The sequence below is a fragment of the Paenibacillus alba genome (assembly GCF_013204855.1).
In the GTDB taxonomy this organism is placed as follows: Bacteria; Bacillota; Bacilli; order Paenibacillales; family NBRC-103111; genus Paenibacillus_E; species Paenibacillus_E alba.
In genome coordinates this window covers 1-42,161 of the sequence record NZ_JABMKZ010000055.1, presented here as the reverse complement: position 1 = coordinate 42,161, position 42,161 = coordinate 1, and the positions used below count along the sequence as shown (strand labels likewise).

The 42,161-nt window shown below is 44.6% G+C and carries 43 protein-coding genes, 1 pseudogene and 1 riboswitch; of the genes and pseudogenes, 5 read left to right on the top strand and 39 right to left on the bottom strand.

The annotated features are described in order from the left end of the window. Positions 1–121: 121 nt before the first annotated feature. Positions 122–394 (bottom strand): annotated as a pseudogene (locus HQN90_RS35505) (SDR family NAD(P)-dependent oxidoreductase); the annotation flags it as partial. 43 nt (positions 395–437) lie between these two features. Beyond that, positions 438–1,190, bottom strand: coding sequence for an SDR family NAD(P)-dependent oxidoreductase (locus tag HQN90_RS35500; RefSeq protein WP_173227565.1), 753 nt, complete (start codon positions 1,188–1,190; stop codon positions 438–440). 157 nt (positions 1,191–1,347) lie between these two features. Between HQN90_RS35500 and HQN90_RS35495 the strand changes: the two genes are divergently transcribed. Further along, the gene (locus HQN90_RS35495) at positions 1,348–1,989 is read left to right on the top strand and encodes a TetR/AcrR family transcriptional regulator (RefSeq protein ID WP_173227564.1); all 642 of its coding nucleotides are present in this window, start codon (positions 1,348–1,350) and stop codon (positions 1,987–1,989) included. A 77-nt stretch (positions 1,990–2,066) separates the two neighbouring features. Here the strand turns inward: HQN90_RS35495 and HQN90_RS35490 are convergent, their stop codons facing one another. The 8 genes from HQN90_RS35490 to HQN90_RS35455 all read right to left on the bottom strand — a co-directional run bounded on the left by HQN90_RS35490 (position 2,067) and on the right by HQN90_RS35455 (position 9,020). Beyond that, entirely contained in the window at positions 2,067–2,504 is a 438-nt protein-coding gene (locus tag HQN90_RS35490) for a small multi-drug export protein (RefSeq protein WP_173227563.1), read from the bottom strand. Between the two features lie 162 nt (positions 2,505–2,666). Further along, on the bottom strand, positions 2,667–3,821 hold the full coding sequence (locus tag HQN90_RS35485) for an MFS transporter (protein ID WP_173227562.1): 1,155 nt from the start codon (positions 3,819–3,821) through the stop codon (positions 2,667–2,669). 79 nt (positions 3,822–3,900) lie between these two features. Continuing rightward, complete coding sequence (locus HQN90_RS35480) at positions 3,901–4,212, bottom strand: ArsR/SmtB family transcription factor (RefSeq protein ID WP_173227561.1); 312 nt, start codon at positions 4,210–4,212, stop codon at positions 3,901–3,903. A 104-nt stretch (positions 4,213–4,316) separates the two neighbouring features. Next, entirely contained in the window at positions 4,317–4,988 is a 672-nt protein-coding gene (locus tag HQN90_RS35475; protein WP_173227560.1) for a hypothetical protein, read from the bottom strand. A 77-nt stretch (positions 4,989–5,065) separates the two neighbouring features. Then, complete coding sequence (locus tag HQN90_RS35470) at positions 5,066–6,316, bottom strand: SH3 domain-containing protein (protein ID WP_173227559.1); 1,251 nt, start codon at positions 6,314–6,316, stop codon at positions 5,066–5,068. Positions 6,317–6,551: 235 nt separating this feature from the next. Then, the gene (locus HQN90_RS35465; protein WP_246362984.1) at positions 6,552–7,202 is read right to left on the bottom strand and encodes a CAP domain-containing protein; all 651 of its coding nucleotides are present in this window, start codon (positions 7,200–7,202) and stop codon (positions 6,552–6,554) included. A gap of 5 nt (positions 7,203–7,207) precedes the next feature. After that, a riboswitch (cyclic di-AMP (ydaO/yuaA leader) is annotated at positions 7,208–7,339 on the bottom strand. Positions 7,340–7,602: 263 nt separating this feature from the next. Next, the gene (locus tag HQN90_RS35460) at positions 7,603–8,058 is read right to left on the bottom strand and encodes a GNAT family N-acetyltransferase (RefSeq protein ID WP_173227558.1); all 456 of its coding nucleotides are present in this window, start codon (positions 8,056–8,058) and stop codon (positions 7,603–7,605) included. A gap of 101 nt (positions 8,059–8,159) precedes the next feature. Beyond that, positions 8,160–9,020 (bottom strand): DMT family transporter, encoded by an 861-nt coding sequence (locus HQN90_RS35455; protein ID WP_173227557.1) that lies wholly within the window; start codon positions 9,018–9,020, stop codon positions 8,160–8,162. Between the two features lie 130 nt (positions 9,021–9,150). Between HQN90_RS35455 and HQN90_RS35450 the strand changes: the two genes are divergently transcribed. Both HQN90_RS35450 and HQN90_RS35445 read left to right on the top strand, forming a co-directional pair. After that, on the top strand, positions 9,151–9,609 hold the full coding sequence (locus HQN90_RS35450; protein ID WP_173227556.1) for a MarR family winged helix-turn-helix transcriptional regulator: 459 nt from the start codon (positions 9,151–9,153) through the stop codon (positions 9,607–9,609). Positions 9,610–9,700: 91 nt separating this feature from the next. Beyond that, positions 9,701–11,023: a voltage-gated chloride channel family protein gene (locus HQN90_RS35445; protein WP_420851106.1), complete on the top strand. Its 1,323-nt coding sequence runs from the start codon at positions 9,701–9,703 to the stop codon at positions 11,021–11,023. 409 nt (positions 11,024–11,432) lie between these two features. On the opposite strand, the gene HQN90_RS35440 is transcribed toward HQN90_RS35445, so the two are convergent. The 8 genes from HQN90_RS35440 to HQN90_RS35405 form a co-directional block, all read right to left on the bottom strand. Then, positions 11,433–12,380, bottom strand: a complete 948-nt coding sequence (locus HQN90_RS35440) for an acetylxylan esterase (protein ID WP_173227555.1) — start codon at positions 12,378–12,380, stop codon at positions 11,433–11,435. A 191-nt stretch (positions 12,381–12,571) separates the two neighbouring features. Continuing rightward, positions 12,572–13,567 (bottom strand): aldo/keto reductase, encoded by a 996-nt coding sequence (locus HQN90_RS35435; protein WP_173227554.1) that lies wholly within the window; start codon positions 13,565–13,567, stop codon positions 12,572–12,574. Between the two features lie 92 nt (positions 13,568–13,659). Next, positions 13,660–14,037, bottom strand: coding sequence for a hypothetical protein (locus HQN90_RS35430; RefSeq protein WP_173227553.1), 378 nt, complete (start codon positions 14,035–14,037; stop codon positions 13,660–13,662). A gap of 84 nt (positions 14,038–14,121) precedes the next feature. Further along, entirely contained in the window at positions 14,122–15,030 is a 909-nt protein-coding gene (locus HQN90_RS35425) for an S-layer homology domain-containing protein (protein WP_173227552.1), read from the bottom strand. Between the two features lie 104 nt (positions 15,031–15,134). Beyond that, positions 15,135–15,701: a CBO0543 family protein gene (locus HQN90_RS35420; RefSeq protein ID WP_246362983.1), complete on the bottom strand. Its 567-nt coding sequence runs from the start codon at positions 15,699–15,701 to the stop codon at positions 15,135–15,137. 137 nt (positions 15,702–15,838) lie between these two features. Continuing rightward, the gene (locus HQN90_RS35415; protein WP_173227551.1) at positions 15,839–16,705 is read right to left on the bottom strand and encodes an SDR family oxidoreductase; all 867 of its coding nucleotides are present in this window, start codon (positions 16,703–16,705) and stop codon (positions 15,839–15,841) included. Between the two features lie 104 nt (positions 16,706–16,809). Then, a complete protein-coding gene (locus tag HQN90_RS35410; protein WP_173227550.1) occupies positions 16,810–17,226 on the bottom strand; it encodes an Rrf2 family transcriptional regulator in 417 nt (138 codons plus the stop codon). A 64-nt stretch (positions 17,227–17,290) separates the two neighbouring features. After that, a complete protein-coding gene (locus tag HQN90_RS35405; protein WP_173227549.1) occupies positions 17,291–17,650 on the bottom strand; it encodes a hypothetical protein in 360 nt (119 codons plus the stop codon). Between the two features lie 221 nt (positions 17,651–17,871). Between HQN90_RS35405 and HQN90_RS35400 the strand changes: the two genes are divergently transcribed. Further along, on the top strand, positions 17,872–18,216 hold the full coding sequence (locus tag HQN90_RS35400; RefSeq protein WP_173227548.1) for a DUF1904 family protein: 345 nt from the start codon (positions 17,872–17,874) through the stop codon (positions 18,214–18,216). Here HQN90_RS35400 and HQN90_RS35395 read toward each other — a convergent pair. From HQN90_RS35395 to HQN90_RS35325, 15 genes are all read right to left on the bottom strand, one after another. Further along, on the bottom strand, positions 18,209–18,676 hold the full coding sequence (locus HQN90_RS35395; RefSeq protein WP_173227547.1) for a CcdC protein domain-containing protein: 468 nt from the start codon (positions 18,674–18,676) through the stop codon (positions 18,209–18,211). The genes HQN90_RS35400 and HQN90_RS35395 overlap by 8 nt on opposite strands. 187 nt (positions 18,677–18,863) lie before the next feature. Beyond that, positions 18,864–19,283 carry a GTP pyrophosphokinase gene (locus HQN90_RS35390; protein WP_173227546.1) on the bottom strand — a complete coding sequence of 140 codons (420 nt, stop codon included), beginning with the start codon at positions 19,281–19,283 and terminating at the stop codon, positions 18,864–18,866. Between the two features lie 17 nt (positions 19,284–19,300). Next, positions 19,301–19,558, bottom strand: a complete 258-nt coding sequence (locus tag HQN90_RS35385; RefSeq protein WP_173227545.1) for a DUF2164 domain-containing protein — start codon at positions 19,556–19,558, stop codon at positions 19,301–19,303. A 307-nt stretch (positions 19,559–19,865) separates the two neighbouring features. Continuing rightward, positions 19,866–20,150 carry a hypothetical protein gene (locus HQN90_RS35380; protein ID WP_079409059.1) on the bottom strand — a complete coding sequence of 95 codons (285 nt, stop codon included), beginning with the start codon at positions 20,148–20,150 and terminating at the stop codon, positions 19,866–19,868. Between the two features lie 42 nt (positions 20,151–20,192). Beyond that, the gene (locus HQN90_RS35375) at positions 20,193–20,582 is read right to left on the bottom strand and encodes a hypothetical protein (protein ID WP_173227544.1); all 390 of its coding nucleotides are present in this window, start codon (positions 20,580–20,582) and stop codon (positions 20,193–20,195) included. 15 nt (positions 20,583–20,597) lie between these two features. Continuing rightward, on the bottom strand, positions 20,598–21,644 hold the full coding sequence (gene mreB, locus HQN90_RS35370; protein ID WP_173227543.1) for a rod shape-determining protein: 1,047 nt from the start codon (positions 21,642–21,644) through the stop codon (positions 20,598–20,600). Between the two features lie 200 nt (positions 21,645–21,844). After that, the gene (locus HQN90_RS35365; protein WP_173227542.1) at positions 21,845–22,039 is read right to left on the bottom strand and encodes a hypothetical protein; all 195 of its coding nucleotides are present in this window, start codon (positions 22,037–22,039) and stop codon (positions 21,845–21,847) included. A 119-nt stretch (positions 22,040–22,158) separates the two neighbouring features. After that, complete coding sequence (locus tag HQN90_RS35360; protein WP_173227541.1) at positions 22,159–23,007, bottom strand: 3-hydroxybutyryl-CoA dehydrogenase; 849 nt, start codon at positions 23,005–23,007, stop codon at positions 22,159–22,161. A 24-nt stretch (positions 23,008–23,031) separates the two neighbouring features. Then, positions 23,032–24,186 (bottom strand): acetyl-CoA C-acetyltransferase, encoded by a 1,155-nt coding sequence (locus tag HQN90_RS35355; RefSeq protein ID WP_173227540.1) that lies wholly within the window; start codon positions 24,184–24,186, stop codon positions 23,032–23,034. 26 nt (positions 24,187–24,212) lie between these two features. Beyond that, positions 24,213–25,121, bottom strand: coding sequence for a methylisocitrate lyase (prpB, locus tag HQN90_RS35350; protein WP_173227539.1), 909 nt, complete (start codon positions 25,119–25,121; stop codon positions 24,213–24,215). Between the two features lie 42 nt (positions 25,122–25,163). Continuing rightward, a complete protein-coding gene (locus tag HQN90_RS35345) occupies positions 25,164–26,612 on the bottom strand; it encodes a bifunctional 2-methylcitrate dehydratase/aconitate hydratase (protein WP_173227538.1) in 1,449 nt (482 codons plus the stop codon). Between the two features lie 19 nt (positions 26,613–26,631). Then, the gene (mmgD, locus tag HQN90_RS35340) at positions 26,632–27,759 is read right to left on the bottom strand and encodes a citrate synthase (protein ID WP_173227537.1); all 1,128 of its coding nucleotides are present in this window, start codon (positions 27,757–27,759) and stop codon (positions 26,632–26,634) included. A 28-nt stretch (positions 27,760–27,787) separates the two neighbouring features. Next, entirely contained in the window at positions 27,788–28,939 is a 1,152-nt protein-coding gene (locus HQN90_RS35335) for an acyl-CoA dehydrogenase (RefSeq protein WP_173227536.1), read from the bottom strand. Between the two features lie 355 nt (positions 28,940–29,294). Beyond that, positions 29,295–30,848 (bottom strand): S-layer homology domain-containing protein, encoded by a 1,554-nt coding sequence (locus tag HQN90_RS35330; RefSeq protein ID WP_173227535.1) that lies wholly within the window; start codon positions 30,846–30,848, stop codon positions 29,295–29,297. A 106-nt stretch (positions 30,849–30,954) separates the two neighbouring features. Continuing rightward, entirely contained in the window at positions 30,955–32,457 is a 1,503-nt protein-coding gene (locus HQN90_RS35325; protein ID WP_173227534.1) for a DUF4153 domain-containing protein, read from the bottom strand. 146 nt (positions 32,458–32,603) lie between these two features. Here HQN90_RS35325 and HQN90_RS35320 point away from each other — a divergent pair, with 146 nt between their 5' ends. Further along, complete coding sequence (locus HQN90_RS35320) at positions 32,604–34,394, top strand: ABC transporter substrate-binding protein (RefSeq protein WP_173227533.1); 1,791 nt, start codon at positions 32,604–32,606, stop codon at positions 34,392–34,394. Positions 34,395–34,407: 13 nt separating this feature from the next. Here the strand turns inward: HQN90_RS35320 and HQN90_RS35315 are convergent, their stop codons facing one another. The 6 genes from HQN90_RS35315 to HQN90_RS35290 form a co-directional block, all read right to left on the bottom strand. Beyond that, positions 34,408–36,360, bottom strand: coding sequence for a helicase C-terminal domain-containing protein (locus HQN90_RS35315; RefSeq protein WP_173227532.1), 1,953 nt, complete (start codon positions 36,358–36,360; stop codon positions 34,408–34,410). 159 nt (positions 36,361–36,519) lie between these two features. After that, entirely contained in the window at positions 36,520–37,398 is an 879-nt protein-coding gene (locus HQN90_RS35310; RefSeq protein ID WP_079409045.1) for a radical SAM/SPASM domain-containing protein, read from the bottom strand. Positions 37,399–37,449: 51 nt separating this feature from the next. Beyond that, positions 37,450–38,244, bottom strand: coding sequence for a lipid II flippase Amj family protein (locus tag HQN90_RS35305; protein WP_173227531.1), 795 nt, complete (start codon positions 38,242–38,244; stop codon positions 37,450–37,452). Beyond that, positions 38,241–38,675, bottom strand: coding sequence for an SRPBCC domain-containing protein (locus HQN90_RS35300; protein WP_173227530.1), 435 nt, complete (start codon positions 38,673–38,675; stop codon positions 38,241–38,243). Before HQN90_RS35300 ends, HQN90_RS35305 begins: the two co-directional genes overlap by 4 nt. A gap of 44 nt (positions 38,676–38,719) precedes the next feature. After that, the gene (locus tag HQN90_RS35295; RefSeq protein ID WP_173227529.1) at positions 38,720–39,244 is read right to left on the bottom strand and encodes a DinB family protein; all 525 of its coding nucleotides are present in this window, start codon (positions 39,242–39,244) and stop codon (positions 38,720–38,722) included. Positions 39,245–39,648: 404 nt separating this feature from the next. Next, a complete protein-coding gene (locus HQN90_RS35290; RefSeq protein ID WP_173227528.1) occupies positions 39,649–41,094 on the bottom strand; it encodes a transposase in 1,446 nt (481 codons plus the stop codon). Positions 41,095–42,161: the final 1,067 nt, after the last annotated feature.

Here is a 42,161-nt window from a genome sequence, read left to right as displayed (position 1 = left end):
GAGCTACCTTGATCCGTTGCTCATCATAAAGGATATTGCTTTTCATACATCTCATTCCCCCTCACCAATATTGTACCTTATTGCATATTGATGACTCCAATCTAATTAGGGGGCTTCAGAGCACATTGTTAAATAAAATAGTTAAGGAACCATATCGCTCTACTGTATAATCAACCGCATCCTTGATCGAATCCGCTTGTGAAGCATCTAGAAATAGGCCTTTAGCTTCTCCGCCCTCATTTACAATATGTTCAGCTGCTTCTTTCGCCGCGTCCACATGATAATCTGCAATGACGATTTTGGCACCTTCTCTGGCCATTAATCTGGCAGCAGACAAGCCGATACCAGAAGCTCCACCCGTTACTAACGCTACTTTTCCGCTTACCCGACCCATAATCACTCACTCCTTCTAGACAAAATTGCCTTGCATTGAAACATTATTTAGCAGTAACTCCGCCGTCAACGGGCAGTTCAACACCCGTTATATAGGCTGACTCATCTGAGGCGAGGAACAGTACGGCTTCTGCCACTTCTGATGCACGTCCTACTCTAGGCAATGCGGTTTGAGACAAGAACCACTGCAGCATCTGTTTGTTATTTACAAATTCTGAGCTCATCGGCGTTTCAATAAAGCCTGGATGAACGGAATTGACGCGAATATGATCCTTGCCAAAATCGACTGCAGCAGCTTTGCTCAGCATCCGAACTCCGCCTTTGGAAGCTGTGTAGGCTCCTGCCCCACTGCTCCCGGTCAACCCAGCAATCGAAGAAATATTGACAATAGAACCACCTTTATTTTCTTGCATGTGCGGAATAACATGCTTCATTCCAAGGAAAGTGCTTGTCAGGTTGATGTTAATGACTTTATTCCATTGGTCAATCGTCGTATCCAGCAGTCCCACTGCAAGAGAAATCCCCGCATTGTTGACCAGAACATCAACTTTGCCGTAACGCTCGACCGCTCCAGTGACAACCTTAATCCAATCTTCTTCTACAACAACATTGTGCGCATAAGCTGCAGCCTGTCCACCTGCGGCTTCAATTTCTTTCACTACCGCTTGCACCGCGGCTTCGTTAATATCAGTCGCAACAACCTTAGCTCCTTCTTTTGCAAACAAAAGTGCTTCTTCACGCCCCATGCCACTGCCTGCACCAGTAATAATTGCAACTTTATCGGTTAAACGAGTCATATTAATTTCTCCTTTGCTTTTTGGTATGATAGTTTAACTATCACTATGATATTAACTATATCAGATCGTTTTTACGAATTCAATTCCTTGCTTAAATTACCATCGGTCGATATAATACTAATAATTGAAATAGCTAATTTGAAAGGTTTATCCTCTTATGGACCCCAAAAAAAGATACGAAAAAGAACGGTTGGACGGCAAACAGCAACGGCTATTGATCATTCTTGAGGCGGCTGAACGCGTGCTTACTCTAAAAGGTATCGAGAAAACGACCATGCAGGATATCGCGAATGACGCGAATATCGGGATTGCCACCCTGTTCAGATACTTTCCGAAGAAAGAGAAGCTGATCGTTGCACTCGCGACCAAGCTGCTTGAACCCATGCTCGAACGGTTCCAATCTGTTGCTGAACTCCCGTTATCCTGCCTTGAGAAGCTTGAAAAGCTATTCGACTTCTTTATCGAAGATCATAACAATTTGAGCGTCAAATTTATGGTTGATTTCGAGAGCTATGCCTCCCACTCGTCAGATCCGCTGGAGGATATCCTTACTTTCAACTCATTGAATCGTCAAATATCGCGTGAGTACTCGAGAATTATTCAAAATGGTATCGAGGACGGCTCGATCCGATCTGATATCTCCGTCAAAGACACCTTAACCACGGTGATCAACACCTTTGGTCTTTTTTCCAAAAAATTATCCTTACAGAAAAATATTTTGCTGCTTGAATCAGATTTAGAAACCGATTATCAGCTTGCCATTCTCAAAAAAATTCTAATGGATTACTTGAGGGCTTGAAATGAATAACAACGAAAAGAGCCAAACTCCTCCTTGAGGAATTTGACTCTTTTTTTACTATTATCGCATAGAGAACTCTACTTGCCAATGTTAAAAGCATTCAGTCCTAACGCAGCGGCTGTCGTCAGAACAGCACTCCAGAAGACGATACCGATCGTCATCCAAATAAACAATTTGCGTGGTTCTGCCCCGAAAGAAATACCAATGGCAGCACCGAGTGGCGCTCCTGTAAGAAGCGGCGATAAGAATCCGATGCCAGGGATGCCGTATTTGTCCCAAATGCGACTCATTCGGCTTGATCTTCCACCACTTTTCTTTTGAGTTCGGCGTACAAGCCAATTCCTAATCGATGCACCGAAGAAAATCACGATGATTGCGCTGAGCATCGAGCCGGCTGCACTTAGAATACCCGTGACTAATGGATGCAGCTTGAGGGTAAACCCGAGGGGGATCGCTGCCCATAATTCTAAAATCCCGGTCCCAAGGACTGAAGCCCATGCTAATAAACTATGCATTCAAATCACCATTCACCATGTTCGTTTTGATATTTTTCAATTTCCCTTCCATCCTCTCGTACTGTATGTATGTGTTCCTTCGAGAAGTACTATACGTTCTTACAGCAAGAAAGTTACAAAATCTAGCAAACAAAAGCAGGATCTAGTGACATACCCCCAAAATCAACCAGCTTTGAAAGCTTTTATTTTTATCATAATGAATAAAAAAGCAAGCATTGAGAAACCAATCCCACTCCAGAGGAGTTGATGTATACCCAAGTGAGAAATAAACCAACCACCGACTAATGTCCCTAACGTAATGCCAAGATTGGAAAAGGAGACGAACAAGCTGTTGCCAAATTCGGGAGCTTCTTTCGCCTCAGTGGTTAACCATGTTTGACTGATAATAAGACCGCCAGAATGCACGGCTCCCCATATGAACACAACAACAATCATCGGAATGAAATAAGAACCCAAATAATCAGTGATTAAATAAACTACCGCGTACAGCAGCGGAAACAGGATAACGGTCTTCGTCATACTTGTATGCAACAATCCCCCAAATATATAATTCCCTAGAATCATAATTAGACCAAACACCATCAACATCAGACTAATCACCGATCCGTCCATATGTGTGACTTGTCCCAGATATTCAGCAAAGTAGCTGTACACAGCAAACATGGCTGCAAAGATGAAAATAACCGTCACGATATTGAGCCACAATTGAGGCTTGCGTAATATGCGAAGCTGTTTGCCATAAGACATTTTATCCGTAACAGGCATTGAGGGCAGCCCAATTAGTATCCCTAAGAAAGCAATCACGCTTACCACTGCCCCAAACAAGAAAGCAGCTTCCAACGAAAATTGTTCCGCAAGATAAGAAGTCAAAGGCACGCCAAAAGCAAATCCGACCGTGATTCCGGCAAAAACGTTGGTTACCGCTTTGCTGCTTTTATCGGCAGGGACAAGCTTAGCGGCAGTTACAAGCGCGACTGAAAAAAAGACAGGGTGGAAAATCGCAGGGAGAATACGGAAAGCTAGCATAACCTCAAATTTCGTGGTATACGCATAAACAATATTCGAAATAGCAAAAATAAGTACGGAAGCCAATAGAATAACTTTCCGATTCATACTGGAAGCAAGCAAAGTCATGAATGGACCTGAAACCGCAACGACCAAAGCAAATATACTTACAAGCCCTCCAGCCTCTGATGCGGATATATGAAATTTCTGAGTGACCTGCGGCAGAACCCCTATAATCCCCATTTCCGTTGTAATAATACCAAATACGCCTAATGCCAAAATAATAATAAGTGCAGAATTAACCTTCTTCATGATACATTTAAGTCTCCGATCGTATTTATATATTTAGATATATAGATTTGATAAAATAAAAAAACTAGCTCCTCTCCCTTTATAGTTCCTTTCCGATGTACTCAGCAAATTCCTGAATAATTTTCTCGTTCCGACGATAATACGTCCATTTCCCGATTCGTTCAGATTCCAACAAACCAGCTTTTTGCATACTTAATAAATAACTCGAGATAACCGACTGCGCAAGCCCCGACTTAGCCTGAATATCTCCCACGCATACACCAATTCGAATATTAAGCCCTTGCTGCAAATAGGGCTTTTCATCAAAGTATGCCTCTGGATTTTTTAACCATAGCATAATTTGACTGCGCGTCTCGTTAGACAAAGCTTTATAAATCGCTAAAGGTTCCATAACGTTTATTATATCTATTTTTATAGATTTGTAAATATAAAGCCGCCATTACTGCCTGAGGAATCTTTCTAAAGTGACAGTAATGCGACTCTCCTAATTTAGCTCTAAGCAGATTTTTTCAGAAACCGATTTAGTAAACTAAATGCAACTATGAGCAGACCTATCCAAAAAAAGCCATATGGGAAAATGACAGGAAAGAAAATAGTCGGATACAAATAACGTAAATTTGATTTATAACCGATTCCCCCTAAACTTGTTCCTCCTACCATGATTTCTTTAATAGCAACTGGATCATGACTTTTACGATTGTTAAACGTGATATGTTCTGTTTGAATGTTTTTATTTTCATCGATATGATAAAGATTCCATTCTTTATTTTTGATATTGATTGGCGGCATATTCTCGCTATATGGATCTAATCTTTGTACAATAATCGTATCATTTTTACCAGATTTTTTGTCTTTGACATTTAAAAAACCAATCCAACCATAGTATAAATCCATGGGACTATTTATCAATTTCGCATCCCGAGTACTTCCGATTATTTGGTCGTTTACCTTTATTTGAAGATTAGATAAGTCTCCTTTTTTTTCCTCAATGATTTCTACTTTGTTTTCATTGAGAACTAATTGATTTGTTGGAGCTTTAATTGAAATAATCGAATATTTTTTGTTTAAAGCAGCCTCAATATGGCCTTCTTGCCAAATTAGAAAATAGGGATAAATGGAAAGTAAAATAAGCATTAAGCCAACTAATATATATCTATTTTTTGTCATGAACCCCCCTGATCTACTTCATCCGTTTGGAAATGTGGCCTCCGCGCATATCATCCATTCAGTTTTATCATTGCTTCCTACAAAGGATTGTGAAATTGAACCTCCGACACGCGAAACGAGAAGTTTTTGACGCTCGCATCCACTTGGCCGAGAACAACAGTAAAAGCAACCTCGTCGTTTTGTCTCACGCCTGGGATAAAACCTTCTCCGTTCGTAAGAACATTCCCTTTTTCGTCAATCATCTCCAAAGTGAAGCTCAAATCATTGTAATCGATATATCGGGGCATGTTTGCAACATACAGACGCCCTGAAACAGTATGACTGTTGCCGGAGATCACTTTCGGGAAAACTTGAATGTAGCCATCCGTATCAGTTGCGATATGCGTGCTAGGATTTATGCCCCCGTTATTATTGCGTATAATCCATGCGTCTCCAAGCCAAGTACTGATTCTATACCAAGTATTCTCCCATATGTCTTGAACTTTCGCATTCGCATGAACGGTTTGAGCTGCCAAGGGATCTAAGAAGCTTTGAAGGTTCGGATAGCTGTAGATCGCTGTTTTCTCTGTTAATACAATATCCTCACTGACTGGGGTCGTCACGGCAGGTTGTGAGAAACGGGGGCTAACCCATGCATATTGACCAGTTTCTGTTTTTACTTTATAGAAATCGCCATAACGAGCAGTGGACGTGAACTCTTGGGGTTTAAATGTTGTGGTGTTGTATTTGAAAAGTGGCTGATTGCTTGGATTATCAAAAAAAGAACCTTCCCCCTCTATATTCACCTTTTCCTCCGTTGGGATGACACCCTCGATGACCATTACATTAGATGGTGTGAACCATTTGTCGCCAATCCAAGATTCAACGAGATACGCAGGCATTTGCATAGGGCGATAAAATATACCCTTCATATGAACAATTTGGCTTGTGATCGTTGCTCCCGTATACCCGTATTCAGGCTCATTATACAAAGGCATCTCTCCCGAAACATCCGCGAATTCATCTTTGGGCACCAACCAGCCAATTTCGTGCCAATCAATATGAACCCATTGATCCCCCATCCAACTTGTATGAATTTTCACCCATTTTTGCTCACCAAACATCGGCCTATACCAATCTTTTTCGGCGCCTGCCGTTTGAACATCTTGAGGGGACAACGTCGCCCAAGAAGCAGATGACTCGCTTGCCTCGGCATACAATTTTGTTTCATGCAAAAGCGTTATTTTCTGTGGCAAATTAGGCGACCATTCCTCAGCATCGACCGCAGGAAAATAAGAAAAAAACATTACTGCACCTAATAAAGCTGCAAAAGTTTTAATCCCAACCATTGTTAACACCATCTCCCTTTAAAAAGACTGGGTAATCTACGGACTCTTCACCAATAAATTAGACGCTACGATGTTCAAAAAGTTACATTATTTTCTAATCGTTCCCTTTCCTTGAAAAATAACTTGGAATAAAATGTAATATGTAAGGGAGGTTATGTATGAAACAATGACAAAACAGGGTTGCTCCCCTCAGGTTTCCCTGTGAGAAACAACCCTGTTTCTTTACGCTGCTGGATTAGTTGCTGATGAATTCCTGTACCCATTCACCATTGTAATAGGCTACGCCTATTTGCGTATAGTTGGGGCTTAGAATATTTTGACGGTGACCCGCGCTGTTCATCCATGCCTTCATAACGGCTTCAGGCGTTTGCTGGCCTTTAGCAATGTTTTCACCAGCATAGGAATAATTAATGCCATAAGTGCTCATCATATCAAAAGGAGACCCGTAGGTCGGAGACGTATGATCGAAATAACCATTGTTGTACATATCCTTCGCTTTATCCAATGCCATAGCGGTCAGTGCGCTGTTGCTTGTTAATGGGCGGAGTCCTGCATTAGCTCGCTCCTGATTAACTAAGCTAACCACTTGGCTGGCGAATGCTGATTGCGATGGAGGAGTCGTAACCGGAGTTTTGGATCCTGCATTCGTGTTCGTGCTGCCTGGGATATTCAAGACCATGCCAGACCAGATCACATTAGGATTCGCGACCTGAGGATTCGCTTGAATAAGCGATGTAAGGCTGACTCCATACTTCTTGGAAATGACCCACATCGTATCATTGCCTGATACCGTATGAGTGGCCGTTGCAGCCATTGCTGCATTTGCACCTATAAGGACACTTAGTCCTAATGCGCTGGTTACCAAAAGCTTTTTGTATCTCTTCAAAAGAAACCTCTCCTTTTTGCGGCCTGCGAGGTTAGCTGTCGGATTCGGATCAAAGAGTAATCACCCGGCCGCTGTCGCGGCTTCACCCCTAATCGTGGGTCCCCCGTGCTTCATAAAAGCTTCGGCCTTCTAAGTTGTTTGATCCACAAAGGATCTCATAAATTGTAACACGTGACCTCCTTGAATTCATGGTGCAAAATTTTCCACGTAAGATCCATCATAAACTCTGTCATTTGGAAGCCGCAATAAATGAATCCTTCGTTAACCAAGTGTCCCTAGTCGTAAATCGTTATAGCATAGAGATTTGCTTTAATTAAAGTCTCCTTTTCACCAAACACAAAAAGGCTACCGATGAAATCGGTAACCTTACGTCGCTCGTGACATGACCCGTCAACGAAACTTACAATCCTTTGGTCATAAATACACTATTGGGGTCTTCCTTATAATTAGCAAAGGGCTCGCAATATTCAAATCCTAGACTCGCATACAATTTAATAGCTGGGTCGAATGATGCCATGGAGCCCGTCTCCAAGCTAAGACGCTGGTAGCCACGCCTTTTGGCCTCATCAATAATATGCAAGAGGAGTTGCCTAGCAACACCTTTTCTTAAATGCGAAGATGAGGTACGCATTGATTTAATCTCTCCATGCTGATCGTCAAGTTCTTTAAGTGCCCCGCAGCCCATCAATTCCTCTTGTTCCCAAACACTCCAAAATGTAATTTCAGGTTTCTTCAATCCGTCCAGATTTAAAGCATGCATACTTTCTGCTGGAGATTGTGCGGACATACTCTGCAAATGCTCTCCTATTAAGGCAATTACTTGGGATCCAGTTAAATCATCAATTTTAATATCCATATTCAATCACTCCACTGTCTCTATAGTATACAGTAATAGTATACTTGCCCTTTAACCCTACGTCGATGTGCATTTAAAATAAGACTGATTTCTACGCTATTTTAGCCGATTGACACGATCACAATTCCTATAAAAGTCAGCACAACCCCCGCCCATTGCTTCATCGCTAAGCGTTCATTGTTGATCAGTATGCCCCATACCAGCGTAAAGACGGCGAATAACGAGGCTGCCGTGATGACAATTGAGGTCATCTCGTAGATCAATCCAATGTTGTAACTGAGAATAGCCAACGTATCTAGAACCCCAACAAGGATTAAATAGTTAAGCTCCTTCTTCTTTGGGATGACTGTCTTGCGCTTGACCCCCAATGCAATAAAAGCAAGCAGTACACTGCCTTGGAGCCTGCCTATCCAAACAGTAGCAAGCCCTCCTATTTCCTCGACTGGATAACGAAGTCCAAAAAAGGCCACGCCAAGGCATAAAGATGCTAGAATCGCCCATATCACACCTTTCGCCAGCTTAACGCGTTGCGATTGAAGATCGTCCGTCTCTGGTCCTGATAAGGTCACACCCATGACACCAACAACGGTCAACACAATGCCAACAAAAGTGATCCAGCTTTCACGCTCTCCAAACGAAATTGCTAGAATAACCGTCACGACAGAGAAGCTTGAAACAATGGGTGCAACAACGGATGTTTTGCCAACCTGAAGACCTCGATAAAGCATTAAAATTCCTGCTAAATCAACAAACATCCATAAACTAGCCTTTGCAAGGCTGGAGTATGAGCTTAGAAATTGCCATTTACCAGTAACAACTAAAAAAATAGTCAGCAGCACAACACCAACAATTTGCATGTAAAGCAATGTTGCATATACGCCGATCTGTTTGCTCGATTTGGCTGCAACAAAATCAGCGCTTCCGAAGAATAAAGCAGATAAGAGCCCTAAGAGTAATCCCATTTGTCTTCGCCCCCATTTATTTGCGTAATCAAATATTGCATCAACAACAAAATAACATGATTTATTTGCACAGTCAAATAAATTTCGCTATCATGTAAAGACATAGATCGCTCGGAAGGAGCAAGATTTCATGAAGAAATTACAGGAAGATCAGCTTGCGGTTTGGCGAACCTTTTTAAATACCCACTCTACGGTCATCCGATTAATCGAGAAGGATCTCCTTGACCAAGATCAGGTCCCTCTTATTTGGTATGATGTGCTGGTCGCTTTATATCAAACACCATCGAAAAAGATGCGAATGAGCGAACTTGCCGATAAGGTCGTTCTGACCCCAAGCGGCATAACACGGTTAGTCGAACGCTTGGAGAAAGAGGGCTATGTCCGTCGAGAGCGGACCGAGGAGGATCGCCGCGGCTCTTATGCCGTGCTCACACGCGAAGGGAAACGAGCCTTTCTGAAAGCCTGGCCGATATATGAACAAGGGATTCTTTCCTATTTCATCCGTCATTTAGAAGAAGATGAACTTCGCATTATTCAAAAAGGCTTAGCACGCATCCATACAGAGTCTACCTCGCTCGCTAAGACTTGATCTCATATTCAACCACAGATAAGGCTGCCTTTCGGCAACCCTTGTGGCATAACCCTCCTCTAATTCTTTAAGGTTAGGAGCAAAATTGACCGTGGCAAATGGATCTGAAACCCCAAAACGCAAGCTCATTGCCTATGCCGAGAAGTACTTGCATGTTGCTTTATTTGGTGCTTTGCTGAAATGGTTATTCTATGGCAGCCTTGTAGGCATTCTAACCGGCTCCGCCTCTGCGCTATTTCTTGCAAGCCTAGACGAGGCCACGATACAGCGTGAAAGTCACCCTTGGCTGCTATTTCTTCTGCCGCTTGGCGGGGCATTTATGAGTTATTTATATGTCAAATACGGCAAAAATTCAGCAAAAGGCAATAATCTGATTTTAGAACAAATCCAACATGGACAAGAAACAATCCCCTTTCGCATGGCTCCTCTGGTTCTGCTTGGGACGATCCTAACTCACTTATTTGGCGGTTCAGCAGGCCGGGAAGGCACTGCGGTACAGATGGGCGGAAGCTTTTCCGAATTCATTGGCAAAGTATTCAAAGTGGATGAAACGGACCGCAAAATTCTATTGATGTGTGGCATTAGCAGCGGATTTGGTTCCATATTTGGCACCCCTCTGGCAGGAACGATCTTCGGTATGGAAGTTGTTGCATTAGGGCTAGTCCGATATCAAGCACTCATCCCTTGCTTCATCGCAAGCTTTGTCGGCAATCTGATTACTATGGCGTGGGGCATTCAGCATATCCATTATCATATGGGAACCATTCCTCCATTCACCACAATGCTCCTAATAAAAGTAGTGATCGCTTCTATTCTATTCGGATTGACAAGTCTTTTGTTCAGCGAACTCACGCATTGGTTGAGAAAAATCTACACTCTGCTCTTTAAAAATCCTGTCATAAAGACTTTCATGGGCGGAATAGTCATTATTGCTTTAGTAGTTATTTTTGGCACGAGAGACTATCTGGGATTGGGGATTCCGCTACTCCAGGACTCATTTGAACAACCAGTCGCACCCTTGGCTTTTCTTTGGAAAATCTTGTTTACGACCCTGACACTTGGAGCCGGCTTTCAAGGCGGCGAAGTCACACCTCTTTTCGTTATCGGGGGAACGCTTGGAAATTCCCTGTCCAGTATTTTGCATGTCTCCGCCCCATTTTTGGCCGGCCTTGGATTTATTGCTGTTTTCAGTGGTGCAACGAACACACCTCTCGCCTGCTTTATTATGGGGATTGAGCTTTTCGGCTCGGAAGGCGCCGTCTATCTATTCATGGCTTGCATCATTAGTTATTTATTTTCAGGTCATTCCGGTATTTACACTTCACAACAAATTGGGGTGTCGAAATCTAAGCTTTATTTCTTACCTGCCAACGCAACGTTAGCGTCAATTAAAAACAAACCAAAAGATAAGTAAGCGCATCGTTCTACTTTTCAATTTCACCGTCCTTGGACGAAAATCAATAAGGGCTGTCCAATGGTCGCATGACTAGTGGGCAGCCCTTTCCTATTTTGCCAAGCTTTGAAAAACAGAAAAAGGCGCCGCCAAGTAGGAGTTTCTACCTGGGACAGCCCATTTCGTTGTGGAAGCTCGCCTTCCAAAACCTGCGATTATGCATCTTTATTCTGGTCGGAGCAGCCAAGATCATTAGATTCCTGCAATTCTGCAGGTTTTCGTGACCTTTCCTTGATTTTCGAGTGGAAAATCAAGAAATGCCTGCTTATTTGCAGGTATTACTACTTTTCACTCGATTTCGTTGAAAAAGCCTGCACAATCGCAGGTATTCGCACTCAACGAGCAACGCAGCTCAGTCGTTTTTGTCATTTTAAAGCCATTGTGAGAAAAAAGAATGTCCAGCCGAGTAATAGCCAACAGGCATAGAATGCCCCATAAATGGATGAACCTCAAGCGATTTCTGCGAGGAAGCGATCCGATTATAGGCAGCGAAAACTGTCTCTGGCAAGCAGGTCGTATCTTTCAACCCTACCGTCACATGAACAGGCAGACTGATTTGGTGCGCCAAATTCATAATATCGAAGTAGCTTAGTGTCTGGAACACTTCCTTCTGGAAGTGGGGGAAGCGGGTTACGAATTCCGCGGCTTCGCTGAGCGAACTCACCGACTGAAGCATGCCCAAATCCATATGACACATATTCGGGATATGAGCAATTGCCGCGCGAATTCTAGGCTCAAGAGCTGAGACTAGAAGCACCAAGCCCCCGCCTTGACTCGCTCCAAAAACAAAAACTTTATCAGGATCGATCTCTGGCATATCCATCGCACACCTTACGGCGCATAAACCATCGATAGCCAAAGCCCGATAATAGGATGTCTCTGGATCAAGAATGCCTTGTGTTATCCATCCTTTGGTCATTCCGTTAAGCTGGGGTAATCCGTTGCCGGTTTCCCCTCCTTGCCCGCGCACATCAATCGCAAGTACCGCATACCCCATAAGCAGCCAAGCTGCGTGATCCTCGGGTTCTCCCTTAGAACCGGTATAGCCATGGTAAATGACTACACACGGGATCGGTTGATCCAACTGAGCAGATGGCAGCATGTACCAAGCGTGAAGCGGCGTGTTCGCTGCCCCTTCGATCACGACCTTATAAACTTCGGCCTGAAGGAACGGTGAGTCGACCAGATTGCGTGTATAACGGACGGATTCAGCAGCTTCCAGTTGAACTCGATCCCAAAAATCTCCAAGATCTGATGGTTTCGTTAGTTCTGGCCTATATTGATGCAGCATCTGAATTCGGGCTTCTATTGCATTCATCGAATGAATGACCTCCTGCTTTTGATAAGAATTAATAAACGTTACGAGTCCAACCCAATTTAACACGAGTTATTACACGTAATCAATTGTAAATTTACTAGAATTTAGTAGGAAAGAACAACAAAAGCGCAATCTCTCAAAAAGAGCTGCGCCTTTGTTGTTCCCCACTCGGGCACGCCCACTGGGTTTGATTAATTGGCAGAATAAGGCCGCGCAAACTTGGCGATGAAGCGGTTCGGATATTCGGAAGGAAGAGCGCTCGCTTCGTCTAACAAATCCCATATTTCTTTGGGCATTGTCCAACCTACAGCCCCCATGTTATCGCTAAATTGCTCAAGTGTACTGGCTCCGAAAATTGGCGAGGTAATTCCTTCTCTTTGCAAAAGCCAAGCAAGTGCAATTTGGGCCGGTGTTTTATTCAGTTCTCGTGCAGCAGTATGTACGGCATCCAGAATGGCGAAATTTCGCTCAGTTCCACGCAGTGCCCAGGAGCTCTCGCCAACTTTAGACGTTAAGCGTCCCGTTGTGGGCTCTTCCTTCGTATAACGCCCCGTAAGAAATCCGCCTCCAAGCGGCGCCCAAGGAATAACCCCTACCTTCTCTTCCAGGCACAGTGACATCATTTCGCGGTCCATTTCACGGCTGACAAGGCTATATTGCGGTTGAATCGAAATAAATCGGACATACCGATTGGCATCACTGCAAGCAAGGGATTTCATCAGCTGCCAAGCAAAAAAGTTGGAACATCCGATATATCGGACTTTTCCCGAAGTGACCAGATCATCCAGAGCTCGCAGTGTCTCCTCAATTGGTGTTAGATGGTCCCATACATGGACCTGATACAAATCAATATAGTCCGTGTTCAGCCTTGCAAGGCTTTCTTCCACGCTTTGCATAATGTGCTTGCGCGAAACACCTGCGCCATTGGGATGATTTGCTGTATTCATTCGCACTTTGGTGGCCAAAACAACCTCAGAACGACATTCCTTGATGGCTTGCCCTACAATTTCTTCGGAGCGACCGGATACATAGACATTCGCCGTGTCCAGAAAATTGCCGCCCTGCTCCCTGAATTGATGAATCATCCGAATTGAATCACTCTCATTGGTTGTATTCCCGAAAGTCATTGTCCCCAGACAAAGCTCCGATACGGCAAGTCCGCTTCGTCCAAGCATTTTAATTTGCATCCGACTATTCCTCCCTACATTTGGTTATTTAAATCATACCACAGGCAGAAGAGTTAAGGATAGTTTGGATAAGTCTAACATGTACTCGCACATTACAAACGGACTTTTTGAATAGCAAGTTTGGCTTGCTCTAAACCCTGTCTGCAATCAACAGATGTTTGAATCCCATCGTAATGCTGCAGCATGAAGGAATGAACAGTATCCCAAAAATCTTTCGACCTTTCCAAACTCAATCCGAATGCTTCTTCAGCACTAATGAGCGTATACGCTTCATCCAGTTGTCGCAACTCATATATGTCTTTATCCAAACAGTGATATAAATGATATCTTTTCGCGTTCAACTTCAGCTCTAACATAAATAACCGAGCATTCACGTTCAATTTTGTCGTATTTGTTATTGTTATAAGCTCCTGAAAACCGTTCGTTTTCAAATGGGTCAACCATTGATGATTGATTTTGTCTAAATACATGGCATCACCCTCCACGCCGATTTATCAATTGAGACAAAAAAACAGTGTTTCCCCTATTGGAAAAACACCATTTTAAGTTAGAAACTATTCGTTAACAGCGGCCGGTTCTGCAACGGCTTTATATTTGGACGAAACATAAGTGACAGCTTTAGGCTCTGTAATAACCATCGCATTCATGGAATCCGGTTTAGGATCCGTCAGTGTATAAGAAATGACCGCATTTCCATCCTCATTGAATGTGATACCTGAGATAGCAATCCCATATCCGGAGCTTGGCTTGGATTCACGGGAGAGCGTTATTTTATTGACGTCATCATTGACTTTCTCAACAGATACCGTCACATTCTCCTTGATTACCGGCTGCTCGGAATGGGCTGCGAGTACTTTCGCTGCATTGTACACCCAAGTCGCTGCTTCGCCGCGCGTAAGCTCGGCCTTCGGATTCAACTTGCCATCTTTATCAAGCGAAGTAATTTTGTAATGGATCATGCGCAGTAAAGTTCCTTGGAATTCAGGAGTCATTTGCTCTTCATCCTTGACCTCGAGCTTGATGTTGATCATAGGAAAGTTGCCTTTCTTCTCTAATGCTTGCATCAGCATATGTCCGAACTGTTCACGCGTAATTGTCGCATTCGGGTTCACATCTTTCGGAATATCTACTCCGTTATATTGGGCGATGACGAAAGCATTGGCAAACCAAGCATCATTCGGCACATTTTTAAAAGTATCTGAAGCCAGCGGCTGTTTCACGAAATCAATCAGTTCCAGGTTTAAATCCAAGCCCTTCACAATAAGCTGCACGCTTTGCGCATAACTAATTTTACCCTTTGGCGCAAAATGCTCACTGTCTATCCCGCTGACGACACCTTGCTTATATAGGGCTGAGATCGCTTCTGCTTGTCCGCTTTCCACATCAGAAAAGGCAAAAGCCGTGTTAAACGTCAAGCTTCCCAGTAAGATAGACGACAAAGTCAATGTAGCTAATTTATTCATAGTTTCTAATCTCCTTTTAATAAGTTATTTTTAATTACTCGTATCGAGTTAACTTATTAACGGGCTGATCATATAAAATGTTGCATAAGTTTCCAAGAAAAACGCTAAGAGTGAGTTTGATAGGATTGCTCCGTATTCGTAGTTGACATTAAAATTCCAGCAGGCAGAGCTGATGCTGAAGGCTCTATTCTTGCATAATGAGAAGTTTGAAGCGACACGAGTCCTCGCACAAGCCCCACAAATCCGCGTATGGTAAACAACGTAAAATTAATTGAGGCAAAAGTATGCAGGATCGTCCATGAATTCCATTTAAATAATCTTGTTTTCTTTTCAAGCGCCCACTGGAGAATAGACATTGGCACACTGAAATATAAGCTGCGAGTGATCATCTCTAAGGGTTTGCTTTGATAGGTCCATCTCACCCAAATGACGCTTAGCAGCGGATAAAACAATAAATCGTACAGCACATTGGTATCAAACGTTTTGGGAAAAGGACGAACCGGATAGGCAATTCTCTTTCTCTTGATGAAATACGAGTCCATCGCAGTGGAAAGAACGCCTTTTGCGAAAAAAATCGTTAAGTTCATCAGCAAGTTTTTTCGTTTTAATATAAATGGCGCTGCGGCCACTGAACCCATGAACAGCATTCTTAGCAATATTTTTTCCACCATCGTGCCTCCTTCATGTTGTCACTGCATGCTTCCTACCTAATATTCCCCGTAGTCACCCGCACGATTCCAAAAAAAGAAGACTCACAACAAAAAAAAGAGGCCAAGAATTGGCCTCTCTGCTGCTTTATGAGATTGTATTATGCCTGTAACCCAGCAATGATCTCTTTCAGAACTTGACGCAATGGAGTTGCCTCACGGTCAAGAAGGGTCTGTAAATCGCTGCTTGTCACATCCAGAACTTGATCGCGAATCGCACTTTGAATAGCGACAAGTATAGGAGCGACCTGCTCCGGAACACCAGCACCAACCATGATTTTCGCGTAAGTTTCATCATCAACCTGCTGCACTGGAATCTCACGACCAAGCACTTCAGACACAATCCCTGCGAGGTCTGCATACGTGATCGGCACGCCAGAAAGTTCATAAATTGTATTCTCATGACCGCTTCCCAGTAAAACATTAGCAGCCGCTTGCGCGTAGTCGCCGCGGGATGCCCAGCCCACTTTTCCTTGGCCTGCAGAAGTGACTAATGGCGCTCCTGCCAAAATGCCTTGGATCGTACCCACTTCATTCTCAATGTACCAGTTGTTCCGTAAGAATGAATAAGGAATGCCCGTTCCTCGGATTGCTTCTTCAGTCGCCCGGTGAACCGGTGCTAGGAACAGTTCCGTTTCTTCCGCATTTGTAACACTTGTATAGGCGATAAAACCAACACCGGCTTGTTTCGCTGCGGAAACAGCAGCCAGATGCTGGCGAATCCGAGTTTCATTATCCCCTTGTGTCGAAACGATCAACAGACGATCCACACCTTGGAAAGCCTCTGCTAAGGTTGCTGGTTGATCAAAATCACCATGACGTACATCCACACCAAGCGCACGCAGATCACTCGCTTTATCCGTATCCCGCACACTAATTGCTAACTGTTCTGCCGGCGCAGAGGCAAGCAATGCCTCAACCACTTTCGAACCCAATTGACCTGTCGCACCCGTTACTAAAATTTTCATCTAAATAACCTCCATCGTTTTCATATATTTGGTTAGAATCATTATAGTTATAACTATAATGGTTACAACTAATTTATAAAAAATAGCTCATTTAAGAGCTTTTTTTATTCAAACTTTGTGATCAAATGCTGCAAGGAAACTTGAGATAATTTCTGTTCCATCGCGGTTTGAGCCTCACGCAATTCTGCGCGCAAAACTGACTCAATATTTCTGCCTACCGTACATAGCGGATTAGGATGGTTATGGAAGTTAAACAATTCCCCATTCTCAATAACTTCTACAGCACGGTAAACATCAAGCAAAGTAATCTGATCTATGTCCTTCGTCAACCTCGTCCCCCCAACTCCAGCTCGGACTTCAACAAGTCCGGCCTTCTTCAGGAGACCGATAATTTTGCGAATGATCACAGGATTCGTATTCACGCTGCCGGCAATGAAATCACCTGTACACTCAGATGGTACTGTCGCGACCAGAGATAAAATATGGACGGCAATTGAAAATCGACTGCTGATTTGTTTCATTGTTTATCACCCACCGGTTGTAACCAGTATAGTTCTAACGAAAAAGAATGTCAATTTCATATTTTTAGCAGGTGGCTATTTTATTTAATTGCTCCTGAATTTGAGCTCTGATTTCCAAGGGGTTGTCAATCTGAAAAATGACTTTGGCAAACTCATGTTCATCCAGCTCCAGCGATACTACATCATTATGATTTTCATAGGAAATAAAGCACCATCTATTCCCTATGAGAAAGCGCCCTTCTCGAATATCTGCAATCGAAGTGCCAACACGGAATTGAAACATCGAAACCTTATGATCTTCCACCGATACGCGCGAAATCTTCGAATAGGGAATCTCGACACGACGTTTTAACGCGGCTGCACTGACAATTCCCGATAAATGCAGGATGAGCATATCCTTCGCAAACTCAATTGTTCTCGACATTTGAACGACCTCCGTTTATAAGTTTGTCGGGGTTAATCCCCTTGTATGTTCCCACATTCATTTGGAAACACCTATAATACGTCCGAGAGTTCCATATCGTTCACAGCATATCTATCTAAGAATGAGATTGATTTCATCTAATATCGATTTTGTTTTTAACCCTTTAATTCTTTAGAATGAATAAATTCGCTCTTTAAACACATCGTAAAGAAGGAAACTATATGCCTTTTCTCAGATTCAAAGGTTTTCAAAAGGATTTCATTACTTCCGTTTCACCTGACATCATCCAAGAATTCTCCAAACTTACAGGGGTTGTTCCAGAAAAAGTGAAAATTGAGCTTCTTCTTATTGAACAACTGAACAATTCTCCGTTATCCTTAGAAATTCTTATGTTTCCTAGAGAACAAGAGATGCACGATCGTATTGTCCAAGCACTCTATGACTTATTACATGCGCATGGCTTTGGTGATGTCCATATCTTCTTTATCCTTCTATCCCCTCATCTGTACTACAAGGAAGGTCAGCCTTTGAAAACAATTCAGTCCGAATCAATGTCCATTACGTAAGCAGTCGTTGAGACATGCGACGGAATTTCGTAAAGCTCGCTAGCCGCCATACAACAATGTAGCTAAAAGTGACTAAGTTAAAGAAAAAAGCAAGCGTTGAGGCGTCCATACTCGTTATGGTTTCCACGAACACAAAACGAAGTGCAAAGATACCAATCAAGATGACAATTACCGTTTTATTGTTCTTAAAATAAGTACCGTCTGATCGAACTTCGAAATTGGTCGTTATAATAAGCGGGATCGCAACGACAAGCCCAATTAAGATGGCTGTGATGGCTTGATTTCCTTGGATATGCAGCTTGGGATCGAACAATTGAAATAACGACGTCGAAATGTACAAAATCGGCAATAATAAAGGGATGCCCGTTTTCTTAATCGGCTTGTGCATCCCTCGCATTAATCCGCGCAGGATCATCAGAAAAATCAAAATTGAAATACATAGAGATATGGTTGCGTTCATATTATTTCCTCCTAAAGTGTTTATCGAATAATCTAAGTATCACTGATTTAGGATTCATCTAACAGTGCATATAGTAACCTAAATCGGGTGACTTATGTCATTCAATCAACCTCATACTTCAAGAGGCAACAACAGACAGTCAAGACTCGATAGCATTCAGTCCTGATCTGTCTGTTTCTTTTCATTGTCAAAATTTCAATGCTTGTATGGCTTTCTTGTACTTATCTATTCTGGCATAATCATGCTCAGTTGGATTCGTAATTCGATTGATATTACTATTGTCTTCTAAGTCCAGAAGCTTTACTTTCGTCGCTAACGGATTCAATTTGATCCTCTGGATAAAAGCCTCATAGGACTCATTTGCTCTTCTTGTCAAACAATCAAGCGCCTCAATAATAAGCTGGGAGAATCCTTCTTTTTTCAAGTCGAATAAGGTTATACTGGAATCTTCAACGACATCGTGCAGCACGGCTACAATGGATTCATCCGTCGTTTCTGCCTTGCTTGCGAGTCGAATCGGGTGCAAAATATACGCATTTCCGCCTTTATCAGTTTGACCGTCATGGGCTTTGGCCGCAATGAGAATAGCTTTGGTTAATGTGCTCATTTCTGATGACTCCTTATCTATCGTCGATTGAAGGCAATAGGCTTCTCAATCGCATGGAGATCATCTTCCAGAGCAACCATTTTATCGCCAACCAGCTTCAGCGCATCCTGAATTGCTTGGTTATAGATATAGGGGCCGAGCTCAGCTATCATATAATCAATCAGGAACTCCGCAGAAAGCTCCCCGATCTCTTCTGATCTCTCTTTGTAAAAATAATCCTGCACACGGCTTACGAGCTCGTTTTTCTGTTCCTTCTCTAATTTCAGCTTTAACATAATAACATCCTCTTCCTATGGTAATTGACTAAAATGAAACATGAATGATGAAGCTTCACTAACCAGTTTACCAAGTTTCGGAAAATCCGTAAAATGCCAAGCTTATTGCAAACTTGCTGAGCCTGCTTTTTGGCAGGCTCGGCGGCCTTTCGCGGAGAAACGGCCTCTTTCTCGAGCTGAGCCTGCCTTTTTGGCAGGCTCGGCGACCATAGTTCGGCATCCAACTATCAAGGGTATTCCAAGAACAAAAAGAAGCTGCCCCCAAGTAGATTATCTACTTATGGGACAGCCCCTTTCTGCCTAGTTTTTAGTTATACGTAATTTTCAACTCTAGCTCCGCAGCACGAAGCAAAGCACCGTCCGAAAACTTAGGCTTCTTATATCTTTGCTCGAAATCTTCTTTTGACAGAGGTACCCACTTGAAATCTTTATTCTGATAGATCCAAGTTTTCTTTCCCCAATCTACATGAACAGTTCGATTCGTCACCTTTTTAACGACGCCAATTTCAATGATGACACCGGTTTTGCCGAATATTTTCGCACAGTATTTGTTCAGCATTTCGCTCATTGCAACACCCCATTTCTCTAACACTCGCTCTATTCTCTTATAAATGACGGGTTATTGCAACAGGTTTCACCCTAGCAATCCAATGGTTTGCAAGGAATGGATGATCGCGACAGCGATATCCTCACAGGCATCATCTTCCTGGAATTCATCCAGAAACGATTTGTGGAATACGCTGCGAATCGCGGCACTAAGCGAAGCTATCTCTAAATCAGCCAAATGCTTGGTTATGTAAATGGTAAGCGTGCGCGCTTCTCCTTCATACTCATCATCAGAAGAATTGGCATCCAATAAGGCAATGGGGTCCCATGCGTCAAAATAGTGCTTCACAATCTGCATAATCGGTGTCGGATCGTAAGAAAGGGTGCTCAAATACGCATTTTCCTTCAGAATTTCCCTCTTAATGCTCCACATCAAATAATTCATTTTCGTTTGTTCCGAAACGGCTCTAAATTTCAATGCCAAAAGCCTCCTTTATTGGACGCTTTCACGATCTTCCGGTATCTCTATGGTAGTAGACCGCTCAATGATCGCCCCATTGAAGTTTAGCATTTTCCCCGTGCCCAGGGCAATACATGCCATCGGATGTTCGGCAAGATGAACCGGCACACCTAATTCTTGTTGCAGCCGCTTATCTAATCCTACGAGCAGTGATCCTCCACCACATAAAAGAATTCCCTGTTCCATCACATCACCAGCAAGCTCAGGCGGGCATTTCTCCATCGTCAGACGAATGCATTCCACCAAAGATTGCATGAAATCGTCCAGAATCTCATAAATTTCATCGGAAGAAATCGTGATGCTTCGGGGAAGTCCCTCCATAAGGTCACGACCTCGAATGTTCATTTCAACATTTTTGACAGGCTTCATGACAGCTGCGACATTTTTCTTAATATCTTCTGCCGTCCGCTCTCCAATGATCATGTTGTGGGTTCTTTTTACATACTCAATAATATCTTGATCAATGGACATGCCGCCGCGCCGAATGGATTCGCTCACGACGATACCTCCAAGAGATATGATCGCAACTTGACTAGTGCCACCACCGATATCAAGCACCATACTGCCGATGGGTTCTGCAACAGGCAACCCCGCTCCCATAGCAGCTGCCAAAGGCTCTTCGACCGTAATCGATCTTCTCGCACCTTTGTGTACAATCATCTCTTCCACAGCCCGTTTCTGCACATTCGTAATGCCGCAAGGCACAGAAATCAATACATGGAAGCTTCGGAACCAATTGAACCCACTTTTTATTTTGCCGATAAAATATTTAAGCATCGCTAACGTCATATCGAAATTGGCGATAACGCCATCCTTCAAAGGATACACGACCTCCACATTCGCTGGCGTTCTTCCAATCATTTCATAGGCTTCCTGACCAAAGGCTTTAATTTCCCCCGTATCCGTTTGAATGGCGACAACAGATGGCTCTTGCAGAACAATACCCTTGCGCTGTTGATAAATAAGCGTATTACACGTGCCCAGATCAACACCGAACAGTTCTTCCATTCTCTTTAACATGACTCGCTCCTTCTCGCTGTTCAATAGACGTTGCCCATAGTAGCGTGTATATTAGTTGATTATGATTTGACTGCATCTTAATAGTTGTTCGCACACAACAGCCGTTCTACGGGGGTATGACAAAAAGCACTGCCCACCTGTGCGGTAAGCAGCCCGCTTCGATCATCCATATATTCCGCTGCCTGCAGAACAGAGAAATTTTATCTGGCTTTCTTTCCAAGCAAATAAATCAATACAAAATAAACCGGAAATATGATTAAACCAAGGAACATGATCCAAATGGTCCAAAACATGCGAAGATCACCCTGAACTTCATTATACGTTATAAAGCCATACATCACACCGACCAGCCAAATACATACAAACATATATCCGATCGTGTAGGATCGTTTCACATCATTTCAGTCCTTTGCCTGCATAGTTGTACTAACTCTTTCTTCAAATACCATAATATTCCTCCTTTTTGAATAAAAAAAGACAGCCTCATTGAATCTAGACTGTCTCATCTACAAATTTAATAGGAATAAAATCCTTGCCCTGACTTCCGTCCTAACCTCCCTGCCTTCACATATTTGCGCAGCAATGGACAAGGACGATATTTGGGATCCTTAAAGCCTTCATACAAGATTTCCATGATGGAAAGACAAGTATCCAGTCCAATGAAATCCGCTAGCTCTAAAGGGCCCATCGGATGATGCATGCCGAGTTTCATGACTTTATCAACCGACTCCACAGTTGCAACGCCTTCATATACCGTAAAAACAGCCTCATTAATCATCGGCATCAGAATACGATTGGAGACGAACCCAGGAAAATCATTCACTTCCACAGGAGTCTTCCCCATTCTCTCGCTCAAGTGGTAGATCTCCTCGAACACCTCCTGCGAGGTCTCCAGCCCTCGAATCACTTCAACCAAGGGCATAACAGGTACAGGGTTCATAAAATGCATGCCGATTACTTGGGAGGGACGTTCTGTCACAGCGGCGATTTCCGAAATCGGAAGTGAGGACGTATTCGATGCCAGAATAGCGGATGGGCGGCAAATGCTGTCCAGTCTATGAAATAAGAGGGCTTTCAAAGCCATATTCTCGGAGATGGCTTCGATAACAAGATCTGCTTGCTCTGCAAGCTCTAAAGATTCAGTCAGCTGAATGCGGCTCAAAATATCTGCCATCCTATCTGCTGTTAGCTTTCCCTTCTCCACACTTCTGTAAAGATGAGTGTTAATCGAAGCCATTCCTTTGTTCAGCATATCCAAGGAATTATCGTGCAAAAGCACCCTAATTCCTGAAACCGCAGCAACCTGTGCAATCCCGCTTCCCATTTGACCTGCACCAACAACCATCAGGGTCTGAATGCTCATTGAATCTACCTCCAGCCAGTGGGATTACTGATCCACTTTAATAAGTATTGCGTCCCCTTGAGCAGTTCCGCTGCAAATCGCCGCAATTCCATAACCTCCGCCAATTCGGCGCAGTTCGTGGACTAGGGTCAGAATGATGCGAGTACCACTAGCACCAAGAGGATGACCCAAGGCGATCGCTCCCCCATTCACGTTGACAAGATTTGTATTCCAACCAAGCATTCGCTCGCAGGTTAACATGACCGCTGCAAATGCCTCGTTGACTTCAAATCTGGCAATTTGATGAAGTTGGAAGCCTGTTTTGTGCAGCAGCTTCTGAATAGCAATCGCAGGTGTAGTCGCAATATATGGCGCACGTTCACCAACAGATGCATGCCCAACAATCGTTGCAAGTGGTGTTATTCCTCTTGCTCTCGCCTTCTCACTGGACATCATAATCAGAGCCGCTGCTCCGTCGTTCACACCAGGAGCATTTCCTGCGGTGATCGTGCCGTCCTTCATTAAGGATGGCAGTGCAGCCAGCTTCTCAAGACTTGAATCCTGACGGGGACCTTCGTCACTTGTTATCTCTCGCACAGGAACAATTTCTTCAGCCAAATATCCTTTACGGGCTGCCTCATTAGCAAGCACATGGCTGCGCAGCGCCCACTCATCTTGGGCTTGACGACTTATGGCCAATTCATCGGCCACATGGCTTCCGTGAACATGCATAGGTACATGATGAAAAGCGCACATGAGACCATCGTGCATCATCAGATCAATGATCTGCTCATTGCCCATTCGCGCCCCCCACCGAGTGCTTGGCAGCAAATACGGGGCACTGCTCATACTCTCCATTCCGCCTGCAACAATGGTTTCAGCATCTCCCGCGCGGATAATTTGGTCGGCTAAAGTGACGCTTCGCATCCCTGAAGCGCACACTTTGTTTATTGTCTCCGTCGTAACAGACCAATCCAAGCCTGCCCACCGAGCCGCTTGTCGGGAAGGAATTTGGCCAGCTCCTCCTTGGAGCACCATCCCCATAATCACTTCGTCAATCTCTGTGGGGTCCAATGCAGAACGTTTAATCGCTTCTTGAATCGCCGTTCCACCAAGAGTAGAAGCGGGAATTTCTTTCAGAACCCCTCCAAATTTACCGAATGGCGTCCGGGCACCTCCTACAATGACACTTTCTCTCATGATGCAGTCCTCCGTCTCGTCCTACACTACTCCTTGTCAGGCAGAACAGATTTCGCTATCTGCTTATCCAGAGCTTCATAATCGAAATATCGAATCGTCTCGTATAATTCATGACGAGTCTGCATGTATTCAAGGGAGGCTTGCTGTGTCCCTGTCTGCTGAATTTCATCAAAAACCTTCTCATAAGCTTTGGCAGCAACTCGCAAGGAAGTGACGGGGTAGATAACCATCCGGTAGCCCCAACTTTCAAACTGATCTGCTGTCAAATAGGGGGTTCTTCCAAACTCCGTCATATTAGCAAGTAACGGACAGTTCACTTCAAGACTGAACCGTTGGAATTCGGCTGGATGCTCCAGCGCTTCCGGAAAGATAGCGTCTGCGCCAGCGGCGGCATACTGCTTCGCACGCATAATTGCTTCCTCTATCCCATCCACACTTTTGGCATCCGTACGAGCAACAAGATATAACGTTGGTGCGACCGTTTTAATCGTTTGGATTTTTTGAATCATTTCTTCGGTGGAAATAAGCTTCTTGCCGCTCAAGTGTCCACATTTCTTCGGCAGTTCTTGATCCTCAAGCTGAACGGCAGCAACCTTCGCCTCCACCATTTCCTTCGCGGTTCGCGCCACGTTAAGAATTCCTCCGAAGCCTGTATCAATATCAACCAACAGAGGAAGTCCAGAAGCTCGAATCAAATCACGCGCACGTTCAGCGACCTCACTTGAGTATATGATGCCAAGATCAGGTAATCCCCGACTGGCCGTGTACGCTGCACCAGATAAATAGATAGCCTTGAAATGAGCTTGCTTAGCTATTCTAGCAGCCATCCCGTCATGTGTTCCAGGAATTTTGACAATTGGACCCGCTTCAATAAGCTGACGAAACGAGGCTGCCAACTGCTGTTGACTGGGTTCATTTTCAATCAGCCATGACATAGTAACCTCCCTAAAGCTAGATTTCATTACCTTGGCGAAAGCTCAACCTACAAACAGTGACATGAATTCATGAAAAGGCGTTTGAATCAAGCGTTCGTAATCAAGCGTTTTATTTAAAATTTCTGCTGTTCTTTTCTGAGGGAACCGGGTCAACAGATGGGCTTCAAACTTGTCTCTTACCTTCGGCAAGCCTTCTTCTCTTCGTTTGCGATGTCCAAGGGGATATTCACAAGCTACATTCTCAGTCGCCGTCCCATCTTTGAATTGGATTTGAATCCGATTCGTAATCGATCGTTTATCCGGATCCAAATAGTCTTTGCTGTACTGCTCATCTTCAACGACAACCATTTTCTCTCTTAGCTCATCTATTCGCGGGTCCTTCGCGACCGAGTCTTCATAATGCTCCGCAGTCAACGTGCCAAACAGAAGTCCAATAGCAACCATGTATTGCAAACAATGGTCACGATCGGCTGGGTTATGCAGCGGTCCTTTCTTATCAATGATCCGTATCGCTGATTGATGGGTTGTCAACGTAATGGTAGCGATCTCTTGCCAGCGGTTCTGCACCAAAGAATGCAGCTCAAAGGCACATTCAACAGCGGTTTGAGCGTGGAATTCGGCGGGAAATGATATTTTGAATAAAATATGCTCCATCACATAGGAGCCCAGTGGCCGTCCTAAGGTGAGTGGCTTCCCTCTGAATAAGACATCCTGAAATCCCCACGTTTTAGCGGAAAGCGCCGATCCATACCCCATTTCTCCTCCAACTGCCATAAGCGCTAATCGCACCGCTCGGCTTGTTGCATCTCCGGCTGCCCACGATTTGCGCGAGCCCGTATTTGGCGCATGCCGATAAGTTCTAAGGCTAGCACCGTCAATCCAAGCATTAGAAAGGGCGTTGCCTATCTCCTCCTTGCTTCCTCCAAGCATGGCGGTTGCTACGGCAGTAGATGCGATTTTCACCAGGTGTACATGATCTAAACCAACCCGGTTCAGGCTATTCTCCAGAGCCAGCACACCTTGAATCTCATGAGCTTTGATCGACATCGTAAGCACATCTTTGACCAAGAGTGGCTTCTTGCCTACGGCCACCCTGCTGCGGCTAATATAGTCAGCGAGTGCGAGAATACTGCCCAAATTATCTGAAGGATGCCCCCATTCGGCTGCAAGCCACGTATCATTATAATCAAGCCAGCGGATCATGCAGCCAATATTAAAAGCCGCTTGAACGGGGTCCAGCTCATAACTCGTTCCTGGCACACGTGCTCCTCCCGGTAATGTAGCCCCCAGTACAATCGGGCCCAAATGCTTAGTGCAATCGGGAAAACGCAAGGCAAGGAGTCCCGTTCCTATGGAATCAAGCAGCACAAACTGGGCAATTCGATAAGCTTCCTCACTCTCTATCTCCGTATTAAGTGTATAATCGGCAATTTCCTCTATTAATGAGTCAAACGCCACAGCCCTGTTAACAGGGGAACCCGAGCCGCTCATTCGCATTCCTCCTTTCTGCTTAGTGACTCTCAGTGACAGTAGGATGTAGATCTCGAGGTCCTGTGTAATGAACACGAGGTCGAAAAAGCCGATTGTGATTATGCTGTTCAATGACATGTGCGCTAATCCCAACCGTACGAGCTGCAAAAAAGACCGGCGTAAACAAATCAATCGGAATACCCAGCAAATAGTAAACCGGCGCTGCATAATAATCCAAATTCGGGTGCAAATTTTTCTCCCTGAGCATGACTTCTTCGCCTAATACGCACATATTGTAAAGCTCAGGTCGTTTCTTGATGATTGCGAGCTCGGCTAATGCCTTTTTCATCAGCAGGGCGCGCGGGTCCGCTTTATTCATATACACGCGATGGCCGAAACCCATGATCCGTTCACGCTTATGCAGCTTCGAGAGCAGATGGGCTTCCAGCTTTTCTTCGGAACCCGCTTCCAGAAGCATCATCATCACCGCTTCATTGGCGCCCCCATGCAATGTGCCTTTCAGGGAAGCCACAGCTCCGGTTAGCGCGCCATACAGATCAGATTGTGTTGAGGCGATAACTCGCGCAGCAAACGTAGAATTTGGCATTTCGTGTTCACTGTATACAATCAAGGATTGATCAAATATATCCTCCTCTAATTGAGTTGGTATTTGCCCTGTTATCATGTACAAGAAATTAGCGCTGTACGATAAATCCAAATCAGGCTCGATAAATGGTTGTTTCATCTTGGAACGATACGCATAGGCTGCAATTTGCGGCACTTTTGCCAGCAGTCGAATCGCTTTGCGATCATTCGCTTCTAGAGACCGATCATCCAGCTCTGGCTCATAGCTGGCTAGAGCAGATATGCCGGTACGAAGGCTATCCATGACATTGGCTTGTTCTGGCAGCAGCTCGATCATAGAACGTATGTTCTCTGGCAATCCATAAGCCTCCTGGATTCTCATTTCCAAGTCTCTTCGTTCACTTAACGTGGGCAAACCGCCCTCAAGCAGCAATCCAACGATATCGAGATAGGTGACCTTTTGAGCCAGTTCGATGAGATCATAGCCACGGATTACGATCTCTTCTTTTTCCACATCCAAATAAGAAATTGCCGTTTCACTGGCTATGACGTTTTCAAGTCCAGGTCGGTGCAAATCACTCATTTCATCGCACTCCCTTTCTCTACTTCAGCTATTTGGTTTCATCCATAAGCAGCATACGGGAAATGACAATTCGCTGTATTTCGTTCGTCCCTTCATAGATTTGGGTTACTTTCGCATCGCGTAAATAGCGCTCAACCGGATATTCTTTCGTATAGCCGTATCCTCCGAAAATTTGTACGGCTTCAATCGTCACCTGCATGGCCGTATCACTGGCAAAAAGCTTCGCCATCGCAGCCTCCTTGCCATATGGCAGGCCCGTGCTTTCCCTCCATGCCGCCTGATATGTAAGCAGTCTGGCCGCTTCAATCTTCGTCGCCATATCAGCGATCTTAAAAGAGATCGCTTGCTGCTTGCTAATCGACTTGCCGAATTGCTTCCGCTCCTTCGCATAGGCAACTGAAGCATCCATGGCTCCTTGGGCAATTCCGAGCGCCTGCGCAGCAATGCCAATACGCCCTCCTTCGAGGCATTTCATTGCGATCTGAAATCCATCACCAACCTGCCCCAGCAAATTATCGGCTGGGATACGGCAGTTGTCGAATCTCATTTCGATCGTCGGAGAGGAACGGATGCCCAGTTTTTTTTCCTTATGGCCGAAAATAAAGCCGGGAGTGCCCTTTTCGACGATGAAGGCACTGCATCCTTTCTGCCGCTGCAGCAGATCCGTCATCGCAAACACAATATACACGTCCGCTTCTCCGCCATTCGTAACAAACAGCTTCGAGCCATTGAGGAGAAAGCTGTCTTCCTCTTGTTTCGCGGTTGTGCGCATCGCACTGGCATCTGAACCTGAACCGCTTTCAGTCAAACTGTAAGCTCCAAGCTTCTTACCTTCCGCTAGAGGACGCAGATACCTATTCTTCTGGTTTTCCGTTCCATACTTGTAGATCGCCCAGCTAGTAAGGGAGGTATGCACGGATAACATAACACCGGTAGACGCGCACACGCGGGAAATCTCCTCAATCACGATGGCATACGTCATGAAATCAGAAGCAAGCCCGCCATAAGCTTCCGGCCATGGGATACCTGTTAAGCCGAGCTGACCCATTTTATCGAACAAGCTGCGGTCAAATCGCTCTTCCTCATCTCGCTGCGCAGCCGATGGTTCTATCTCGTTCTCGGCAAATTCGCGCACCACTGAACGAACCATGACCTGCTCCTCCGTGTAGGACATTTGCATGCGCCCACCACCTTCCACATGGCTGACTGTACCTGCTGGGTCTGCCTTGGACAAGCTCTGTCATTTGCCTTAGTATCGGACAAGTTGCAACCGTTTTCGCTGTAATAATTTATATATACACCCCACTTCGAGGGCTTATTCCTTGGGAAAAGCCTGAAATTTCGACAGATGCGAATGCAATTGCTTATCGCTGATTTAGTCGGGCAAACATGGAGTGTAACATGCCACTTTTCGCCATACCAAACATCTGTTCTCATTCACTTCAACACATCATCTTGCTGGATGGAATCCCCTTTTTTGGAACAAAAAAAGCCCATTCCCTATCACTAGAGAATGAGCACCCTTTCTATTCTATTTAGTCCACATCCACACTGACAGTTGCATAGGCGTTTTCGCTATAAATCGTGACTTGGTGCGTGCTTTGCTTATCTGGCTTCCCAATCAATTTCACTTCGAAACGGGGATTTCCATTTGTATCAAAAAGATCAGTAGGGCTTAAGTCAGCTCCTGCTTTGACGATCTCAAGGTTCGGGTTATCCGGCATGATATCGGGCATCATGCTTTTCGCTGTGACTTCACCGTTATCCCACTGCTTCTTGGTAACAGGGTTCCCATACTGATCGAACAAGTTCAGCGTAACCGTAGCCGTATCCCCAATATTAATCAGCCTCGTTTTGCCACCAGAGTAAGTTAATTTATTAGGTTCCAAGTAGCTTAAAATAGGCGCATTTCCGACTTTAAAGCTTCTGGAAACATTAAGGTTTTGATTTTTCAGATACACCGTGACAGGAATATAATCCTTCATTTGCGAGTTAACTACAAGAACTAGATTGCCCCACTCGTCCTTCGTGATATCCGTTGGAGCAGAGCCTGCTGCCGTTGCTGTGAAATTGGAAGCATCTTGGGAAGCCGTTTCCCCATATTGGTTCAATGCTTTTACTTTAATAGAAGCAGAAGTACTGCTGGCGATCGTATCACTCGGATTAACGAATTTGAGTTCTGTGACCTGCTCTTTTTGAACACTGAAATGAACATCCTTCCTTAACACGGAAGTGGTGTCTATGCCAGATATTTCAGCTGTGTAATCGCCTTCGCTCAAAGGAGAAGAGGCTTCTAAGATTGCCCATTTCCCATCATCCGACCAAGTTGCCTGTACAGGTACACTCATCGTTCCTTTGCTTAACATAAAGCTCGCTTTTTTCGTATCGAGGAGGTCGTTCACCCACACCTTCACTTTGCTTGCCCCAATGGCTTGAGCACCGATTAAGGAAACTTTGTCAGGTACATATTGCTGCTTCGCCTCATAGGCGCCTGTTACAAGCAATTCGCGTGTTGCCGGCATTTGGCCCTCGAACGCACCAACGGTTTCAGGCACTAATTTCAACTGCTGCGCCAAAGCTACATACCCTTTCGCCCAATTCGATACAGAACCATCCGTTAATGTCATGGACTCTGCTTCTGTTTGTTTACCTAAGATTCTTACTAGGAAAGCAGCTAACTCCTGCTTCGTCACTTGGCCTGCAGGATCATATGTCCATGCACTTGTGCCTTCGGTTATCCCGGCTGTTTTCAAGGCTTCAATATAAGGAAGTGCGTAGCCATTCGCTTGATCGTATGTACTCACATCCGTATAAGAGGAGACTCTTAGTCCGGAATTCACCGGAAGCTTCAACAGCAGTGCAGCTACCTTAGCGAACTGTGCACGATTCATTTGGCTTTTCAAGCCGAACGTCGTTTCTGTCATGCCATCGAAGATTCCTGCGCTGATCATGGCATCGAATTTCGCTTTGGTCGCGGAATCCAGTTGGCTTAGATCGGAGTAATCAGATGATGTTTTGCCGAATGCGACAGATGAGAACATGGATACTGCCATTGCCGAAGTAAGTGCGATTGATAATGTTTTTTTCATAGTTTGTTTCCTCCTAAATGTTGGGGTTATGTATGGATAGGAATTTATACCCAGCAATTTGGAGTTCGAAACTCAAGGCTTTCATTTTCTTTACAAATTATTCTTTTTACCGCCTCGCCAGATAGCTGGACAAGTTCCAGGAAGGCCATGACGAATGGCTATCATTAGCCTTGACATGATCAATTGCAGATTGAATTTCTGTCATATTGGCATGTCGTGTTTGCATCTCTCGCAAAGTTGGAACGACGTCTGTTGACAGTCGACTCAGGTAATCAAGGTCAATTATTCCTGTTCTTTCATAACGGTCCATGTTGTTCACGGCGATGCGTTCATCCATATTGATATAATTCATGACCAGATAAGCTAAGATCCCTGTTGTAATATAAGCTTTGGATAACGAAATTCTCTCGACCCATATTCGAAATAAAGCAATGACGCACATGATCGCCAAGAATATCATAAAGCCATGAACAAGCAACCTTGTTTGGGTAAAGCCATAGGCTTCCTCATACAAAGACAATCGGCTATAGGCAGATGCAAGCATCACGATCGTACAGGCAACTAGCATCGTGAGATTTGCTTTCCGTGTGATTTCCCCTGCTTGACCACTCTGGCGAATCCAGTGGAGACCAGGAAATAACAGGAACACATTAATTAAAGCGACAGCAACCAGTTCAGCAAATCCTCTCCGGGCATATTCCGCATAAGCCACGCCGCTCGGCAGCATGCCATCGGCAGCTCCAAACAAATAACTGAACTGAATGATCGCAAACAATACATAGACCACATTGACGCATACGAGCAAAGTACCTGCCGTTACGGGATCAAACTGAATCTTGCCGCTAGCTGCCAAGCGCTCTTGGTCAACCTCAGAAGGCGGAGCAGCCGCTTCCATCACATTGGGAAATAGGAGGCCCCACATATAGCAAAAGGTGTAGACCGATATACATAAAGCCAAAACTGTCCGCAAGATGCCTTCAACCATATTCCCCCCATCAAGCCAATGCGGGATTTCAGCCAGCCATGACAGAAAAATGCGGTCGGCCGAGGCTAACAGGCCGATAATGACGAACAGAATCGGCGATGCCAGCAGCAAGCCTGCCCCAATCTTCCCGATCTTCCCCCAATGTGAATTCTCAGCACTGCCTCTAGCTGGCAGCCAAGCTCTGATCATCTCTAGCGGAACCGACACATAGCCAAACGGTCTGCCAAAAACATGTCTTGCCATATCCTGCAAAAACGTGGCATGATACCACGCATGTTTGCTATTGCGAGATAACACAATGGTCTGCATAACAATGAGAATCGGAAGTGCTAACACATTCAGGGCATGGAAGAAGCTATTCGCAAACAATGCGTATGTAAGAGCAATTAATGCTACGGGCACGAGCATCAGCCAACCAGCCTTGCTCTGCCCTTCCCATGGCTCAAATCCGCCTAATCTCCCCTTAATTGCATAAAAATATAGGCCATAAAAGCCAGCTACACTTAATAAAACCGATATTCCAGGCGCATAGCCAACAAATAAATATTGCATCATGAAACCAAACAAACAGGCATATCCAAGCATCATGCCATATTTCTTTTGCCATGGAGCAGGATCTCTCATGAACGTTCTCTCCTTTATTGAATAACTTAGGGTCAGCGTCTGCAAAACATTGTTAGTTCCTGCCTTTTATTGTATCCTTTAAAACAAGAACAAAAAGTGTAAGTTTAGTTTTCAGAATTTCATATTTTACAAATGGAGGCTTGTCGTTGAAAATTCGCAAGCATTACTTAACGCTTCGGCGTTCTTTCCCTCATGTTCAGGAAGAAACCCCGATGGAAATTACGATTGAAGAGCTGGCCGCCTATTTGGAATGTACGCACCGTAATATGGTGCTGGTACTTAAGCGCATGCAGCAGGAATCATGGCTTACTTGGCTGCCCAAAAAAGGCCGCAGCAACCGCTCGACCTTAATCTTTCACGTACGCAAAGAAGATATGCTGATGGAAGAAGCCAAAGAATTAGTAGCCAAGCAGGACTTGCACTCCGCTTTGGATTTGCTGCAAGCTTCTGAACACTCCGCTTCTCTGCGAGAATTTCAAGATTGGCTCTCCGGCCAATTCGGGTTTCGTTCGGAGCTGCAAGGACAACATAGAACAGACGTTCTGCGCTTCCCTCTAACGCAAGCCATACATGACTTGGACCCGGCTGCCATTCATTATTCAGGCGAGTCTCATTTGGTCAATCAGTTGTTCGATAGCCTTGTCCGCATGGATGCCAAAGGCGATGAGATCTTGCCGCATCTTGCGCATGCTTGGGAAGTAGATGACACACGCACGCTATGGACCTTCTATCTGCGCAAAGGCGTCTCTTTTCATCACGGGCGTGAAATGACCGCAAGTGATGTGAAATATTCGCTTGAACGGCTTCAGCGGCTAGCGCCGCGCGGCCTCTACAGCTGGGCTTATGCAAATATAGTGGAAATCGAGACGCCGAATGAAACGACCCTTCGTATTCAACTAGCGGAACGGAATGAATTGTTTCTGGGGTTTCTATCTACGAATCGCGCCTCAATCGTACCTGCCGACATTGTCGAAAAGTCAGGCGGCCTGATGCATAAGAGCCCAGTGGGGACAGGCCCTTTCCGTTTAACCGGACAAGATCAAGGGATTTGGATTCTGGAAGCATTCCCCGCTTATTTTCAGGGCAGAGGATTTCTGGATCGCGTTGAAGTCTGGACATTGCCGGAGAAGGAGCATACGGAATTATCGGATACAAGGCAGCCTTTTCAAGTTATGCATAATGTAAGAATATCAGACATGGATGCAGAAAGATGGCAGCAAGTCCGGCAGTCCGGCATGACGACTAAATTTCTGACTGTGAATGAACTCAAAGAAGGCCCCTTAAGGAATCCCCTTATGCGTGAAGCGCTGCATGTAGCATTGAATCGATGCATCCTGCTTGAACAGCTGTCGGGCGATGTTATTGAGGCAGCTAACAGCTTCTTCCCTCAGTCCCAGCAAGATAGGGACGATCAACAACAAGCTGGATTACTTGAAGCTGGCAAGCTGGAAGCCATGCTCTATGCGGCAGGTTATCAGGGTGAAACGATCAAACTGGCAACCATTCCGCAATACGAAAAGGATGCGTTGATTTTGCAGAAGATATACGCCGAAGCCGGCATCCATCTGGACATTATGCTCATTCCCGCTGAAGAATTCAAAGGTGAGCAGCGCATGACGGCAGACTTATTGCTCTTCGCGATCATGTTAGATGAACATCGGGAGCTGCGGCTCTACGATATGTACAAGAGTATGCGTCAGCATGCGGCCAGCGAAATCCAGCTGCTGATCGATGACAGCCTGCGCAAGCTGCGGTTCGAAACAGACGCGCAGCACAGAAAAGCGCTGCTTGAGCAGTTGGAATCCCAGCTCAAGCAGCGCCATAGCCTGCTTTTTCTATATCGGAAGCATCTCAAAACCGCCTTCCATCCTTCTATTCGAGGAATTTCTCTTGATTCCCTTGGATGGGTGCGATTTCGCGACATTTGGTTTACCTAATCGATGATGTCTGTCAATTTATTTCCTGCTTCAACGCAACGCCGTCTGGCAAAATTCTCACGATATGTTCCCGTAATTGAGTGTTATGGTGCAGATCGTCGCTGAAAATTGCAATTAAGCCGCTATCTTCTCGGGTACGGATTAATCGGCCAATTCCTTGCCTCAATCTGAGCAGCATATAAGGAATATCCACCTCTTCATACGGGTTGGACGCGGCTTGTCTTTTGGCCATAAACACCGGGTCTTGTGGAGGAAAAGGCAGCGCCCAGACGATCACGTTCGACAAGGATGGCCCAGGGACATCCAGACCTTCCCATAGGCTTACAGCAGCTAAAACCGTATGTTCATCTCCCTGGAAAGTCTCGATCAAATGACTGATTTCTTGATCTCCTTCGAATAAAAAGCGCAGTTCCGCACAATCAGATCGGCTCTGAATCTCACGTTTGAACTGTCTTAAATCTTCATACGTCGGAAACAGGATCAGAGCCCGACCTTCTGTTCTTTTTAACAAATGAACGGCTGTGTCCATTTTCTCTTCAAAGGTACCGCCTGACGCCCACTTGGGTGCGATCACTTCCATCCGCTCTGCATAATCATAAGGGGATGCGACGGAGAAGGATAAATACTTATCAAGCCCCAAGCTATCCGCCACATAGTCAAAAGAACCTTCGACAGAAAGCGTAGCGGAGGAGAACACGATTGGCATTTTCGATGAGAATACTTGCTCCTTCAACACTTCTTTCACGGTCCTTGGCATAATGACCAGACTCAAGCCCGTAATACTCTCCGTTGCCCAGCAGATGAACGCTTGATCATTGCGGAACAAAGCTAACGCCTTTTGCATCATTTCCAGATGCTCCTCAACAATTTTAAGCTGGTAGTCGTTCAAGGTAAACATTTCGCTTTCAAACACAAGCTCTTCCTCAATCTCAGATAAAATATCGCAGAGACGATGAATTTCGCGCAGCAATCTATCGTTCATCACGATCTGTTTGCGGTCTGAGCCCGGGATCGGCTGACAACAGCTTTCGAGAATGTCGAACATCAGTTCGCTTTGTTCAATCGCTTGATCGATACATACGGCTAACGACTCGCGAACTTCCCCTTTTAACAGGCGAACGACTAATTCTTCAAATACAATGTGCTTCAATTTATACGTTAAAGCTTTCTGAGCGGCAGATTCCATCAAATGGCCTTCATCGAAAACAACTGTGCAATGCTCCGGCAGCAAAGGAAGCTGTCCTTCACGCTTTCTTCCCTCATATGTCCACACATGCTCCATATAGAAATCGTGCGAGCAGATAATTAAATCCGTCGAACGTCGGTAGGATTCCCGAGAAAGCGTTTGACCGCAGCGATGCCGCTTATCACAGACGAAACAATCCTGGAAAGCATCCCAGCTTACCTTGTCCCACTGTTCGTTATTCAGATGCGGGTAGTTCTTACGATCCCCATAAGCATAAAAGGATTGCATCGCTTCACGCGTATGAACGAAATCCGGAAGTCCTTCATACAGCTCGCGGAATAAACCAATATCTTCATGTCCGAATCGTGCCTCATCCAATTTGACCAGACAAACGTATTTATCCGGTGATTTGGCAAGTCTTGCATCAATAACAAGATCCAGATGGCGGGTAATCTTCTCAATATCGCCGCCCGGCTTGACCAATTGTTCAATCAAAGACTCGTCCGCACAGGCGATAATGGCCGGTTTCTTCGTCAATCGTGCGTAGCAAATCGCATATAATAAATAAACAAGCGTCTTCCCTGTGCCAACACCCGCTTCCGCGAAAATCGTCTGCTTTTCGGCAAACGCACGCTCGAGCTGGAACGCCATGTAAATTTGCTCGTCCCGCACCTCAAACCCGGCTTCAGGCAAAATTTCATAAAATATATCAGCAATCCAGTCAGAGACCTGCTGCATGTATGGTTGTGCATGATCGTACGCGAATGGATAACGTCCCACAGTTTGTGCCCCCAACAATTAGAATCGAATCAAACTTATATTATCTCATGAATGATAAGTAAAAGCAAAAGACCTCTCGCTTGCTTTCAGGAAGTCAAAAGCAGCAAGAAAAAAAGCCCCTTTCTCAGTCTATTAACTGATCAAGCAGCTTTAGGATATTTACATGCTGAACCGTTCACGATAGCCGCATTTGCGACATAATTCCTCAACAACTTCCCGCCTCGAGAATCCTTCAAACAAGCGGTTAGCCCGCTCCCCCTCGACGATTTCGGAGAAAGGCGTATGATTGATATTGCCCAGATTAATCACGCCCTCCCCATCTAAGCAGCAAGGGATGACGGTACCATCCACAAGAATACCCGCTTGATTGCGTAAGGCATGACAGAAACCTGGTCCTGAAATCTCCTCCGCTTTGAGATCGGGCCACTGGAACTCATGATCCTGATTCAGATAGACGCGATCCGCTAGTTTAACACCGGTGCCTCTTACAAACTTCTCATCAATTTTGTAATCCAGATTGAACTCTTGCTCCAGCAGATCCAGTACTTCACGGTTTCGTTGACGCTCCAAGTTCGTCTGGTTGTCCGTATCCAAATTCCATAAGCGGAACGAGATAATCACGTTGGACTTAGCCACGATTTCTTTGGCGAACCGCAGAATGCTCGTTACATACCCTTCCTTATCTTCGGAGCCTTCATGTCCATCGAAACTGTGCAGGGAGAAATTCATCTGCCGCAGCGCCGGTTTATCTAACAGCTTATGTCTATTTTTGTTAATCAGCGTACCGTTCGTAGTGATATTCACTTTAAAGCCTTTGTCATGGCTTACATCCAGCAGCTCATCAATCTTGGGATGCAGCAAAGGCTCCCCTTTGACATGCAGATAAATATGATCCGTATGCGGTTTGATTTGATCCAATATATTCGTGAAGGTGTCCATTTTGATAAAATTGGCTTGACGTTTAGTTTGTGGACAGAAAGTGCAAGCCAAATTGCAAACACTTGTAATTTCAATATAAAATTTCTTAAACTTCTTCATTCCATGGCTCCGTTTCTAGCTGCGCTACGTTGATTGTAGCTATTATACCATTTAGAAAAACAATTTGACCATCCAGCCAATAAAATGCGCAGACGGAATGAGAAACACTTGGGCAAGCAGAGTACCCAAAAACCGTGAAGTCATGAGCAGTGCATATATTTTACCAAGCTGTCTGCGCTGCGTCTCATCTCTTAGTGCTTTGTCCGTAATAAGGCCAAGCTGTGGATCTATGAATATCGTGAGTAGAATCGTTGCAATCCCATTAATCAAACCCGAAGCTTGCGATGCCGTCGTTGCTGATTCAGGCACTAGATGCGCTGCATATAAGGAAGAAAGCACCCCAACAGAGTAAAACGCCGTCACCACAATGTTAATGAGCAAAAATCGTTTCGGAATACCCAAATAGCGAAATTGGCTTAATTTAACTCGCGGCTTTTTCCAGTAGCTTTTTGAATTCTTCAACTGATCTACCGTCACGCTCGAAATCAGCCTAGGAATGGAACCTGCGATTTCCAAACGGGCAATAATCCGAACACTGAAATTGATAAAAGAGGGAAATAAGGCGATCGCAATCAACGTGCCTATCGACGAGGCGAATAAACTGATGCGCAAGGTTCTCTCCAGATCAAACGCCGGCTCCACCTTAGCAAAATCAACAAAATGCGCCGTCATTGGCGCCTGAATTAAATTCGCCGTTCGCGATACAAGGACAACGATGCCAACCAGAGAAAGCGCCACCGCAAGCTTGTTCACTCGAACACCAGCGTAGCGAATCGAGTAAGATAACGTCTCTGCCGTATGAATAATCATTGTCAAAATGAAAACTAGTACAAGCGTTCCTGTCATGGTGTAGATCCATTATCTGCAATGGCCTGCAGACCCGCAATAACGTCTTCCCAATGCGTTTTCATCACTTCTCTGCGTTCTGCATTATCAAGTTTTTCTTGATGAAAGCTTATTGTTGTTTTACCGGGGTGAGCCGTAGGAAGCAACCGAATTTGCAAGGTCGAGGCGTCCAGCCAGCCAGCAGGCTGCCAAGTCAATCGAAGCTGTTCCAGCGGCTTCACCACACGAAACTCCCCAGAATGCCCTTCTTCTGTTTCAAATGTGGAACCCTTGCTGAACTCAACGTTCGTAATTTCCCCTAGCCAAAGCTTACGCCCTTGAGGTGAAAGCAAAAGGGCCCATGCCTCCTCTTGAAACAAAGGGAGCGTCCTTCTAACCCCAATTTGAAAACCTGCTGCTGCCGTTTGACCGACTACTCGCTGCGCGCTCATCTGATCTCCTCCTCGTGACCTCTTATATGGAATAAAAGAAATGCTTACCCTGGGATTCGTTTTCTCATCCACCGAATTTGTCCGCGATGATTGATTTCATCTTCCAACACGTGAAACCACATGAAATAATGGTTAGCTTGTTTACCGTACCAGAACGGATATTCTTCATCTAACCACTCATCCGACTTCGTCTTGAAAACCTCGTATGTTTTATTGCGAATTTCACGCAACTGGTTGAGATAAAAGTCAAGATTGTGACCCTTTATCTGTTCTCGTGCCGCATCGCCCAGCTCAAGTGCAGCTCCCCAAGTCCGCATCTCCTCCTCATTCAATTCGCGATGCTCAAACGTCTCCAACTGATAGGCATACTCAACAGCCGCGAAGTGCAGCAGCAACGCTCCTATCGAATTACTCGTCTCATCCACTCTATAATCCAATTGTTCCGTCGTTAACCCCTCCACACTATGGAGCGTTGTATACCTAGCGTAATTCATCATTGACATCAATCTGCTTATTTGCGGTGTGTAGCCTGAGATATCAGTAACTAATGTGTTTGGTGTTAAGTTCATAAGTGTTCGTCTCCTTGTGTAGAAGTCTGCGAGTGTATGTGTATATGTATGTGTTCTGTATGAACATTCGCGGAGGACCCATAATTTCCCTTTCGAATTATAAATAATTTCGATTAAGTATGAAATCTCTCAGCAGCTGTACAGTTGAAACTCTGTAACCTTCATCATTTTGCGGAAGTCTTTTGTTGGGGATGCTTTCTGGAGTAGGCGAAAGACGTTATTTTGTTGGCTTTTCTTCATAACCGCAATAGCATATCTTCACAACCGCATCAGCTTATTAAGTTTAAGCTCATGCCGCCTGTGGCTTCCTCTCCAACCCATAAAAACTGCAAAAAAAGTCAATTTCATAATTCAATAACTCACTAAACATACTGCACCAAATTTATGACATCGTAATTTTAAAATTACACTGCGTGTTTTTCCAGCTTCATCTTCTTGTTGACCTTGTCGAGTGCATATTTGCACAAATTGTACGTTAAGCAACTGAGATCATAATACACAAATGCACGCTTTCCGCGTCTACGTGTTGAATTTAATCCAAAATAGAGTTTCAGATAAGCGAAGACTCGTTCAATAGCTGTTCGCTGTTTAAATAATTCGGCAGCCTTCTCGCTTCCTCGTCCAGGCACCGTGTACTTGCGGACGTCCGTAGCTACTCGGAATTTGTAAACTTTCTGGCATTTGTTATTTAGTAACGGACACGTTGCGCACTCTTTAGGGCTCGTAAATTTTATCGTTTCTCTTTTAGCATCATAGCTGTCGTAGCAATACGCTTTTCCTTTTACACAAACTGGCCGAAAATGTTTATCGACTCCTTTTGGGAGCTTGCTTCGATGAATGAGAGGGATGTGTGGGAACGCCCCCAATTTCCGAATTTGTTTGTACACAGGCTCGCCATCATAGCCTTTATCGGCCAACACATATCTAACCTTCAATGTCGGAAACCGCTCTTGTAATCGCTTCAGCAATACGATCGCAGGTCTTTGGTCACTGACGTGAGCAGAGCATGTTACTCCCACCACAATGTATTGACTGGTCGTATCCACTAGTAAATTTAACTTGTAGCCGTACCAATATTTCACGCGACGGTTTCCTCGCGGGTCCCCCTTTACACCCGTGCTCGGGTGCTGAGGCATATCGCGAATAAGTTCCTCATAGCTGGCAGGCAACATATCAGCTACTTCTCGTTGAAAAAGGTTTAATGACGCTTCGTAAGCTTCAACTTTTTTGCGCCACTCGGCCTTTTCCGCGTTCGGGATTCTGCCTCGTTTATGGCGTTTTGGTTTTTCGGGTTTTGGTTTTGCTGGTTGTGAACAGAGATCTGCAGGGAGTAAGGCCGGCTCTTCGGAAACGGAGGGCACAGCAGACTCGGCTGTATTCTTTTCATCTAGCTTAGGGTTACGATCAAACGCCCCCAAATGGGATGAATCTAAAGCGAGAACCTCGCCCGTCAGGAATCCGTGGGTAATTGCCTTGTCCACCAAGAGATTTTGTACTAGTTGAAGTGCTCCCGTTTGTTCTAGCTTTGTTATAAGACGGGAATAAGCTGCTTCGCTTGGCAAGCGATCCGAGTCGGTAAAACGGCAAAGTTTTCTAAACGTCGAACTGGTTTTTAGACGATGAACCAAATCCTTTGTAAAAAGGATATGCTGGACAGTTCCAATAATTAGAGAGTAAATCATCGCACGTGTATTCAAAGATTCGGGACGGCCACGCACACTCTTTTTGTTAACCGCATGAAGAATACTCTCGATTGGCAAGTGGTTTAGAATGGCACTAAATTTCAGTTCATCCGCCATTTCCATCAATTGCTCGAAGGAAAACAGCTCTTCTTGTTGAATATCATACATGGGAGTACTCCTTTCTTTGGTTTTTGGTGTGGTAACCTAAACTTCGAGAAAATGGGGAGGTACTCCTTTTTTTTATGTATGAAAATCCTTTTACAATAAGGGTTTGCGAATTATGAAATTGACTTAAAATGCAGGCTTTTTAAAATAAACGCTTAAAAAGTAGAAAAAGATGCAATTGTGCAGGCTTTTTATGCATCTCGAGCCTGAAATGGAAAATATGCCAGAAAAAGATGCATTATCACAGGAATTTGCCTCCAAGAGATGAAATCAAGCGAAAAAGGATGCACTATCGCAGGAGTATGCCAGAAACAGATGGAATCAATCATAAAGAGATGCACTATCGCAGACTTTCCTTCACAACCGAAGTAACTTTCAATAGCTCCAGTAACTCATCAAGTCCAAGCTCGTGCTGCTTCTCTCCCACTCCACCCCATAAAAACTGCAAAAATGCAGGTTTTCTCTGAAATAATCGCTTAAAAAGTAAAAAAGATGCAATTGTGCAGGCTTTTTAGGCATCTTGAGCCTGAACTGGGAATTATACCAGAAAAAGATGCATTATCGCAGGAATTTGCTTCCGACAGATGAAATCGAGCGAAAAAGGATGCACAATCGCAGGCTTTTCTCTACAACAGCAGTAACTCATCTTTTCAATCGCAACCGCAACAGCTTTCCTTTACAACAGCAGTAGATCTTCTTCACAACCGCCAGCAGCTTATCAAGTTAAAAGCTCATGCCGCCTGCGGCTTCCTCTCCAACCCATAAAAACTGCAAAAATGCAGGCTTTCTTTGAAATAATCCCTTGAAAAGTAGAAAAAGATGCAATTGTGGTTACTACTCAGGACCTTATTCAAATTCTAAAATTTGGTTTAATAGATAGTACCAATACTTAGAGTGAACGAGGTGAGAGGCATAATGAATATAGAAGAAATTGATCGGATTATGCTCCGTGACTTGGCATCCATTAAGGCACTCATTCTGTCTCTGGTTGCCAAGGTTGAATACCTCGAAAACGAAAATAAGGAGCTTAAGCGGCAACTTGGCCAAAACTCGCAAAACAGTAGCTGGCC

Excerpts from the sequence above, each read along its gene's own strand:
- HQN90_RS35500 (WP_173227565.1), bottom strand. The coding sequence starts at position 1,190 with ATGACTCGTTTAACCGATAAAGTTGCAATTATTACTGGTGCAGGCAGT.
- HQN90_RS35495 (WP_173227564.1), top strand. The coding sequence starts at position 1,348 with ATGGACCCCAAAAAAAGATACGAAAAAGAACGGTTGGACGGCAAACAG.
- HQN90_RS35490 (WP_173227563.1), bottom strand. The coding sequence starts at position 2,504 with ATGCATAGTTTATTAGCATGGGCTTCAGTCCTTGGGACCGGGATTTTA.
- HQN90_RS35485 (WP_173227562.1), bottom strand. The coding sequence starts at position 3,821 with ATGAAGAAGGTTAATTCTGCACTTATTATTATTTTGGCATTAGGCGTA.
- HQN90_RS35480 (WP_173227561.1), bottom strand. The coding sequence starts at position 4,212 with ATGGAACCTTTAGCGATTTATAAAGCTTTGTCTAACGAGACGCGCAGT.
- HQN90_RS35475 (WP_173227560.1), bottom strand. The coding sequence starts at position 4,988 with ATGACAAAAAATAGATATATATTAGTTGGCTTAATGCTTATTTTACTT.
- HQN90_RS35470 (WP_173227559.1), bottom strand. The coding sequence starts at position 6,316 with ATGGTTGGGATTAAAACTTTTGCAGCTTTATTAGGTGCAGTAATGTTT.
- HQN90_RS35460 (WP_173227558.1), bottom strand. The coding sequence starts at position 8,058 with ATGGATATTAAAATTGATGATTTAACTGGATCCCAAGTAATTGCCTTA.
- HQN90_RS35455 (WP_173227557.1), bottom strand. The coding sequence starts at position 9,020 with ATGGGATTACTCTTAGGGCTCTTATCTGCTTTATTCTTCGGAAGCGCT.
- HQN90_RS35450 (WP_173227556.1), top strand. The coding sequence starts at position 9,151 with ATGAAGAAATTACAGGAAGATCAGCTTGCGGTTTGGCGAACCTTTTTA.
- HQN90_RS35440 (WP_173227555.1), bottom strand. The coding sequence starts at position 12,380 with ATGAATGCAATAGAAGCCCGAATTCAGATGCTGCATCAATATAGGCCA.
- HQN90_RS35435 (WP_173227554.1), bottom strand. The coding sequence starts at position 13,567 with ATGCAAATTAAAATGCTTGGACGAAGCGGACTTGCCGTATCGGAGCTT.
- HQN90_RS35430 (WP_173227553.1), bottom strand. The coding sequence starts at position 14,037 with ATGTATTTAGACAAAATCAATCATCAATGGTTGACCCATTTGAAAACG.
- HQN90_RS35425 (WP_173227552.1), bottom strand. The coding sequence starts at position 15,030 with ATGAATAAATTAGCTACATTGACTTTGTCGTCTATCTTACTGGGAAGC.
- HQN90_RS35420 (WP_246362983.1), bottom strand. The coding sequence starts at position 15,701 with ATGGTGGAAAAAATATTGCTAAGAATGCTGTTCATGGGTTCAGTGGCC.
- HQN90_RS35415 (WP_173227551.1), bottom strand. The coding sequence starts at position 16,705 with ATGAAAATTTTAGTAACGGGTGCGACAGGTCAATTGGGTTCGAAAGTG.
- HQN90_RS35410 (WP_173227550.1), bottom strand. The coding sequence starts at position 17,226 with ATGAAACAAATCAGCAGTCGATTTTCAATTGCCGTCCATATTTTATCT.
- HQN90_RS35405 (WP_173227549.1), bottom strand. The coding sequence starts at position 17,650 with ATGTCGAGAACAATTGAGTTTGCGAAGGATATGCTCATCCTGCATTTA.
- HQN90_RS35400 (WP_173227548.1), top strand. The coding sequence starts at position 17,872 with ATGCCTTTTCTCAGATTCAAAGGTTTTCAAAAGGATTTCATTACTTCC.
- HQN90_RS35395 (WP_173227547.1), bottom strand. The coding sequence starts at position 18,676 with ATGAACGCAACCATATCTCTATGTATTTCAATTTTGATTTTTCTGATG.
- HQN90_RS35390 (WP_173227546.1), bottom strand. The coding sequence starts at position 19,283 with ATGAGCACATTAACCAAAGCTATTCTCATTGCGGCCAAAGCCCATGAC.
- HQN90_RS35385 (WP_173227545.1), bottom strand. The coding sequence starts at position 19,558 with ATGTTAAAGCTGAAATTAGAGAAGGAACAGAAAAACGAGCTCGTAAGC.
- mreB (WP_173227543.1), bottom strand. The coding sequence starts at position 21,644 with ATGTTAAAGAGAATGGAAGAACTGTTCGGTGTTGATCTGGGCACGTGT.
- HQN90_RS35360 (WP_173227541.1), bottom strand. The coding sequence starts at position 23,007 with ATGAGCATTCAGACCCTGATGGTTGTTGGTGCAGGTCAAATGGGAAGC.
- HQN90_RS35355 (WP_173227540.1), bottom strand. The coding sequence starts at position 24,186 with ATGAGAGAAAGTGTCATTGTAGGAGGTGCCCGGACGCCATTCGGTAAA.
- prpB (WP_173227539.1), bottom strand. The coding sequence starts at position 25,121 with ATGTCATGGCTGATTGAAAATGAACCCAGTCAACAGCAGTTGGCAGCC.
- HQN90_RS35345 (WP_173227538.1), bottom strand. The coding sequence starts at position 26,612 with ATGAGCGGCTCGGGTTCCCCTGTTAACAGGGCTGTGGCGTTTGACTCA.
- mmgD (WP_173227537.1), bottom strand. The coding sequence starts at position 27,759 with ATGAGTGATTTGCACCGACCTGGACTTGAAAACGTCATAGCCAGTGAA.
- HQN90_RS35335 (WP_173227536.1), bottom strand. The coding sequence starts at position 28,939 with ATGCAAATGTCCTACACGGAGGAGCAGGTCATGGTTCGTTCAGTGGTG.
- HQN90_RS35330 (WP_173227535.1), bottom strand. The coding sequence starts at position 30,848 with ATGAAAAAAACATTATCAATCGCACTTACTTCGGCAATGGCAGTATCC.
- HQN90_RS35325 (WP_173227534.1), bottom strand. The coding sequence starts at position 32,457 with ATGAGAGATCCTGCTCCATGGCAAAAGAAATATGGCATGATGCTTGGA.
- HQN90_RS35310 (WP_079409045.1), bottom strand. The coding sequence starts at position 37,398 with ATGAAGAAGTTTAAGAAATTTTATATTGAAATTACAAGTGTTTGCAAT.
- HQN90_RS35305 (WP_173227531.1), bottom strand. The coding sequence starts at position 38,244 with ATGACAGGAACGCTTGTACTAGTTTTCATTTTGACAATGATTATTCAT.
- HQN90_RS35300 (WP_173227530.1), bottom strand. The coding sequence starts at position 38,675 with ATGAGCGCGCAGCGAGTAGTCGGTCAAACGGCAGCAGCAGGTTTTCAA.
- HQN90_RS35295 (WP_173227529.1), bottom strand. The coding sequence starts at position 39,244 with ATGAACTTAACACCAAACACATTAGTTACTGATATCTCAGGCTACACA.
- HQN90_RS35290 (WP_173227528.1), bottom strand. The coding sequence starts at position 41,094 with ATGTATGATATTCAACAAGAAGAGCTGTTTTCCTTCGAGCAATTGATG.